At 63.9% G+C, this 57,448-nt stretch carries 53 protein-coding genes and 1 tRNA gene (1 of these 54 cut by a window edge); 26 read left to right on the plus strand and 28 right to left on the minus strand.

Annotated features, from left to right (window positions below; all coding sequences use genetic code 11):
- The coding region (locus FJ988_RS20955) for a hypothetical protein (protein ID WP_140820257.1) at nt 1-275 on the minus strand (275 nt) is incomplete at its 3' end.
- Between the two features lie 487 nt (nt 276-762).
- On the opposite strand from FJ988_RS20955, the gene FJ988_RS20960 reads away from it, so the two are divergent.
- Nucleotides 763-1,812, plus strand: coding sequence for a low specificity L-threonine aldolase (locus tag FJ988_RS20960; RefSeq protein WP_140820258.1), 1,050 nt, complete (start codon nt 763-765; stop codon nt 1,810-1,812).
- A 6-nt stretch (nt 1,813-1,818) separates the two neighbouring features.
- A complete protein-coding gene (locus FJ988_RS20965; protein ID WP_140820259.1) occupies nt 1,819-2,712 on the plus strand; it encodes an MBL fold metallo-hydrolase in 894 nt (297 codons plus the stop codon).
- 150 nt (nt 2,713-2,862) lie between these two features.
- On the opposite strand, the gene FJ988_RS20970 is transcribed toward FJ988_RS20965, so the two are convergent.
- On the minus strand, nt 2,863-3,330 hold the full coding sequence (locus tag FJ988_RS20970) for an Hsp20 family protein (protein WP_040997220.1): 468 nt from the start codon (nt 3,328-3,330) through the stop codon (nt 2,863-2,865).
- A 105-nt stretch (nt 3,331-3,435) separates the two neighbouring features.
- The gene (locus FJ988_RS20975; RefSeq protein ID WP_140820260.1) at nt 3,436-3,858 is read right to left on the minus strand and encodes a hypothetical protein; all 423 of its coding nucleotides are present in this window, start codon (nt 3,856-3,858) and stop codon (nt 3,436-3,438) included.
- Between FJ988_RS20975 and FJ988_RS20980 the strand changes: the two genes are divergently transcribed.
- Entirely contained in the window at nt 3,841-4,797 is a 957-nt protein-coding gene (locus tag FJ988_RS20980) for an alpha/beta fold hydrolase (RefSeq protein ID WP_140820261.1), read from the plus strand. The genes FJ988_RS20975 and FJ988_RS20980 overlap by 18 nt on opposite strands.
- Nucleotides 4,798-4,806: 9 nt before the next feature.
- On the opposite strand, the gene hisN is transcribed toward FJ988_RS20980, so the two are convergent.
- Together hisN and FJ988_RS20990 are read right to left on the minus strand one after the other, a co-directional pair.
- Nucleotides 4,807-5,580: a histidinol-phosphatase gene (hisN, locus tag FJ988_RS20985; protein ID WP_140820262.1), complete on the minus strand. Its 774-nt coding sequence runs from the start codon at nt 5,578-5,580 to the stop codon at nt 4,807-4,809.
- Between the two features lie 322 nt (nt 5,581-5,902).
- Nucleotides 5,903-6,835 carry an N-formylglutamate amidohydrolase gene (locus tag FJ988_RS20990; protein ID WP_407067694.1) on the minus strand — a complete coding sequence of 311 codons (933 nt, stop codon included), beginning with the start codon at nt 6,833-6,835 and terminating at the stop codon, nt 5,903-5,905.
- Between the two features lie 172 nt (nt 6,836-7,007).
- Here FJ988_RS20990 and cpdR point away from each other — a divergent pair, with 172 nt between their 5' ends.
- The gene (gene cpdR / locus FJ988_RS20995) at nt 7,008-7,370 is read left to right on the plus strand and encodes a cell cycle two-component system response regulator CpdR (protein ID WP_006199474.1); all 363 of its coding nucleotides are present in this window, start codon (nt 7,008-7,010) and stop codon (nt 7,368-7,370) included.
- Nucleotides 7,371-7,497: 127 nt separating this feature from the next.
- Nucleotides 7,498-7,572, plus strand: a tRNA-Val gene (locus FJ988_RS21000).
- A gap of 394 nt (nt 7,573-7,966) precedes the next feature.
- Here FJ988_RS21000 and FJ988_RS21005 read toward each other — a convergent pair.
- From FJ988_RS21005 to FJ988_RS21025, 5 genes are all read right to left on the minus strand, one after another.
- On the minus strand, nt 7,967-8,260 hold the full coding sequence (locus FJ988_RS21005; protein WP_140820264.1) for a DUF1330 domain-containing protein: 294 nt from the start codon (nt 8,258-8,260) through the stop codon (nt 7,967-7,969).
- Between the two features lie 118 nt (nt 8,261-8,378).
- Nucleotides 8,379-9,743, minus strand: coding sequence for a hypothetical protein (locus FJ988_RS21010; protein WP_140820265.1), 1,365 nt, complete (start codon nt 9,741-9,743; stop codon nt 8,379-8,381).
- Nucleotides 9,744-9,860: 117 nt separating this feature from the next.
- Nucleotides 9,861-10,832, minus strand: coding sequence for a GDP-L-fucose synthase (locus tag FJ988_RS21015; protein WP_140820266.1), 972 nt, complete (start codon nt 10,830-10,832; stop codon nt 9,861-9,863).
- An 8-nt stretch (nt 10,833-10,840) separates the two neighbouring features.
- Nucleotides 10,841-11,905, minus strand: a complete 1,065-nt coding sequence (gene gmd, locus FJ988_RS21020) for a GDP-mannose 4,6-dehydratase (RefSeq protein ID WP_140820267.1) — start codon at nt 11,903-11,905, stop codon at nt 10,841-10,843.
- Between the two features lie 88 nt (nt 11,906-11,993).
- Nucleotides 11,994-13,148 (minus strand): dihydrodipicolinate synthase family protein, encoded by a 1,155-nt coding sequence (locus FJ988_RS21025; RefSeq protein WP_140820268.1) that lies wholly within the window; start codon nt 13,146-13,148, stop codon nt 11,994-11,996.
- A 241-nt stretch (nt 13,149-13,389) separates the two neighbouring features.
- Here FJ988_RS21025 and FJ988_RS21030 point away from each other — a divergent pair, with 241 nt between their 5' ends.
- The 14 genes from FJ988_RS21030 to FJ988_RS21100 all read left to right on the plus strand — a co-directional run bounded on the left by FJ988_RS21030 (nt 13,390) and on the right by FJ988_RS21100 (nt 29,593).
- Nucleotides 13,390-14,433 (plus strand): LacI family DNA-binding transcriptional regulator, encoded by a 1,044-nt coding sequence (locus FJ988_RS21030; RefSeq protein WP_140820269.1) that lies wholly within the window; start codon nt 13,390-13,392, stop codon nt 14,431-14,433.
- Nucleotides 14,430-15,446: a Gfo/Idh/MocA family protein gene (locus FJ988_RS21035; RefSeq protein ID WP_140820270.1), complete on the plus strand. Its 1,017-nt coding sequence runs from the start codon at nt 14,430-14,432 to the stop codon at nt 15,444-15,446. Before FJ988_RS21030 ends, FJ988_RS21035 begins: the two co-directional genes overlap by 4 nt.
- Nucleotides 15,443-17,044 (plus strand): acyl CoA:acetate/3-ketoacid CoA transferase, encoded by a 1,602-nt coding sequence (locus FJ988_RS21040; protein WP_140820271.1) that lies wholly within the window; start codon nt 15,443-15,445, stop codon nt 17,042-17,044. The genes FJ988_RS21035 and FJ988_RS21040 overlap by 4 nt, the downstream gene beginning before the upstream one ends.
- Nucleotides 17,037-17,810, plus strand: coding sequence for an enoyl-CoA hydratase/isomerase family protein (locus FJ988_RS21045; protein WP_140820272.1), 774 nt, complete (start codon nt 17,037-17,039; stop codon nt 17,808-17,810). Before FJ988_RS21040 ends, FJ988_RS21045 begins: the two co-directional genes overlap by 8 nt.
- 10 nt (nt 17,811-17,820) lie before the next feature.
- A complete protein-coding gene (locus FJ988_RS21050) occupies nt 17,821-19,332 on the plus strand; it encodes an aldehyde dehydrogenase family protein (protein WP_140820273.1) in 1,512 nt (503 codons plus the stop codon).
- Between the two features lie 58 nt (nt 19,333-19,390).
- Nucleotides 19,391-20,644 (plus strand): ABC transporter substrate-binding protein, encoded by a 1,254-nt coding sequence (locus FJ988_RS21055; protein ID WP_140820274.1) that lies wholly within the window; start codon nt 19,391-19,393, stop codon nt 20,642-20,644.
- Between the two features lie 118 nt (nt 20,645-20,762).
- The gene (locus FJ988_RS21060) at nt 20,763-21,722 is read left to right on the plus strand and encodes a carbohydrate ABC transporter permease (RefSeq protein WP_140820275.1); all 960 of its coding nucleotides are present in this window, start codon (nt 20,763-20,765) and stop codon (nt 21,720-21,722) included.
- Nucleotides 21,719-22,663: a carbohydrate ABC transporter permease gene (locus tag FJ988_RS21065; protein WP_140820276.1), complete on the plus strand. Its 945-nt coding sequence runs from the start codon at nt 21,719-21,721 to the stop codon at nt 22,661-22,663. Before FJ988_RS21060 ends, FJ988_RS21065 begins: the two co-directional genes overlap by 4 nt.
- A 22-nt stretch (nt 22,664-22,685) precedes the next feature.
- A complete protein-coding gene (locus FJ988_RS21070) occupies nt 22,686-23,801 on the plus strand; it encodes an ABC transporter ATP-binding protein (RefSeq protein WP_140820277.1) in 1,116 nt (371 codons plus the stop codon).
- Nucleotides 23,802-23,869: 68 nt separating this feature from the next.
- A complete protein-coding gene (locus FJ988_RS21080) occupies nt 23,870-25,372 on the plus strand; it encodes a GMC oxidoreductase (RefSeq protein ID WP_140820278.1) in 1,503 nt (500 codons plus the stop codon).
- A 169-nt stretch (nt 25,373-25,541) separates the two neighbouring features.
- Nucleotides 25,542-26,303, plus strand: coding sequence for a 3-ketoacyl-ACP reductase (locus FJ988_RS21085; protein WP_140820279.1), 762 nt, complete (start codon nt 25,542-25,544; stop codon nt 26,301-26,303).
- Nucleotides 26,304-26,309: 6 nt separating this feature from the next.
- Nucleotides 26,310-27,938 carry a GMC family oxidoreductase gene (locus tag FJ988_RS21090; protein WP_140820280.1) on the plus strand — a complete coding sequence of 543 codons (1,629 nt, stop codon included), beginning with the start codon at nt 26,310-26,312 and terminating at the stop codon, nt 27,936-27,938.
- Between the two features lie 10 nt (nt 27,939-27,948).
- A complete protein-coding gene (locus FJ988_RS21095) occupies nt 27,949-28,266 on the plus strand; it encodes a Dabb family protein (RefSeq protein WP_140820281.1) in 318 nt (105 codons plus the stop codon).
- A gap of 91 nt (nt 28,267-28,357) precedes the next feature.
- Entirely contained in the window at nt 28,358-29,593 is a 1,236-nt protein-coding gene (locus FJ988_RS21100; RefSeq protein ID WP_140820282.1) for an MFS transporter, read from the plus strand.
- On the opposite strand, the gene FJ988_RS21105 is transcribed toward FJ988_RS21100, so the two are convergent.
- From FJ988_RS21105 to FJ988_RS21115, 3 genes are all read right to left on the minus strand, one after another.
- Complete coding sequence (locus FJ988_RS21105) at nt 29,580-30,425, minus strand: EamA family transporter (protein ID WP_140820283.1); 846 nt, start codon at nt 30,423-30,425, stop codon at nt 29,580-29,582. The genes FJ988_RS21100 and FJ988_RS21105 overlap by 14 nt on opposite strands.
- Nucleotides 30,426-30,432: 7 nt before the next feature.
- Entirely contained in the window at nt 30,433-31,341 is a 909-nt protein-coding gene (locus FJ988_RS21110) for an endonuclease/exonuclease/phosphatase family protein (RefSeq protein WP_140820284.1), read from the minus strand.
- 110 nt (nt 31,342-31,451) lie between these two features.
- A complete protein-coding gene (locus tag FJ988_RS21115) occupies nt 31,452-33,005 on the minus strand; it encodes a sodium:proton antiporter (protein WP_140820285.1) in 1,554 nt (517 codons plus the stop codon).
- 123 nt (nt 33,006-33,128) lie between these two features.
- Here FJ988_RS21115 and FJ988_RS21120 point away from each other — a divergent pair, with 123 nt between their 5' ends.
- Nucleotides 33,129-33,755: a glutathione S-transferase family protein gene (locus FJ988_RS21120; protein ID WP_140820286.1), complete on the plus strand. Its 627-nt coding sequence runs from the start codon at nt 33,129-33,131 to the stop codon at nt 33,753-33,755.
- A 12-nt stretch (nt 33,756-33,767) separates the two neighbouring features.
- On the opposite strand, the gene FJ988_RS21125 is transcribed toward FJ988_RS21120, so the two are convergent.
- The 9 genes from FJ988_RS21125 to FJ988_RS21165 form a co-directional block, all read right to left on the minus strand.
- Nucleotides 33,768-34,832: an ABC transporter ATP-binding protein gene (locus FJ988_RS21125; protein ID WP_140820287.1), complete on the minus strand. Its 1,065-nt coding sequence runs from the start codon at nt 34,830-34,832 to the stop codon at nt 33,768-33,770.
- Between the two features lie 11 nt (nt 34,833-34,843).
- Nucleotides 34,844-35,635 (minus strand): ABC transporter permease, encoded by a 792-nt coding sequence (locus FJ988_RS21130; protein ID WP_140820288.1) that lies wholly within the window; start codon nt 35,633-35,635, stop codon nt 34,844-34,846.
- Nucleotides 35,632-36,546: an ABC transporter permease subunit gene (locus FJ988_RS21135; protein WP_140820289.1), complete on the minus strand. Its 915-nt coding sequence runs from the start codon at nt 36,544-36,546 to the stop codon at nt 35,632-35,634. The genes FJ988_RS21130 and FJ988_RS21135 overlap by 4 nt, the downstream gene beginning before the upstream one ends.
- Before the next feature lie 62 nt (nt 36,547-36,608).
- Nucleotides 36,609-37,715 (minus strand): ABC transporter substrate-binding protein, encoded by a 1,107-nt coding sequence (locus FJ988_RS21140; RefSeq protein ID WP_140820290.1) that lies wholly within the window; start codon nt 37,713-37,715, stop codon nt 36,609-36,611.
- A gap of 246 nt (nt 37,716-37,961) precedes the next feature.
- A complete protein-coding gene (locus FJ988_RS21145; RefSeq protein ID WP_140820291.1) occupies nt 37,962-39,134 on the minus strand; it encodes an iron-containing alcohol dehydrogenase in 1,173 nt (390 codons plus the stop codon).
- A gap of 18 nt (nt 39,135-39,152) precedes the next feature.
- Entirely contained in the window at nt 39,153-40,541 is a 1,389-nt protein-coding gene (locus tag FJ988_RS21150; RefSeq protein ID WP_140820292.1) for an aldehyde dehydrogenase family protein, read from the minus strand.
- Between the two features lie 138 nt (nt 40,542-40,679).
- The gene (locus tag FJ988_RS21155; RefSeq protein ID WP_140820293.1) at nt 40,680-42,050 is read right to left on the minus strand and encodes a glutamine synthetase family protein; all 1,371 of its coding nucleotides are present in this window, start codon (nt 42,048-42,050) and stop codon (nt 40,680-40,682) included.
- 85 nt (nt 42,051-42,135) lie between these two features.
- Entirely contained in the window at nt 42,136-43,692 is a 1,557-nt protein-coding gene (locus FJ988_RS21160) for an amino acid permease (RefSeq protein ID WP_140820294.1), read from the minus strand.
- A gap of 19 nt (nt 43,693-43,711) precedes the next feature.
- Nucleotides 43,712-44,530 (minus strand): N-formylglutamate amidohydrolase, encoded by an 819-nt coding sequence (locus tag FJ988_RS21165; protein WP_140820295.1) that lies wholly within the window; start codon nt 44,528-44,530, stop codon nt 43,712-43,714.
- Nucleotides 44,531-44,674: 144 nt separating this feature from the next.
- Here FJ988_RS21165 and FJ988_RS21170 point away from each other — a divergent pair, with 144 nt between their 5' ends.
- The 3 genes from FJ988_RS21170 to FJ988_RS21180 all read left to right on the plus strand — a co-directional run bounded on the left by FJ988_RS21170 (nt 44,675) and on the right by FJ988_RS21180 (nt 49,998).
- On the plus strand, nt 44,675-45,499 hold the full coding sequence (locus tag FJ988_RS21170; RefSeq protein WP_140820296.1) for a MurR/RpiR family transcriptional regulator: 825 nt from the start codon (nt 44,675-44,677) through the stop codon (nt 45,497-45,499).
- Between the two features lie 213 nt (nt 45,500-45,712).
- Nucleotides 45,713-46,870: an efflux RND transporter periplasmic adaptor subunit gene (locus FJ988_RS21175; protein WP_140820297.1), complete on the plus strand. Its 1,158-nt coding sequence runs from the start codon at nt 45,713-45,715 to the stop codon at nt 46,868-46,870.
- Nucleotides 46,867-49,998 (plus strand): efflux RND transporter permease subunit, encoded by a 3,132-nt coding sequence (locus tag FJ988_RS21180; RefSeq protein WP_140820298.1) that lies wholly within the window; start codon nt 46,867-46,869, stop codon nt 49,996-49,998. Before FJ988_RS21175 ends, FJ988_RS21180 begins: the two co-directional genes overlap by 4 nt.
- Here the strand turns inward: FJ988_RS21180 and FJ988_RS21185 are convergent, their stop codons facing one another.
- The 6 genes from FJ988_RS21185 to FJ988_RS21210 form a co-directional block, all read right to left on the minus strand.
- Entirely contained in the window at nt 49,999-50,409 is a 411-nt protein-coding gene (locus FJ988_RS21185; protein WP_140820299.1) for a GtrA family protein, read from the minus strand.
- On the minus strand, nt 50,406-51,227 hold the full coding sequence (locus FJ988_RS21190; protein ID WP_140820300.1) for a ChbG/HpnK family deacetylase: 822 nt from the start codon (nt 51,225-51,227) through the stop codon (nt 50,406-50,408). The genes FJ988_RS21185 and FJ988_RS21190 overlap by 4 nt, the downstream gene beginning before the upstream one ends.
- Nucleotides 51,224-52,186, minus strand: coding sequence for a glycosyltransferase family 2 protein (locus tag FJ988_RS21195; protein ID WP_140820301.1), 963 nt, complete (start codon nt 52,184-52,186; stop codon nt 51,224-51,226). The genes FJ988_RS21190 and FJ988_RS21195 overlap by 4 nt, the downstream gene beginning before the upstream one ends.
- Nucleotides 52,179-53,348, minus strand: coding sequence for a glycosyltransferase 87 family protein (locus FJ988_RS21200; protein ID WP_140820302.1), 1,170 nt, complete (start codon nt 53,346-53,348; stop codon nt 52,179-52,181). Before FJ988_RS21200 ends, FJ988_RS21195 begins: the two co-directional genes overlap by 8 nt.
- A gap of 214 nt (nt 53,349-53,562) precedes the next feature.
- Complete coding sequence (locus tag FJ988_RS21205; RefSeq protein ID WP_140820303.1) at nt 53,563-54,600, minus strand: zinc-binding dehydrogenase; 1,038 nt, start codon at nt 54,598-54,600, stop codon at nt 53,563-53,565.
- Nucleotides 54,601-54,604: 4 nt separating this feature from the next.
- The gene (locus tag FJ988_RS21210; protein WP_140820304.1) at nt 54,605-55,843 is read right to left on the minus strand and encodes an acyl-CoA dehydrogenase family protein; all 1,239 of its coding nucleotides are present in this window, start codon (nt 55,841-55,843) and stop codon (nt 54,605-54,607) included.
- Between the two features lie 113 nt (nt 55,844-55,956).
- Between FJ988_RS21210 and FJ988_RS21215 the strand changes: the two genes are divergently transcribed.
- The 3 genes from FJ988_RS21215 to FJ988_RS21225 form a co-directional block, all read left to right on the plus strand.
- Complete coding sequence (locus tag FJ988_RS21215) at nt 55,957-56,772, plus strand: SDR family oxidoreductase (protein ID WP_140820305.1); 816 nt, start codon at nt 55,957-55,959, stop codon at nt 56,770-56,772.
- 81 nt (nt 56,773-56,853) lie between these two features.
- Nucleotides 56,854-57,339, plus strand: coding sequence for a MaoC family dehydratase (locus FJ988_RS21220; protein ID WP_281407754.1), 486 nt, complete (start codon nt 56,854-56,856; stop codon nt 57,337-57,339).
- Nucleotides 57,336-57,448 carry the beginning of a phosphotransferase gene (locus FJ988_RS21225; protein WP_140820307.1) on the plus strand. 925 nt of this gene lie beyond the right edge of the window, so 113 of the gene's 1,038 nt are visible here — the first part of the coding sequence; its start codon is at nt 57,336-57,338; the stop codon falls past the right edge of the window. The genes FJ988_RS21220 and FJ988_RS21225 overlap by 4 nt, the downstream gene beginning before the upstream one ends.

The following is a 57,448-nucleotide window of genomic DNA, read 5'->3' on the forward strand; positions in this document are numbered from 1 at the left end:
TCGCCGACCAGCGGGTCGGCCCCGACCGCACCGCGATGGGTGAGGTTTTCCAGCATCGCCAGGCCGTCCTCGACGATCCCGTGCGACTTCGCGCCCTTCATATTGGCGATGAAGCCGACGCCGCAGGCGTCATGCTCGTTGCGCGGATCGTAGAGGCCCTGCGCGGCCATGCCGTTGGCGGTTCGGAGCGCTTTGGCCGGGACGGTGGTTTTAACGGCTGCCGCTTTCGTCTGCGCGGCCTGGCCGTTGATCGCAGATGGCGTCAGTTCCGTCATCGTCCTATCCTCCGTTCTTCACCTTGACCTGAATGTCTCAGGGCGCTGGTTTGCCTTGGGAAGCACTGCGCTTCCCCTTCATCCTTGCTGCACGTCTCGCGAAATCCAACCGAACCATACGGCCATACGCCCGGTTCGCATCCGGTATCGTACAGGCCAGGGCCGGGCCGTCTACCCGCCGCTCGCGACAATGGCCGGAATGGCAGTGATGATACGCCAGTCCAGCCTGTTTTGTGCGGCAAAATAAGACAGCACTGCTGTCCTAAATTTTTTATGACAGAAATCGGGCAGCCGCACAAGACCGATTCACAAAAATCTTGGCCGCGCCGCGACACAAAATTTCGTGACGGCTGCGACAAACGTAAGCTTTGGTCTCCGCGAATTTGCCGGACTGGCTCCACCGCTTTGCCAATGATTGGCCCTTGCGCTCTGGATGCCGAAGCGGTCAAGTCGCGCCGCTTTTGCCAATCATGACACGGACCTCTCGATGTTCTTTGCTTCCGACAACTGGGCGGGCGTCCACCCCAAAATCGCGGCTGGGCTGTCAGCCAATGCCGGGGGCTTCTCGGCCGCCTATGGCGATGGTGAGCTCGACCGTGCCGTCTATCGGCATTTCAGCGAGATTTTCGAGCGCGAGGTCGCGGTGTTCTTCGTGGCCACCGGCACCGCTGCCAACTCGCTCTCGCTGACGGCTTACGGCAAACCCGGCGGCATTTCCTTCGCCCATCGTGAATCGCATGTCATCGAGGACGAATGCGGCGCGCCGGAATATTTCAGCGGCGGCTCGCGTCTGCACGCGGTCGACGGGCCGCTGGGCAAAATCGACCCGCACAACCTTGAACGGGCGATCGCCCGCTTCGCGCCCGAGATCGTCCACTGGGGTCGGCCGACGGCGGTTTCGATCACCCAGTCGACCGAAGTCGGCACGGTCTACGGGCTCGACGACATTGCCGCGATCTCGCAGATCGCGAAGCGGCATTCCCTGCCGCTGCACATGGATGGCGCGCGTTTTGCCAATGCGCTGGTCGCGCTCGATACGACCCCGGCCGAAATGACCTGGAAGCGCGGCGTCGATATCGTCTCCTTCGGCGGCACGAAGAATGGCTGCTGGTGCGCCGAGGCCGTAGTCCTGTTCGATCTCGACCGCGCCAAGGAACTGGCCTTCCTGCGCAAGCGGGCCGCGCAGCTCTTCTCTAAGTCGCGCTTTATCGCCGCGCAGTTTGACGCCTATTTCAAGGATGGGTTGTGGCTCGAGACGGCACGTCATGCCAATGCCATGGCAGCGCGTCTTGCAGCCGCCCTCGAGGACTCGGCAACGGCCAAGCTTGCCTGGTTGCCGCAGGCGAACGAGGTGTTCGCGGTGATGAAGAAGACCGAGGCCGAAAATCTGCAAGCAGCCGGCGCCGCTTTTTACGATTGGCACAAGCCGCACAGCTTCGACGGCCATATCGGCGAGGACGAATTGCTCTACCGCTTCGTCACCAGCTTCGCCACGACGGCCGATGAAGTCGATCGGTTCAGTCAGTTGATCGCCTGATTTCGGATGACCAGGCCACCTCTCGGCTCGACCATGCGGCTCATTCGTCCGGCGCCGAACGTGCTCGGCTTCTATGATGGCCGCGTCGACGGCACCCGCATCTGGTCGGACGGCCCGAATTGGCTGGACGACGGCGCCTATACGCTGGGGATCTGCACCTATGCGATCGTCGATGGATCGAAGGCGCTGGTCTATGACACGCACATATCCCTGCCCCATGCCCGCTTCATCAGGAAGACGCTTCAAGACATGGGCGTGACCTCGATCCGCGTTGTCCTCAGCCACTGGCATGACGACCATATCGCCGGCAACGAAGTGTTCCAGGATTGCGAGATCATCGCCAACAGCCTCACCGCCGCAGCCCTCGAACGCGGCCGCGCCGACATCGAAGGCGGCAATCCGCCGATCAAGCCGCTGGTGCTGCCTAACAGGACATTCGAGGACAGCCTGCGCCTCTTGGTTGGATCGATCCCCGTTGAACTGCGCCAGGTGGAAATCCACAGCCATGACGGCACGGTGCTGCTGATGCCCGATGCCGGCCTGCTTTTCGCCGGCGACACGCTGGAAGACTCGGTCACCTATGTCTCAGAACCTGAGCGTCTGGCGGAACACTTGATCGACCTCGAGCGCATGTCCAGTTGGCGGTTCGATCGCATCCTGCCCAATCACGGTTCTTTGGAAGCAATTGAAGCGGGTGGCTACGACAGAAGCTTCATCGCGGCGACCGAGGCTTATGTCCGAAAGCTGCTCGCCTGCCGGCAGGACCCGGACCTGGCGAAGCAGGATTTGAAGACTTTCGGCGCCGAGATGTTTGCGACAACGGCGGTTGAGTACTTCGCGCGCTATGAGGCCGTGCACAGGCAAAACGTCGAGGCCGTTCTCGCGGCAGACGGGAAATAGCGGGCGCAAGGCCAAGCGGAGCCGCAGCCGGCACCCGCTTCAAAGGCCCCCGACCCCCGGGTGGCCCGGGGCACCCCGAAAACGGGGCGCCGCGCGGCGCCGCTTCCGTCTCGGGAGGGAGACGTTGTTGTCTATGATGCAGTCCGCAGATTACGCGGCGGCCTTGGCTTCGATCTGCTTGGCCTTGTCCGAGGACGAGGTGATCGCGATCTTGCGCGGCTTCAGCTCCTCGGGAATGTTGCGCTTGAGGTCGACGAAGAGCAGGCCGTTCTTCAGCGTGGCGCCTTCGACTTCGACGTGGTCGGCAAGCTGGAAGCGGCGTTCGAAGGAGCGCGAGGCAATGCCGCGGTAGAGCAGCTCGGAACCCTCGCTGTTGTTCTCTTCCTTACGCTCGCCCTTGACGGTCAGCACGTTGCGGTGCGCCTCGATCGAGATCTCGTCTTCCGAGAAGCCGGCAACGGCCATCGAGATGCGATAGGCGTTCTCGCCGGTGCGCTCGATATTATAGGGCGGGTAGGTCTGCGCGGTCTCGGGCTGGCCGAGCGAGTCGAGCATGGTGAACAGCCGGTCGAAGCCGACGGTCGAACGATAGAGCGGGGAAAAATCAACGTGACGCATAAGGTGTTCTCCTGTTGAGCAACATGGTTTGCGTGTGACCGGTGCGAAACCCTCGCAAGGCGTTCCGGATAGGTCAGCGGCCCCGACAATCGGCGGCCGCAACCCTCATTTGGGAAGCTCAAAAACCCATTTCAAGGCTTTTTCGGCGGCCGCAATGCCGCCACGTTGATGAACCGCGGATGAACTCGGGCTTCGGCATCCGTTCAGCCAGGCGCCGCTATCCTTCAGCCAAGTTCGAGCAATTCGAGGAAAAGTGCGAAGCGGTTTTCCGTCCGGAATTGCGTCAAGACAGAGAGTCAAGCGGCGCTTCTCTTCCCGCGCCGCGACGAGGCCGAACCGGGTGCAACGTCCCTTCCTCCCGGATCGACAGAGGCCGGAAGTGCGCCGCAGGCACTTCCGGCCTTCCCATTTGTGACGCCGCGTAAATCCCAGCAACGCCTTTGCTTTTCCCACATGGCCGTCTATCACCATGCCGAAGCCTGCGTGCCGAAACAGCAACGACAACGCCGAATGACGGATCTTTTCCACCAGACCGAGGGCAATCCCGAGCCGCAAAACGCGGCGGGCGGCTTTTTCACCACGCGCGACGGCAAGAAGATCCGCTACGCGGTTTTTGGCGCCGTTGCCCGTCCGCTGCAGGGCACGGTGGTGTTGCTCACAGGCCGCAACGAGTGCATCGAGAAATACTTCGAGACCATCCGCAACCTCGCCGATCGCGGCTTCGGCGTCGCCATCCTCGACTGGCGCGGCCAGGGGGATTCCAGCCGGCTGCTGCGCAATCGTCAGCGCGGTTATGTCCGCAGCTTCCGCGACTACACGCGCGACCTCGAGCAATTCTTCGAGGAGATCGTGCTGCCGGACTGCCGCGGCCCGTACTACATCCTCGCCCACTCGACCGGTGCGGTGATCGCGCTACTGGCCTCGCCGTCGATGGTCAACCGCGTGCGCCGCATGGTGCTGCTCACGCCTTTCCTGGAAGTGCCCGACCTTCCGGTCTCGACCGCCACCGTGCGGCGAGTCTGCGCGGTCCTTTGCGCGTTGGGCCTCGGCCGGCTCTATGCCGCGCTCGGTCCGCGGCCGAAAACGCCGCCATCCTTCGAAGAGAACAAGGTCACGTCGGACCCCGAACGCTACCGGCGCAATGTCGCGATCTACGAGGCGTGGCCGCAGCTCGCGTTAGGCGGCCCGACCATCCGCTGGCTGAAGGCTGCCGCCGCTGCCGCGGAAGCGGTCAGCGATCCCGATTTCATGAGACGCATCCAAGTGCCGATGCTGATCGTCGCCGCCGGCGCCGACCGGGTGGTTTCGACCAAGGCGGTGGAAGCCTATGCGCGCAAACTGCGCGTCGGCTCGCTCTTGATGATCGACGGCGCGGAGCATGAAATCCTGCAGGAGAGGGATCTCTACCGCGAGCAGCTTCTGGCGGCTTTCGACGCCTTCATCCCCGGCACCGGCGACGCCGCCTAACCCTACTCCTCAGCCGCGCAACGCAGCCATCGCCGCGGCGTGCAGCTCGGGCGTTGCCGCCGCCAACACGTCGCCGCCCTTCTCCGCCGGTCCGCCCTCGAAAGTCGTGATGACGCCGCCGGCCTTCTCGATGATCGGGATCAGCGCGACGATGTCGTAGGGCTTCAGGCCGGGATCGGCGACGATATCGACGCTGCCGGCCGCCAGCATGGCGAAGGCGTAGCAATCGGTGCCGTAGCGGGCGAGTTGCACCTTGGTCTCGAACTGGTCATAGCGCTTGCGCGCCTCGCCCTTGAACAGCGCAGGCGTCGTGGTGAACAGCGTTGCCCTGGCAAGCTCGGTCGTCTTGCGGGTCGCGAGCTTGCGCGGGCCGCCCGGGCCCTCGTAGTGCGCGCCGGAAGCGTTGGCGTAGAACAGCTCGCCGGTGAAGGGTTGCGACATCAACCCGGCCACCGCGTCGCCGTCGACCGTCAGACCGACCAGCGTTCCCCAGACCGGGATGCCGGAAATGAAGGCTCGTGTGCCGTCGATCGGATCGATCACCCAGACATGCCGGCTCGACAGGTTCTCGCTGCCGTGCTCCTCGCCGAGGATGCCGTGCTCCGGATATTCCGACGATATCAGCGCCCGGATCACCCGCTCGGCCTCGCGATCCGCTTCGGTCACAGGGTCGAAACTCTCAGCGAGCTTGTTGGCCACCGCCCCTTGGCTACGGAAGCGCGGCAAGGTCTCTGCGGCGGCGGCGCCGGCGATGCGCCGCATGAAATCGATGCTGATATCCAACCCAGTCTCCCCATTGCGGTTGCAGATCGCCAACGCAGTTCTGCCGCTTTTATAGGCACACAACGGTTTGTGCCCATTTTCTGTTGCCCGAATATCACAGTTCGGCCGTCGATGCGGAATTTCCACATCATATTGAATTAAAAAAGCCCAAAGTCGATTGACATTTGTGCGGCGCACAATGATTTTGTTATCGGACAGGTTTTCCTGTCCATGCCCTCCTTGGGCGTTTCCTCCCTAGACTTCGACCGTGTCGTGAAAACGATGCGGTCTTTTTTTGGTCCTACGCATGGGTCGCTTTCAAGGCTGAGCGCGGACCGCGCCGTTATTCGGCCGCAAGCGGCAGATCGACGAAATGATGGTCGGGCATCGACATCAGATCGGCTGAAAAGCGCGTCAGGTCGCCGACCAGGGCGTCGAAGCCGGCCGACTTCTGGAACGTCCGTTCATCCATGTAGAGCCCGCGATTGACCTCGACCTGCAGCGCATGCAGATGCCGCGCCGGCCGCCCGTAATGCTCGGTGATGAAGCCGCCGGCATAGGGCTTGTTGTGCGCCACCGTATAGCCCATGCCGGTCAGCAGGCTGATCGCCATTTCGGTCAGCGCCGGCGTCGCCGAAATGCCGAAGCGGTCGCCGATGATGAAATCGGGCCGCGCGCCGCTGTCGCCCACCCGGATGCTCGCCGGCATCGAATGGCAGTCGATCAGCACGGCATAGCCGAACCTGGCATGGGTCCTGGTCAACAGGCGTTTGAGCGTCTCGTGATAGGGCTTGTAGACCGCCTCGATGCGGCTCACCGCCTCGGCGAGCGGCAGGCGGCCCGGATAGATGTCGAGCCCCTCGCCGACCAGCTTCGGCACGGTGCCGAGCCCGCCCGCGACGCGGGCCGAGCGGATGTTGCAGAAGGACGGCACCGGCTCGGCGAACATGCGCGGGTCGAGTTCCCAAGGCTCGCGATTGACGTCGAGATAAGCGCGCGGAAAGTTGGCTGCCAGCATCGGCGCGCCGAGCCCCACGCAGCCGCCGAACAGTTCCTCGACGTAACAATCCTCGGACCGGCGGATGGCGTTGCGGTCGAGCCGCGCCATGGCCAGGAAGCGCTCGGGATAGTAGCGGCCGCTATGCGGCGAGTTGAACAGGAAAGGGACGCGCTGCTCGGCGCCCGATCGGATTGCGAAGGGTGGAACGACCGAAAAATCCTCGGCTGCCGTCTTCAATTTGCACGAACCAGGAAACAGCACTGCGTCATAACGCAAAAGTGCCACTGTGCGGGCGGCATGTCCAGCATTTCGAGAGGCAAAACCAAAGCGCGGAGCCGATGTGGAACGCCTTCATTCACTTGATGTTTACCCGCACCACCTCATATACAGGATGGTTAACGGCCTTGCCCGGCGGCAGGCTTGGGGCGGGTGATTCGGACGGGACATGATGGCACGCATTCTGCTGGCGGAAGACGATGACGATATGCGCCGCTTCCTCGTCAAGGCGCTGGAACGCGCCGGTTACCAGGTCAGCGATTTCGACAATGGCGCCAGCGCCTATGAGCGGCTGCGCGAGGAACCTTTCTCGCTGCTTTTGACCGACATCGTGATGCCGGAGATGGACGGCATCGAGTTGGCGCGCCGCGCCACCGAGATCGATCCGGACCTGAAGGTGATGTTCATCACCGGCTTCGCCGCCGTGGCGCTCAACCCGGATTCCAAGGCGCCCAAGGACGCCAAGGTGCTGTCGAAACCCTTCCACCTGCGCGATCTCGTCAACGAGGTCGAGAAGATGCTGCAGGCGGCCTGAGCCGCCTTTGACTTGCATCGGGGCCGCCATCGGCGAGCACTTTTCCGATGCGGCAAAGAGAAGCCGTCTTTCCACATTCCCGCTATTGACGCGCCGGATCAAAAGTGGTGTATGCGCGGCTTCGGATGGGCGTGTAGCTCAGCGGGAGAGCACTGCATTGACATTGCAGGGGTCACAAGTTCAATCCTTGTCACGCCCACCATCCTTTCAATAATTTGGCTAGTCATCCCCGTCGCTTGGTGCAGAAATGCTGCGACGATTGATACTCATCAGACGGCACCTCGAAGTCTTTGAACCTCGCCCGGCGCAGGTTGCGGGCCAGCCCCAGGCACGATTCCACCTTCCACGACTTCCATGCGTTCGCCGTTTTTTGGTCGAACACGTCTCACCGCTGCTTCAGCTTCGGCGGGCGTCGGATATCCTGCTATATAGAGGGCTGTTTCGTAGGCGGGATCGTCTGATTCTTCCTCACCAACCCAAACCCGAACATACCATCCGACCGGTCTGGTCATTGACTACCTCGCTTCTCTGGGCTGGATGTGACGATGGCCGTTCCAAACCTGTGCTGAATTCAACGGCTCTCCGCCCGCGCACCGCTACCTGAGCTCCCCCTCGAACATCACCAGCGTGCGATTCGACGCCTTAAGCGCAAACCGCATCGCTTCCTCGTAGTCCGGGTCGGCATAGCAGGCCTTGGCGACCTCCAACGACGGAAACTCCACAAGAACCATGCGCTTGGCGTCACGCGCCTCTACGAGCACAGGCGGCTGTTTGGTCGTGTTGGTCCTTGCCTGGTATTTTTCGCCGATCGGCCTCCAGAGCCGGCCGTATTCGGCCTGCGCTTCCGGGTCCGAAATCTCGGTTCCGACGATGAGCCAATAACCCTTCACGCTGAAGCGCTCCTTGATGATTGCAGTCCTACACCATGAACGCGCCGCCGTTGATGCGCAACAAACGGCCGGTGACGAACTTGCCCATATCGGACGCGAGACTGAGGCTCACCTCTAGTCACGATCGTGTTGATGGATCGGTAGCTTGCGCATCATCGGACTTTGCACCCGATCGGATCGCCAACGCGTTCTCCTGGAAGAGCTTGTTGCCGGGGTCCGCCCTCAGGGACAAGGCCGCCATCGCCAGCGCGGCTTCCTTTCTGCCCAAGGCCGCTTGGATCTGGGCCGCGCACGCCGCGGCATAGACATAACCGGCCTTGCCGGCGGCCAGATAGAGGTCGAAGTCGTCCGCCATGACCAGGCCCCGCCAAGACCGGCTGGTGAGAAGCCGCATGATCTCGGTCGGCACTTTGCCGGCAGCCTCGAATTCCCTGCTGATCAACGCCTTCAGCATCGCATCGCCGACCGCGTAGTCCCTCTCGCGAAAATGGCTCGCCACGATCTTCAGCGCATAGGCCCGGTTTTCCGGGTCGAGCGCCAGCGCCCTTTCGAGGATTTCCCTGGCGCGGGCGGGGCTGATCCGGCCTTCCAGCATGCAGAAGGCGCGCTGATAGCCGAACGCCGCCTCCAGCGGGTGGTAGTCGGTTTCCCTGCTCCGCAATTCCTCCAGGATGATGTTCGCTGTCCGCCTCTGGCTGAACAGGGCCTTGGGCCTGAAGACGGGCACATTGCCCATGACCGAGGCGATCGTCGCGAAGATGCTGCTCCCGGCGTAGATCTGGCGGCATCGCGCCATCAGCGTCATCTCGAAGAATGCCTTATGCGTCTCGTCGGGAAATTCGTTCGATCCGAAACCCTCGGTCAGCAGGGCGCCGGTCTCCGACTTCAGATAGTCGAGCATCGCCCGGTCCTGCCCGATCAGCAGGGTCGCCAGACCCTTGGACGCAAGTTTCGCCACGATCTGCCTGGCCAGCGGCGCCGGTATGACCTTGTCGCCGAACTCCAGCCGCCAGCGATAGGTGCCGTAGACGATGTCGCCGCTGCGCAGATGCAGCGCCGCCGTTGGCTGCGAGAACCGGCGCTCACTGGCGGCTGCGATGGCTGCCTTCACAGCCGGAGAAAAACCGAAGCCGCCGAATGCCTGATGCCGCAAGGCAGCTGGCCGGTTGGCCGGCAGCCGCGCCTTCAACCAGCCCTGTCGCCACGATTTCAGGATGTTGAAGTCGTTGCAGATCCAGCCCCGCAGCCCGGTCCGCCGTGCATCGGCCTCGAGGCTGCCTCGGGAGAAGCTTCCGTTGAGAGCACCGAACCCGGCGCTGCTGTCGATTGCCTCGCCCAGCCAGTGCTTTTCCACGAAATCGCCGGAAAACACCGTGTCGACGCGTTCGACTTTGTGGAACTCCATCTGCTCGATCGACTGGCCGTTCCAGGTGAATCCGAAACGGCACCCCATCCTGTCGGCGAGAGCCTTTGCATTGACCATCGCCAGCAATCGTCCACCCAAGCCGTCGGCCCGGGTCGCCGCAATTGTCTTCGTCGAGAAATCGCTCAAGCGCTGCCGGCCTCGTCCGCCCGGCTTCGATACGGAAAGGTCATGCCGCTACCCGGATGGCCCAAGCCGGATCTGGTCCGTTTCGACATGATCGAGAAACCACGCATAGGTCTGTTCCAGTCCGCTGCGAAGCGAATAGCGCGGACGCCAGCCCGTGGCAAACAGCCGTGACACATCGAGCAGCTTCCGCGCCATGCCGTCCGGCTTGCTTGCGTCGAAGGTGATCTCGGCATCGGCGCCGACCACCGACACGACGGTGCAGGCAAGCTCGGCGATGGTGACGTCCTCTCCGCATCCGATGTTGATGTGGCTGTCGCCCGTATAGGTCTTCAACAGCCAGACAAAAGCGTCGGCGGCATCGTCGACATGCAGGAACTCGCGCATCGGCCTGCCCGACCCCCACACAGGCAATGTCTTTTGGCCGGCGCGCCTCGCCTCGTGCGCCTTGCGCATCAGCGCCGGCACGACATGGCTGCTGCCGAGGTCGAAATTGTCGCCTGGACCATAAAGATTGGTCGGCATCGCCGAGATGTAGTCGACACCATATTGCCTGCGATACGCCTGGCAGAGTTTCAACCCGGCGATCTTGGCGACCGCATACCATTCGTTGGTGGGTTCGAGCGGGCCTGTCAGCAGCGCGTCTTCCGGGATCGGTTGCGGCGCGAGCTTCGGATAGATGCAGGACGAGCCCAAAAACAAAAGCTTCCGCACCTCGTTGCGGAAGGCCGCTTCGATCAAATTGTTCTGCACGGCGAGGTTCTCGTAGAGGAAATCCACCGGCAGGCTGTCATTGGCAAGGATGCCGCCGACCTTGGCGGCGGCCATGATCACCGCGTCCGGCCGCCGCTCCGCCATCCAGCGCCGCACGCCGGCCTGGTCGAGAAGGTCGAGCTCGCTGCGCGCAACGGTCAGAATCTCGCAATCCTCGCCGGCGAGACGGCGCACCAACGCCGAGCCGACCATGCCGCGATGCCCCGCGACGAAGATGCGTTTGCCCTTGAGGTCGAAGGTCTGGTTCATCGGCACCCCTAGGAATGAACGCGCCGCGCGCCGCCGGCGGCGCGCGCCAGATCGGCCTGAACCATTTCGGCCACCAGCGCCTTGAAGCCGATCGTGTGGGACCAGCCCAGCCTGGTTCTCGCCTTGGAAGCATCGCCGATCAGCACGTCCACTTCCGTCGGCCTGAAATAGCGCGGGTCGATGCGCACCAGCACCGCGCCAGAGCCCGCGTCCAGGCCAAGCTCTTCGACGCCATCGCCCTGCCAACGCACAGTCCGCCCGACCTCGGCAAAGGCGAGTTCCACGAATTCGCGCACCGAATGCGCCTCGCCCGTCGCCAGCACGAAATCGTCCGCTTCGTCATGCTGCAATATGCGCCACATGCCCTCGACATAATCGCGCGCATGGCCCCAGTCGCGTCGCGCATCGAGATTGCCGAGATAGAGCGTGTCCTGCAGCCCGTGATGGATCGCCGCGACGGCCCGCGTGATCTTGCGCGTGACGAAGGTTTCGCCGCGTGTCGGCCCTTCGTGATTGAACAGGATGCCGTTCGAGGCGAACAGGCCGTAGGCCTGGCGATAATTGACCGCGATCCAGTAGGCATAGAGCTTGGCCGCCGCATAGGGCGAGCACGGCCGGAACGGCGTCGCCTCGCTCTGCGGGATTTCCGCCGCCTGGCCGTAAAGCTCCGAGGTCGAGGCCTGGTAGAAGCGCACCGATTTCTCGAGGCCGAGGATGCGGATCGCCTCGAGCAGCCGCAGCGTTCCCAGCGCATCGGCATTGGCCGTGTATTCCGGCGTCTCGAAACTCACCTGGACATGGCTTTGGGCGCCGAGATTGTAGATCTCTGTCGGCTTGGTCTCCTGCACGAGCCGGATCAGATTGCTCGCGTCGGTCAGATCGCCATAATGCAGGAAGAAGCGCGCGCCGCGCTCATGCGGATCGACATAAATGTCGTCGACGCGTTCGGTGTTGAAGGAAGACGAGCGGCGCTTGACGCCATGGACGACATAGCCCTTGCCAAGCAGAAGCTCGGCAAGATAGGCCCCGTCCTGCCCGGTCACGCCGGTAATAAGGGCGACTTTGTCTGCCATCGCCAGGTACATCCCCTCCCCCGCGCAAGCGAATACAGATTTGCGGGCAGAACGCAAATCCCGTGCGGGAAACGGTTTCGTGTACGGCTCAGACGCCCGCGACGGCGAGAAGGCTCTTCATCCGGGCCACGCCAAGCTCCGGGTCGGCCAGCAGACCCGCCTGGTCGGCGAGGCGGAAGATTTCCGCATAGTGGCAAATGCCGCGCGCCGACTGCATGCCGCCGACCATGGCGAAATGGTCCTGGTGCCCGTTCAGCCAGGCCATGAAGACGATGCCGGCCTTGTAATAGGCCGTCGGCGCCTCGAAGATTTTCCGCGACAACGGCACGGTCGGCGCCATCAGCGCGTCATAGCCCGCCCGGTCGCCCGACGCGAGCCTGGCCAGCGCCGCGTTGGCCACCGGCGCGATGGCGTCGAAGATGCCGAGCAGCGCGTGCGAATGTCCCCTGACGTCGCCGGCTATCAGCTCCGGATAGTTGAAATCGTCGCCGGTGAACATCACCACGCCCTCGGGCAGGCGATCGCGCAGCAACACTTCCTTGTCGGCGTCGAGCAGCGATATCTTGATGCCTTCGACCTTGCCGGCATGCCTCTCGATGATGGCGACGACGGTGTCGAGCGCGGATCCGAAATCGGCGGTGCCCCAATATCCCCGCAGCGCCGGATCGAACATGTCGCCCAGCCAATGCAGGATCACCTTGCCGGAAGCCTGGCCGAGAATGCGGTCATAAACCCTGGCGTAGTCGTCCGGCCCCTTGGCGACCGCGGCAAGCGCGCGGCTCGCCATCATGATCGCCTTGCCGCCCTCGCCTTCGATAAACGCGAACTGCTCCTCATAGGCGCGGATGACGTCGTCCAGCGTGCTTGCCGCCTCCGGAGCGAGATGATCTGTCCCCGCCCCCGAAGCGAGATCGGCGCCGGGCACGCTGCGCGCCTCGGCGGTCGAGCGGCGGATCAGTTCCTTGGCGCTTTCCCAGTCGAAGCCCATGCCACGCTGCGAGGTGTCCATGGCCTCGGCGATGCGGAAGCCCAGCCGCCACAAATGGTGGCGAAACGCCATCGTCCTGTCCCAGTCGATCGCCGGCCGCGACCAGGGATCGGTCAGGGCGATGGGATCGGCGACGACATGCGCCGCCGCGTAGGCGATGCGCGAAAATTGCGCGCCGATGACCGGCGCAACCGGTTTGCCGACAAGCCGGTAGCTGACCCGGTCGCCGTTTTCCGCAGGCAAGATGATGTCCATCGAACTCTCCCGTTACGGCCCCTATAAATGGAACGTTCCAATAAATCAAGAACCTTTATGATTCAAGGGACTCGAGCCAGTCGGTTGTCGTGCCGCGATACGGAAAGCATTGCATTGTCGACAATTTTAAACCGCTTCAATCAATTTCTCGATTCTCGCAAGAATCACGATTGACTCTGATTTCGGACAATGATTAGAACGTTCCAATAAATTCGTACAAACCGTGGAGGACGGGACGAGGATGGCCAGCCGGGCCAAGGCGACGATCCTGGACATCGCCCGCGAGGCCGGCGTGTCCAAATCGACGGTGTCGCTCGTGCTGCAAGGCAGCGGGCTGATCCGGCCTGAAACCGCGGTCAAGGTGCGCAAGGCGATCGAGGATGTCGGCTATGTCTACAACCGCGGCGCCGCCAATCTACGCAAGGCCCATTCCAACGTCATCGGCATGGTGATCAACGATCTTACCAACCCTTTCTTCGCCGAGCTTGCCGTCGGCATGGAGCGAGTCTTCCAGGCGGCCGGCATCGTCCCTTTCATCGCCAACACGGCGGAGAACCCGGTGCGCCAGGAAGAAGTGCTGAAGTCGATGATGGAGCAGGGTGTCGCCGGCCTGATCGTCTCGCCGGCGCGTGGCACCACGCCCGGCGCTTTCCGGCGCATCGAAGCGGCGGGCGTGCCCGTGGTCTTCGCCATGCGCAGGCTGCCCGAGAGCCGCATCCCGGCGATCGCGCCGGACAATCATCGCGGCGCCTATCTCGCCACCGAGCATCTGATCGCCAAGGGCCATCGCCGCCTTGCCTTCTTCGGCGGCTCGTCCGACCTCGTCGTATACCAGGAGCGGCTGGGCGGCTTCCTCGAAGCCTGCGAGGCGCTGGGCATCCCGGTTGCCGACCGTACGATCGTCGAGGGCGAGACCAGCCGCAAGGGCGGCATGGCCTGCCTGGAGACCGCGCTGGCCACCTCTGAACCGCCGACGGCGGCCCTTTGCTTCAACGACGCGGTCGCTTTCGGCGTGATGCTCGCGCTGCGTCGGCGCAATCTGGAAGCGGGCTCGGACTTCGCCGTCGTCGGCTTCGACGATGTCGCCGAGGCCGAGCACTACAGTCCGGCGCTTACCAGCGTCGCCGTCGACACCGCCGGCCTCGGCGAGCGCGCCGCCCATGTCATGCTGAAGATGATCCAGTCGCGCACCACGCGCGCCGAGGACCATATCGGCGCCGTCAGCCTCGTCGTACGGGAAAGCTGCGGCCAAAACCGCAGCAGCCAACTGGGAGACGCGGCATGAGTGTGCGATGGGGATTGGTCGGCGCCAGCACGATCGCAAAACAGTTCATGATCAACGCCATCCGCGCTGAGGCCGATGGCGAGGTCGCGGTGGTGATGAGTTCCAGCCCGGAACGGGCCGAGGCATATGCCAAGGAAAACGGCATTCCCACCGCCGTTTCGAGCCTCGACGCGCTGCTCGGCGCCGATATCGACGCCGTCTACATCTCGACCACCAACGAACTGCATCTCGAGCAAGGGCTTGCGGCGGTCAAAGCCGGCAAGCATGTGCTGTGCGAGAAGCCGCTGGCGCTGACCAGCGCAGATGCCCGCCAGCTGGTCGCGGCCGCCAAGGCTGCCGGCGTCGTTTTCGGCACCAACCATCATCTGCGCAATGCCGGCGCCCATCGCGCCATGCGCGAGGCGATCGCCGCCGGCCGCATCGGCAAGCCGATCGCCGCGCGCGTCTTCCACTCCGTCTTCCTGCCGGAGAACCTGCAGGGCTGGCGCATCACCAAGCCGGAAGCCGGCGGTGGCGTCGTCCTCGACATCACCGTGCACGACGCCGATACGCTGCGCTTCGTGCTTGGCGACGATCCGGTCGAGGTTTCGGCGTTCACGCAAGCTGCCGGCATGGCAGGCAGCGGACTGGAAGACGGCGCCATGTGCATCTGGCGCTTCAAGTCCGGCCTCATCGCCCAGTCGCATGAGGGCTTCACGACGAAGTTCGCCGGCACCGGCTTCGAGGTGCACGGCTCGGAAGGCTCGCTGGTCGCCAGCAATGTGATGACGCAGAAGCCGGTCGGTTCGGTGCTGCTGCGCACCGCAAGCGGCGAGGAAGAGCTGACCTTCGATCGCGAGGACCTCTACATCCGCTCGGTGCGCCAGTTCCATGCCGCGATCCGCGGCGAAGGCCAGCCCGCCGCCACCGGCGAGGATGGCATCTGGTCGCTGGCCTCGGCTGAAGCCGCACTGCAATCGTCGAAGACCGGCAAGGCCGTCATGATCGACCCGCAACTTGGGAGCCTCGCGTGAGCAAGCTCGTCTCGGCGGCTCATGCCGCCAGCCTGATCAAGGACGGCATGACCGTCTCGGTGTCGTCGTCGAGCGGCCTCGGCTGCCCCGACGCCGTGCTGGCCGCGATCGGCGAACGCTTCGATGCCGAAGGTCATCCGAAGGCGATCACCACGCTGCACCCGATCGCCGCCGGCGACATGTACGGCATCAAGGGCATCGACCATCTCGCCAAGCCGGGCCTGCTCAAGCGCACGCTGTGCGGCTCCTATCCGTCCGGCCCCTCCTCGGCCGAACCACCGCAAATCTGGAAGATGATCGGCGACAATTCGGTCGCCGCCTACAACGTCCCGTCGGGCATCCTGTTCGATATGCATCGCGAAGCGGCCGCCAAGCGCCCCGGCGTGCTGACCAAGGTCGGTCTCGACACCTTCGCCGATCCGCGCCACCAGGGCTGCGCCATGAACGCGGCGGCCAGCGAGCCGATCGTTTCGGTGCAGCAGTTCGACGGCGAGGAATGGCTCTATTTCCGCTCTATCGTGCCCAACGTCTCGATCATCCGCGCCACCACCGCCGACGAACGCGGCAATCTCACCTATGAGCACGAAGGCGCATATCTCGGCGGCTTGGAACAGGCGCTCGCCGCGCGCAACAATGGCGGCATCGTCATTGCCCAGGTCAAGCGCGTCGTCGAGAACGGTACGCTGAAGCCGCATGACGTGCGGGTGCCGGGCGTGCTGGTCGACCATATCGTAGTCGCTCCAGACCAGTTGCAGACGACGCAGACGCCTTACGATCCGGCGATCTCGGGCGAAATCTTCCGGCCGCTGTCGACCTTCCGCACGCCCGAGATGAACATCCAGAAGGTGATCGCGCGGCGCGTCGCCATGGAATTGCGCGACGGCATGGCCGTCAACATCGGCTTCGGCATCTCGGCCAACGTGCCGCGCATCCTCCTGGAGGAAGGCCAGCACGGCAAGGTCACCTGGGTGATCGAGCAGGGCGCGGTCGGCGGCGTGCCGCTGCTCGACTTCAAGTTCGGCTGCGCCTCCAACGCCGAGGCGATCATGCCATCGCCGCACCAGTTCATCTATTTCCAGGCCGGCGGCTTCGACGCCTCGCTGCTCTCCTTCCTGCAGATCGACCGCCACGGCTCGGTCAATGTGTCGAAACTGTCGGCAAGGCCGCATGTGACGGCCGGCGCCGGCGGCTTCGTCGACATCACGTCCAGGGCGAAGAAGATCGTCTTCTCCGGCTTCTTCAACGCTGGGGCAAAACTGTCGCTCGCCGACGGCGCCATCCGCATCGACCAGGAAGGCAAGGTCAAGAAGGTGGTCGCAGAGGTCGAGCACATCTCCTTCTCTGGCAAGCGCGCCGTCGCGCAGGGGCAGGACATCACCTATGTCACCGAGCGCTGCGTGATGAAGCTGACGCCGGACGGCCTGATGGTGACGGAGCTGGCGCCCGGCATCGATCTCGAACGCGATGTGCTGGCGCAGGCCGAGATTCCGCTGGCCATTGCCAACGACCTAAAGGTGACGCCTGCCGCGCTCTACCAGGACCGGCCGATCGGCCTGTCGCTCAATGGCGGCGCTTCGCTTGGAGGCGCGCATGGCTGAGCTTGTCACCTTCGAGCAGGACGGTGCCGTCGGCATCGTCACGCTGCGCCGGCCGGAGAAATTCAACGCGCTCGACATCCCGATGCTGCACGCGCTGGAGGTAGCGCTCGACCAAGCGGAACTGGCCGAAGGCGTGCGCGTGGTGCTCATCCGCGGCGAAGGCAAGGGCTTTTGCGCCGGCGGCGATGTCGAAGCCTGGGGGGCCATGACTGCCGCCGATTTCCAGGTGCAATGGGTGCGCTACGGCCATCGTGTCTTCGACCGGCTGGCGCGGCTCAGGCAGCCGACCATCGCGGTGCTGTCCGGTCATGCGCTGGGCGGCGGGCTGGAACTGGCGGCGGCTTGCGATTTCCGTGTCGCCGAAACGCAGATCAAACTCGGGTTCCCGGAAACCTCGATCGGCGTCGTTCCCGGCTGGTCGGGCACGCAACGCGCCGTGCGCCGCTTCGGCGCACAGATCGTGCGCCGTATGGCGATTGGCGGCGAGATATTCCTGGCAACCGACGCGCTTGCGCACGGTATCGTCGACTGTCTGGTCGAAACAGGCAAGGCTTTTGACGAAGCGAAGGCATGGGCCGAAAAGATCGCCGAGCGCGGTCCGCTCGCGACCGAGGCCGCCAAGCTGATGATCGCGATTGCCGAAGGCGAGGAGAGTGCCGCCGCCGTCGAAGCGCTGGCCAGCGGTTTCATTGCGCTGACGGCCGACCTGAAAACCGGCGTCGGCGCCTTCAAGGCCAAGCAGAAGCCGGCCTTTTCGAGAGCCTAGAGAAGAGACGATGAACGCACCGCTCAACATTTCCATGCCCGCCGAAGCGTCCAACGCGCCGAAGGCCTACAAGCTCTTGATCGACGGCAAGCATGTCGACGCCCGCGACGGCCGCAGCATCGAACGGGCCAGCCCCGGCCACGGTTTCGTCGTCTCGCGCTACGCGCAGGCCGGTGCCGCGGAAGTCGAGGCCGCGGTAAAGGCCGCGCACAAAGCCTTCGAGACCGGCCCGTGGCCGCGCATGAAGGCGTCCGAACGCGCCGCGGTGCTGCTCAAGGCCGCCGACCTGATCGAGAGCCGCCTGGAACAAATCGCCCGGCTCGACGCGCTGGAATCCGGCAAGCCGATCGCCCAGGCGCGCGGCGAGATCGGCGGCGCCGTCGATATCTGGCGCTATGCCGCTTCGCTCGCCCGCACGCTGCACGGCGAGAGCTATGCCAATCTTGGCGATGCCATGTTGGGCGTCGTGCTGCGCGAGCCGGTCGGCGTCGTCTCGATTATCACGCCGTGGAATTTCCCCTTCCTGATCGTCAGCCAGAAATTGCCCTTCGCGCTCGCCGCCGGCTGCGCGGCGGTGGTGAAGCCCAGCGAGATGACCTCGGCCTCGACCTTCGTGCTCGGCGACATCCTGCTCGAAGCCGGCCTTCCCGCCGGCGTCGTCAACATCCTTGCCGGTTACGGCGCCGATGTCGGCGCGCCGATGGTCGGCCATCCGCTGGTCGAGATGGTTTCCTTCACCGGTTCGACCCGCGTCGGCAAGATGACCATGGCGGCCGCATCGGATTCCCTGAAAAAGGTCTCGATGGAGCTCGGCGGCAAGAACGGCCAGATCGTCTTCCCCGATGCTGATCTCGAGGCCGCGGCCGATGCTGCCGTGTTCGGCGGCTTCTTCAATGCCGGCGAGTGCTGCAATGCCGGCAGCCGGCTGATCGTGCATGAGGCGATCGCCGACGATTTTCTTGGCGCGGTGAAGGCGCTGACCGAAAAAGTCCGTGTCGGCGATCCGCTCGACGACCGCACCAAGGTCGGCGCGATGATCTCGTCCGACCATCTGGCCAAGGTAACCGGTTACGTCGCGGCCGCGGCAGGGGAAGGCAGCAATATCTTCAGCGGCGGCAAACAATTGACCTCGAGTGCCGGTCAATATCTCGACCCGACCATCTTACGCGACGTCACCGAAGACATGGCGATTGCGCGCGAGGAAGTGTTCGGGCCGGTGCTGTCCGTGCTCACTTTTGAAACGATTGAAAAGGCATTGCACATTGCCAACAACACGCCCTATGGTCTTTCCGCGGGAGTGTGGAGCGCCAATATCGACACCTGCATGTCGGTGGCGCGGGGTGTGCGTTCGGGGACCGTCTGGGTGAACACGTTCATGGAAGGTTATCCCGAGCTGCCTTTCGGCGGCTACAAGCAGTCCGGTATCGGACGCGAACTCGGCAAACGCGCCGTCGAGGATTATACCGAAGAAAAGACTATTCAGTTTCATCGCGGCCAGCGCACCGGATGGTGGGTCGGCTGAGTTGGGAGACCCCGGCGGACGCCCGCCGGTGATGTGCATGCAACAAGGGAGGTACTACATGTTGCGCAAACTGCTTATCGGAACGGCTCTTGCGACGAGCTTTGCGTTCTCGGCGCATGCCGCGGACGTCAAGGAAGTGCAGATGCTGCATTGGTGGACGTCGGGTGGCGAAGCGGCTGCTCTGAACGTGCTCAAGCAGGATCTGTCCAAGGAAGGTTATGCATGGAAGGACGTGCCGGTGGCCGGCGGCGGCGGCGACGCCGCCATGACCGCGCTGAAGGCCATGGTCGCGGCCGGCAACTATCCGACGGCATCGCAGATGCTTGGCTACACCGTGCTCGACTATGCCGCCGCCGGCGTCATGGGCGACCTGACCGAAACGGCGAAGAAGGAAGGCTGGGACAAGTCGGTTCCCGCCGCCCTGCAGAAGTTCTCGGTCTATGACGGCAAGTGGGTTGCCGCCCCGGTCAACGTCCACTCCGTCAACTGGCTGTGGATCAACAAGGCGGTGATGGACAAGATCGGCGGCACCGAGCCGAAGACCTTCGACGACTTCGTCGCATTGCTCGACAAGGCCAAGGCCGCGGGCGTCATTCCCCTCGCTCTCGGCGGCCAGAACTGGCAGGAAGCCACGATGTTCGACTCCGTCGTCCTGTCGACCGGCGGTCCGGAGTTCTACAAGAAGGCCTTCAACGACCTCGACGAAGAGTCGCTCAAGTCCGACACGATGAAGAAGTCGTTCGACAACCTTGCCAAGCTGGTCACCTATGTCGACCCGAATTTCTCGGGCCGTGACTGGAACCTCGCCACCGCCATGGTCATCAAGGGCGACGCGCTGGTTCAGGTCATGGGCGACTGGGCCAAGGGCGAGTTCCACGCCGCCAACAAGACCCCGGGCACCGACTTCCTGTGCTACCGCTTCCCGGGCACCGACGGTTCGGTGATCTACAACTCCGACATGTTCGGCATGTTCAACGTTCCGGACGACCGCAAGGCCGCCCAGGTAGCGCTTGCCACCGCCACCCTGTCGAAGAGCTTCCAGTCGGCCTTCAACGTGGTAAAGGGTTCGGTCCCGGCCCGTACCGACGTTCCGGACACCGACTTCGACGCTTGCGGCAAGAAGGGCATCGCCGACCTGAAGAAGGCCAATGAAGGCGGCACGCTGTTCGGCTCGCTGGCCCAGGGCTATGGCGCACCGCCGGCCGTCGCCAATGCGTACAAGGACGTCGTGTCGAAATTCGTCCACGGTCAGATCAAGACCTCCGACGAAGCCGTGACCGAACTGGTCAAGGCGATCGACGACGCCAAGTAAGCGTAAACTGACCTCCCCCGCTTCGGCGGGGGAGGTCTCCTGTCGACAAAAGGTGTGGGACAACTCTGGTGCGTTTTCGCGCCGGGCGGTTTCCGACCAACCGGAACTGGATGAGCCGATGAGCACAGTTGCCGAAACCCGGATCAAGTTGACACCGGAGCACGACGCCCGTCCCGGCGCGTCTGTCCGCTCGCGGCTGCAGGATTTGCTGCCGAAGATCGTTCTGGCGCCGAGCTTCGCGGCGACGATCGTCTTCGTCTACGGCTTCATCCTGTGGACGATCTATCTGTCCTTCACCAATTCCAAGACCTTCCCGTCCTACGACATCACCGGCGCGCGCGCCTATCAGCGGCTGTGGCGCTGGACCTTCGAGAGCGACCCGCCGTCGAGCTGGTACACCTCGATCACCAATATGGGCATTTTCGGCTTCCTCTATATCGGTATCTGCCTGGCGCTCGGCCTGTTCCTGGCCATCCTGCTCGACCAGAAGATCCGCGGCGAAGGCGTGCTGCGGCCGATTTATCTCTACCCGATGGCGCTCTCCTTCATCGTCACCGGCGTCGCCTGGAAATGGTTCCTTGATCCCGGCCTCGGCCTCGAGCAGACGCTGCATCAATGGGGCTGGACGAGCTTCCATTTCGACTGGATCAAGAACAAGGATTTCGTCATCTACACTGTGGTGATCGCCGGCGTGTGGCAGGCCTCCGGCTTCATCATGGCGATGTTCCTGGCAGGACTGCGCGGCATCGACGGCGAGATCATGAAGGCGGCGCAGATCGACGGCGCTTCCACCTTCCAGCTCTACCGCCGCATCGTCATCCCGCTGCTCAGACCTGTCTTCCTGTCGGCCTTCATCGTGCTCGCGCACCTCGCCATCAAGTCCTATGACCTTGTCGTGGCGCTGACCAGCGGCGGCCCCGGCGGCTCGGCCTGGCTGCCGTCGAACTTCATGTATGAGTTCACCTTCAAGCGCAATGAGATGGCTGTCGGCTCGGCCAGCGCCGTGATCATGCTGATGACGTTGACCGCGATCATCGTGCCTTACCTCTATTCCGAGCTCAGGGAGAAGCCGCGATGAGCACTGTTGCCTCGCCTGCCCGTCCGGCTTCGAGCGGAATGAGCGCCCGAACGCTCAACCGCATCGTCATCTACGGCCTGCTCGCGCTGTTTGCGATCTTCTATCTGATGCCGCTCTTCGTCATGCTGGTCACCTCGTTCAAGACCATGGACGAGATCCAGAACGGCAACATGCTGGCGCTGCCGCAGTCGCCGACCATCGAACCCTGGTTCAAGGCCTGGGGCGAGACCTGCGTCGGCCTGACCTGCGCCGGCATCAAGGGCTATTTCTGGAACTCCATCAAGATGGTGGTGCCGGCGGTGCTGATCTCGACATTGCTCGGCGCGCTGAACGGCTATGTGCTGACCAAGTGGCGCTTCCGCGGCCACACGCTGGTCTTCGCCATGATGCTGTTCGCCTGCTTCATCCCGTTCCAGTCGGTGCTCCTGCCGATGGCGACGATCCTCGGCAGCATCGGCCGCTTCGGCGTCACGCTGCAGAACGCGACCGGCTTCAACTTCGGCCTCGGCAATTCGACGGTGAACCTGGTCTTCGTCCACGTGGTCTACGGCCTCGGCTTCACCACGCTGTTCTTCCGCAATTATTACGAGGCCTTCCCGACCGAGCTGATCAAGGCGGCGCAAGTCGACGGCGCCTCCTTCTTCCAGATCTTCCGGCGCATCATGCTGCCGAACTCGATGCCGATCTTCGTCGTCACCGTCATCTACCAGTTCACCAACATCTGGAACGACTTCCTGTTCGCCTCCGCTTACGCCGGCACCGGCGATGTGATGCCGATGACAGTGGCTCTGAACAATGTCGTCAACACCTCGACCGGCGTCGTGGAGTACAACGTCAACATGGCGGCGGCGATGATCGCCGCCCTCCCCACCCTGATCGTCTATGTCGTCGCCGGCCGCTATTTCGTGCGCGGGCTGATGGCTGGCGCGGTCAAGGGCTGATCTCTTTCTTAAAGGAACGACCATGGCTTTTCTGGAAATTGATGGACTGAAGAAGCGCTTCGGGAATGTCGAGATCCTGAAGGGCATCAATGTCGAGCTCGAAAAGGGCGGCTTCCTGGTGCTGGTCGGTCCGTCCGGCTGCGGCAAGTCCACCTTGCTCAACACCATCGCCGGGCTGGAGAACATCACCGAAGGCGAGATCCGCGTCGAGGGCCGGGCGATCAACGACCTGCATCCTTCGAAGCGCGACATCGCCATGGTGTTCCAGAGCTACGCGCTCTATCCGAACATGACGGTGGCCGGCAACATCGCCTTCGGCATGGAGATGCGCGGCGTGCCCGCCGCCGAGCGTCAGGCGGCGATCGACAAGGTGGCGAAGATCCTGCAGATCGGCCACCTGCTCAACCGCAAGCCGAGCCAGCTTTCCGGCGGCCAGCGCCAGCGCGTCGCCATGGGCCGGGCGCTGGTGCGCGACCCGAAGCTCTTCCTGTTCGACGAGCCGCTCTCCAACCTCGACGCCAAGCTGCGCGTCGACATGCGCATCGAGATAAAGCGCCTGCACGCCACTACAGGCACGACGATCGTCTATGTCACGCACGACCAGATCGAGGCGATGACGCTAGCCACCAAGATCGCCGTGATGCGCGACGGCGAGGTGCAGCAGTTCGGCACGCCGGCCGAGATCTATAACAACCCGACCAACATCTTCGTCGCCGACTTCATGGGTTCGCCGGCGATGAACCTGATCCCGGCCAAGATCGACGGCAACAGCGGCGCGCTCTCCGTGGTGCTCGACCGCGAGGCCCGTCAGCCGATCGTGCTGCCTATGCCCGGAGCGCCCGCGGGTCTTGCAGCCTTCAAGGACAAGCCGGTGATCTTCGGCGTGCGTCCCGAAGCCCTAACCGATCCGGAAGGTGCGGAACGCAACGGCTCCAGCATCGCCACCGCAGACTGCCACATCGAGGTCGTCGAGCCGGCCGGCTCCGACACCTTCGCGGTCACCAATCTCGGCGGCAAGGGCGTGGTGGCGCGGCTGCGCGCCGATGCCAAGATCCAGCCCGGCACCAGCACGCCCCTGGCTTTCAACCTGAGCAAGGCAGTGTTTTTCGACCCCGCGACCGAAAAGCGCATTCTCTGATGCATGTCGCCCAAAAGTGGCTCCGGTTTTGGGGCAACGACATGCATCAAAACAAAGATCTTTAGTCTATGACAAATCCGGATATCGTCATCATCGGCTCCGGCATCGGCGGCGCCACGATCGCCTCCGGCTTGGCCGGCAGCGGCGCCTCGATCCTGATCCTGGAGCGCGGCGAGCCCTTGCCCGCGACGCCGCATGCGCGCTCGACGCGGTCTATTTTCCTCGACGAGCACTACCGCCCGAAGGAGATGTGGCGCGAGGCCGGCGGCGCCGCCTTCAACCCCGGCAACTACTACTATGTCGGCGGCAATTCGAAGTTCTTCGGCGCGGTCCTGATCCGTTACCGCAAGGAGGACTTTTCCGAGCTCGAGCATTTCGGCGGCGTCTCGCCGGCCTGGCCGTTTTCCTATGACGAGTTTGAGCCGTGGTACTCGAAGGCCGAGCAGTTGTTTCGCGTGCGCGGCACGCTCGGCGAAGACCCGACCGAGCCGTTCCATTCGATCCCCTACGCCTTTAGGCCGGTGCCGGACGAGCCGCCGATCGCGCGCGCCCGCGCCGAATTGAAATCGCTCGGCCTGCATCCGGCTTCGCTGCCCCTCGGTGTCGACATCGACACCTGGCTGAAGGAGGGCAGGACCGGTTGGGACGCGTTCCCCAACACCGGCCAGGGCAAGATCGACGCGCAGACCGGCCCGCTGGCCGAAGCGTTGAAGGACCCTAATATCCGACTCGAAACCGGCGCCTTTGTCGACTGGCTCGAAACCGCGCCCGACGGCAAGTCGATCGCGGCAATCCACTACACCCAGAACGGCGCGCAAAAGACGCTGTCGCCGAAGCTGGTGATCCTGTCGGCCGGCGCCATCAACTCGGCCGCCATCCTGCTGCGCTCGCCTTCCGCGACAGGCAAGGGTCTCGCCAACAGCTCCGACCAGGTCGGGCGCAATTTCATGAACCACAATTCGGCCGCCATGCTGGCGATCGACCCGCGCCGTCGCAACGACAGCGTCTACCAGAAGACGCTGATGCTCAACGACTACTATCTGTCGGACGGCAAGGGCGGCAAGCCGTTCGGCAATGTGCAACTGCTCGGCAAGATCGACGGCAACATGCTGAAGGCCAATGTCAAGACGATGCCGAAATTCGCGCTCGACTACATGGCCGGCCATGCCGTCGACTGGTACCTGATGTGCGAGGACCTGCCCGATCCCGAAAGCCGCATCATGGTCGACGGCAAGGAGATCGTCATGCAGTGGCGGCGCTCCAACATGCAGTCGCTCGAAGGCCTGACCAAGGTCATGCGCGAGAACCTGCGCGCCTGCGGCTATCCGATCGTGCTGTCGCGCCCCTTCGACAAGCGCACGCCCTCGCATCAGTGCGGAACAGTGAAGATGGGCAACGACCCGGCGACGTCGCCGCTCGACCCATTCTGCCGCGCTTATGACCACCGCAACCTGTTCGTCGTCGACGGCGGCTTCCTGCCGACCTCGGCCGCGGTCAACCCGGCGCTGTCGATCGCCGCCCAGGCGCTGCGCGTTGCCGACTATCTCCGCAAGACGGAGCTTTCCTCATGATAGGCCGGCGCCGCCCCTCATCCGCCTGCCGGCACCTTCTCCCCGTATAGGGGGAGAAGAAGGCTAGCGAAAGCGGCCGCGACAGCCTCCTTCTCCCCGTCACTATACGGGGAGAAGTGCCCGGCAGGGCGATGAGGGGCAGCGCCGACCTTCGCAGGATCAGTCTCCAATGACCCGCCCGGCGGCCATTATCACCGGTGGCGCGCGCGGCATTGGCCTTGCCTGCGCGGAGGCATTGGCCGATGCAGGATTCGACATCCTTATCGCCGATCTCGCTGACATGCCCGCCGAGGAGCTTGCCGCGAACATCACCGCGCGTGGCGCGAAATTCGCCTACGTCCAATGCGACATCGCCAATCTCGCAGACCACACCACGCTTGTCGACGCCGCCATGCGCGCCTTCGGCCGCATCGATTGCCTGGTCAACAATGCCGGCGTCGGCGCCGTGGTGCGCGGCGACTTGCTGGAGCTGAAGCCGGAGAATTTCGACCGCGCGCTGAACATCAATCTGCGCGGCACGGTGTTCCTCAGCCAGGCCGTCGCCAAGGCGATGCTCGCGGCACCCGCGAGCGCCGCGAGGTCGATCATCACCATCACCTCGGTCAGCGCGACGATGGCTTCGCCCGAGCGTGCCGACTACTGCATCTCCAAGGCCGGACTTTCGATGTGGCTGAAGAACCTGGCGCTGCGGCTGGCGCCCGAAAACATCGGCGTGTTCGAGGTGCGGCCCGGCATCATCCGCACCGACATGACATCCGGCGTTTCCGCCAAATATGATGCGCTGATCGAGGGCGGCCTGGTGCCGGCCAAACGCTGGGGGGAAGCCGCCGACATCGGCGCGGCGGTGGCAGCGCTCGCTTCCGGAAAATTTGGCTTTTCGACCGGCTCGGTCATCGACGTCGACGGCGCGCTGTCCGTGCCGCGCTTGTGAGGAACCATGGCTGACTACATCATCGTTGGCGCCGGTCCGGCCGGCTGCGTTCTCGCCAACCGGCTGAGCGAGGATCCGGGCAATTCCGTGCTGCTGCTGGAAGCCGGCGGCAAGGACTGGCATCCGTTGATCCACATGCCGGCGGGCTTCGCCAAGATGACCAAGGGCATCGCCTCCTGGGGTTGGTCGACCGTGCCGCAGAGGAACATGAAGGACCGCGTCTTCTGGTACACGCAGGCCAAGGTGGTCGGCGGCGGTTCATCGATCAACGCGCAGATCTACACGCGCGGCAATGCCCGCGACTACGACGCCTGGGAGAAGGAAGAGGGGCTCGCCGGCTGGGGCTATCGCGACGTGCTGCCCTATTTCAAGCGCGCCGAAAACAACCAGCGCTTCGCCAACGACTTCCATGGCGACCAAGGCCCGCTCGGCGTCTCCAACCCGATCTCGCCGCTGCCGATCTGCGAGGCCTATTTCCGCGCCGGCCAGGAGATGGGCATTCCCTTCAATCCCGACTTCAACGGCGCTTCCCAGGAAGGCGTCGGCTATTACCAACTCACCCAGAAGAACGCGCGGCGCTCGTCCGCCTCGGTTGCGTATCTGAAGCCGATCGGCGACCGCAAGAATTTGACGGTCAGGACCGAAGTTCTGGTCACCCGCATCGTCGTCGAAAAAGGCCGCGCCATCGGCGTGGAGATCGTCGACAGGCCGGGCGGCGAGAAGACGATCCTGCGCGCCGAGCGCGAGGTGATCGTCTCCTCCGGCGCCATCGGCTCGCCGAAGCTTTTGATGCAGTCCGGCATCGGCCCCGCTGACCATCTGAAGTCGGTCGGCGTCACGCCGGTGCACGACCTGCCCGGCGTCGGCTCCAACATGCAGGACCATCTCGACCTGTTCGTCATTGCCGAATGCACCGGCGACCACACCTATGACAATTACGCCAAGCTGCACCGCACGATGTGGGCCGGCCTGCAGTATCTGCTGCTGAAGAAAGGGCCCGTCGCCTCCAGCCTGTTCGAGACCGGCGGCTTCTGGTACGCCGACCCGACCGCCGCCTCGCCTGACATCCAGTTCCATCTCGGTCTCGGTTCAGGCATCGAGGCCGGCGTCGAGAAGCTGAAGAACCCCGGCGTGACGCTAAACTCCGCCTTCCTGCGCCCGCGCTCGCGCGGCACCGTGCGGCTGAAGAGCGCCGACCCGGTCGACCATCCGCTGATCGACCCGAATTACTGGTCGGACCCGTATGATCGCGACATGTCGATCAAGGGTCTCAGCCTGGCGCGCGAGATCATGCGCCAGAAGGCCCTGCAGCCCTACGTGTTGCGCGAGGTACTGCCCGGCCCTGCCCTGCAAAGCGACGACGACCTGTTCGACTATGCCTGCCGCACCTCGAAGACCGACCATCACCCGGTGGGCACCTGCCGCATGGGCCATGACGCCATGGCCGTGGTGACGCCGGATCTGAGGCTGCGCGGTATCGAAGGCTTGCGCGTCTGCGACGCCTCCGTGATGCCGCGCGTGCCTTCTTCCAACACCAATGCGCCGACCATCATGGTCGGCGAAAAGGGCGCCGACCTGATCCTCGGCCGCGAGCCGCTGCCGCCGGCCGTGTTCAAGGGCAACCAGGCGGCGTGAGGAAAGATCTATGATCCGGCACTGCGTCTTTGTCCGTTTTCGCGACGATGTTCCCGCAACCGAGCGCGCGGCGATCCATGCCGATCTTGAAGCGCTGCGCTCCGTCATCGACGGCATGGGCAAGGTGCATTTCAGCTCGAATGTCAGCCCCGAACCGTTCGCGCGCGGTTTTGGCGACGGCTTCACCATCGACTTCCGCGACGCCGCCGCCCGCGACGCCTATCTCGTGCACGAGGCGCATCAGCGCGCCGGCGCGCGCCTGGTCGCCGCGCTCAAGGGCGGGACGGAAGGCCTGATGGTCTTCGACCTCGAGTTTACGGAAATGTGACCGCCAGTTCTCGAAAACCGGCAAATCTACGGTTCTCTTTTGCCCGCCAAGGAACATATCGTTCCTTTGACGGCGACAAAGGAGGAATGTCTTGGATCTCAATTCACAACAGAAGAAGACCGTTATTGCGTCATTTCTGGGCTGGACACTCGACGCGTTTGATTTCTTCCTTCTGACTTTCCTGCTCACCGACATTGCCGCTGAATTTCACACCGAGGTGCCCGCCGTCACCAAGGCGATATTCCTGACGCTGGCGACGCGTTTCATCGGCGCGTTCTTCTTCGGCATGCTTGCCGACAGATATGGCCGCAAGCCGATCCTGATGCTCAACATCGTCAGCTATTCGGTGATCGGCGCCCTGGCCGCCTTCTCCCCCAATCTCGGCATCTTCCTGGCGCTGCGCGCGCTGTTCGGCATCGCCATGGGCGGCGAATGGGGCCTCGGCTCCTCGCTCGCTATGGAATCCATCCCGCCCAGCGCCCGCGGCATGGTCTCGGGCATCCTGCAATGCGGCTATCCGGCCGGCTATCTGTTGGCCGCGGTGGTCTACGGCCTGCTCTACGGCCAGAAGATCGGCGACTTCACCTTCGGCTGGCGCGCCATGTTCCTGCTCTCCTTCATCCCGGCGCTGATTGTGCTCTTCATCCGTTCGCACGTGCCGGAATCGCCGGCCTTCGTCGAGGCGCAGAAATCGGTCAAACCGGGCCTTGTCGAAACCCTGCAGAAACACTGGGGCATCGCGCTCTATGCGGTGGTGCTGATGATGTTCTTCAACTTCTTCAGCCATGGCACCCAGGACCTCTACCCGACCTTCCTGAAGAAGCAGCATGGCTTCGACGCGCACACTGTGAGCTGGATCACCATCGTCGCCAATATCGGCGCCATCGTCGGCGGCCTCGCCTTCGGCGCGCTGTCGGAAAAGATCGGCCGCGTCAATGCGATTACGCTGGCCTGCCTGATCGCCTTCCCGGCGCTTCCGCTGTGGGCCTATTCGACGACCCCCTTCATGCTGGCGGTGGGCGCCTTCGTCATGCAGGTGGCAGTGCAAGGCGCATGGGGCGTCATCCCCGTGCATCTCAACGAGCTCTCACCCGGCGCCGTGCGCGCGACCTTGCCCGGCTTCATCTACCAGGCCGGCAATCTCGCGGCGTCCTATGGCGGTCCCTACCAGGCCGGCATCGCCGAAGCGCCCGGCAGCAGCTACGGCTACGCGCTGGCGCTGTTTGCCGGCGTGGTCGCCGTCTGCATCATCGTCGTCATCCGCTTCAGCCCGGAGAAGCGCGGTCAGGTGATGACCGTGGTGGATGGAGAAATCAGCCGAGCCTGAGGGCGACGACGCCGGCGACGATGCTGAGCGCGGCGGCGCCGCGCCAGCCCGTCATCTTCTCGCCCAGCGCGAAGACCGAGATCATCATGGCGAAAAGGATCGAGGTCTCGCGCAGCGACGCGACCGAGGCGATCGGCGCCTTGGTCATCGCCCACATGACGATCCAATAGGCGGCGCCGCTGAGCACGCCGGTGAACAGCCCCGCCTTCCAGTCGCGCGCTAGCACAGGCAGCGACCGCGGCCCGCGAAACACCACGCACAGCACCAGCGCCCAGGCCGCATCGCAGACGAACAGCCAGGCCGCGTAGCTTTGCGCGGTTGCCGCCAGCCTGGCGCCGCTGCCGTCGGAGAGCGTGTAGCTGGCGATGAAGATCGAGGTTCCCAGCGCAAAGCCGACGGCGCGCAGATTGAAGCGTTCTAAATGGACGCCGCCGCGGAACGACATCACCAGCGTGCCCGCGGACAACAGCAGGATGCCGAGGATAGCGAACGGCGCCGGCACCTCGCCGACCACGACAATGCCGCCGAGTGCCGACAGCAGCGGCGCCGTGCCCCGCGCCAGCGGATAGGTCTGCGCGAAATCGCCGGCCTTGTAGGCGCCGATCAGGAATGTCCGGTAGCCCATGTGGAAGACCACCGAAGCAAGGATGAATGGCCACACCTCGGCCTTCGGCACCTCGACGAAAGGCAGCGCGAACAGGGCGGCGAACCCCATGCCGAGCGTCATCAGCGTGATCGACAGGAAGCGGTCGAGATGCACCTTGACCAGCGCGTTCCAGATCGCGTGCATGGCCGCCGCAGAAAGCACGGCGAGGAAAACGAACAGCGTCATATCAGGTTCATCGAGCTCCCGCGCCGAAAGGGCTTTCGAGATCGATTTCGACCCTGAGCGGAAAATGATCCGAGGCGACCTCGCCGATATCGGCGCCTACCGAGCGGACGCGATCGGCCAGCATCCCGCCGACGAAGCAATGGTCGAGCCGGCGCTTGGCCAATTTGCCGTCGATGATCTTTTCATGCGTGTGGAAGTCGGCCGCCGGTTCGATCGCCACGGCGGCGGCATCGACAAAGCCGTCGATATAGGCAGCGCCGCGGTGATAGGGCGCCGAGCCGACGATGCGCCGGTATTCGGCGCTGCCCGGCTCCAAGTTGAAATCGCCCAGCCAGACCGCCGCCAGCGGGTTTTCCGGTTCCGGCTGGCCATTCGTCCAGTTGCGTTGCGGCTCGTCGTCGGCGCCGCTCCAAGGTCCGCCGTCGGCCGGAGCGCGGCGATGCTCGGCAAGCAGATAGTCGATCTGCTCCAGCCGCTCCTCGGCCGCGATATGGGCGAGATGCAGCGACAGAACCCGTAGAGGCCCGGCCGGCGTGCGGATCATGCATTCGAGCGCGGCGTTGCGCGTGTTGAGCGGCCTCAGCGTGCGCCTGAGCGGCAGCGTGTGCAGGCGCGACCAGATGATCGGCAGCCTCGACAGCACCATGGTGCCGAACTGCCGCCGACGATTGACGACGCGGCCATCGTGGATCTGGCTTGCATCCATGTCGAAGGCTGGACCGTAGACCCAGTGGTAGCCGGGCAGCAGGCTGGAAAGGATCTCCGGCTGGTCGTCCTCATGGGAGCGTTGCCAGTGACGCTCGACTTCCTGCAACGCAATGATGTCGGCGCCGTCGACCAGGCGCGCGGCACGGGCGAGATCGTAACGCCCGTCGCTGCCATAGCCATACTGGATGTTATAGCTGATTAGCTTCATTGTTTAACCGGCTCACTTCTGAGATCGCAGTAGCGCCCCGGCTCCGGCGTTGCAATGTGCCGCGCCGGCAGGCGGAATAGTCCAGTCGAAGGCGGGCGTATCGACACTCGCTAATAGGTCGTCAGCGGCTGATAGCTTCCGGCTGGCGACGCGGCCAGTTCGGCCCAGTCGATCTCCTCTTCCAGCCGGTGGTAGGCCTCGTCGCCGATCGTGCCGTTGCGGCGCAATTCCTCCAGCGTGTCGCGCTGGCGGTTGATGGCGTAGAGCCGCAGCCGGTCATACTCGGTCGCCGCTTGCGCATCCTCGGGGTTCTCCGCGACCTTGCGCTGCGCCTCATATTGCTCGCGCACCACCGCAGCGGCGGCCGATGTCTTGCGGCTGAGCACATCGAGCGCGGCCTGCATGATGGCGACGCGCGCCTGCGCCACTTCGCCGTCGATCGTCGTATCGCGCGGGAAATCGAGCCGGCGCAGCAGCGGCTTCAGGCTCATTCCTTGCAGCACCAGCGTGCCCAGCACCACGGCGAAGGCGGCAAGCACGATCGGGTCGCGCCCAGGGAAGCCGGCGGGCAAGGCGATCGCCGCGACCAGCGTCACCAGCCCGCGCATGCCGCACCAGCCGACGAGCACGGCGCCCGGAAATGTCGGGCCATCGCGCCGTTCTTCCTCGCTGGCGTAGCGGCCGAACCAGCGTATCACCGCGACGTAGCCGGCCACCCAGACGATGCGCGCCACGATGACGACGGCAAGCACCGTCGCGGCGAACAGAAAGGCTTCGCCCTGCCCGTCGCCCGACAGGCGGCCGACGATCGACCGCGCCTGCAGCCCCATCAGCACGAAGGCCAGCACGTTGAGCACGAACACCGCCGATTCCCAGACCGAATACGTGCTGACGCGGCGTCTGGCAGACATGCGGCGGGGCGCCCGGCGCGCGATGGTGATGGCATAAACGACGATGGTGATGATGGCGGAGAGGCCGAGCTTGTCGGCGATGATCCAGACCGCGAAGGTCCCGGCGAACTGCACCACGGTACTGCTTGCCGCATCCTCGATACGCTGGAGCGCGATCAGCGAGAGGCGACCGAAAACGTAGCCGGCGACGACACTGCCTATGGTCGCCAGCAGGATAACCGGCACGGCATCCCTCCACACCAGCGAGCCGATGGCGGCGGCAACCGATATGCGGTAGATCAGCAGCGCCGTGGCGTCGTTGAGCAGGCTCTCGCCCTGCAGGATGGCGGTGAGCCGATGCGGCACCTTGAACTGGTTGAGCACAGCGCTTGCCGCCACCGCGTCCGGTGGCGCGACGATGGCGCCGAGCGCGATCGCCGCCGCGATCGGCAAGCCGGCCATCTTCCAGCCGACATAGGCGACGACCGCAGCGGTGAAGACGACGGCGCCGAGCGCCAAAAACGCCAGCGATAGCCGATAGCGCTTCAGATCCCGCAGCGATGTGTCGTAGGCCGAATCCAGAAGCACCGGCGCGATGAACAGCGCCAGCGCCAGTTCCGGATCGATCTCGATCATCGGCGCGCCGGGCACGAAGGCCAGCCCCACCCCGGCAAGCGCCAGCAGCGACGGGTAGGGTATCTCCAATCGCCGCGACAACGCCGTCAGCGCCACCGCAATCAGAAGCAGGACTAGGGTGAGTTCGAAAAGGGCCATGGGATTATCGCAGCGGCTGAAAAGTCAGTTGCAGGGACAAGGTGACAGGATACCGTCGATTGTCCAGCGGGTCTTGCTTGCCTGGCTGTATGCGGCCCACTGGTCGCCTTGTAAGCGTTCGTCATGATCCTCATCGGCCAGTACGATTCGCCCTTCGTCCGCCGCGTCGGCATCGCGCTCATGCTCTACGGCCTGCCTTTCGAGCACCGGCCATGGTCTGCCTTCGGCGACGCCGACAAGATCAGGCCCTACAACCCGCTGACGCGGGTGCCGACACTGGTGCTCGACAATGGCGAGGTGCTGATCGAAAGCCACATGATGCTCGACTATCTCGACAGTCAGGTGGCGACCGACAAGAAGCTGTTTCCGGCAAGCGAGCCGGCGCGCCGCCAGGCGCTCAAGGTCGCGGCTTTAGCCATCGGGTTGGGCGACAAGATCGTCAGCCTGTTCTACGAAAAACGAATGCACGACAAGGTCTCGGACCTGTGGGTCGGACGCTGTCGCACGCAGATCGAGACGGTACTTGCCGTTCTGGAAGCCGACCGCGCTTTACGCCCCGGCCCCTGGTGGTTCGGCGACCGTTTCGGCCACGCCGACATAGCGGTCGCCGTGATGCTGCGCTTTCTCGCCGATGCGCATCCCCGGCTGGTGGCGATGGCCGGCTTTCCGGCGCTCGCCGCCCATGCGGCAAGCATGGAAGCCATGCCGGTTTTTCAAGAGATATCGCAGCCGTTTATCGCGCCGGCTTGAGCCCAGCACAGCCTAATGCAGCACCAGCATGTCGCCCGACGAGAACGAGATATCCGCCTTGTCGCCGACGGCAGGCGGCGGCGTCGTCGAATTGTTGAACGTGTCGAGCGACACCGTGTTGCCGCCGATGCCGACGCGCACGCGGATGACGGAACCCAGGAAATGCACCTCGGCGATCTCCCCCGACAGGCTGGTGTCATGGCCGGGCTGGCGCGCCAGCGAGATGGCTTCCGGCCGCAGCGCCAGCGAAAGCGTATCGCCGGACTTCGAACCGTTGAGCTTGCCCTTGAGCGAGACCTCCTGGGCGTTGACCTGCACCTTGCCGGCCGAGGCGTCCGTGACCTTGCCTTCCAGCACATTGAGCGTGCCGACGAAATTGGCGACGAATTTGGTCGCCGGCCGGTTGTAGATCTCGAACGGCGTGCCGACCTGCTCGGCTTTGCCGCCATACATCACCGCGATGCGGTCGGAGATCGACAGCGCTTCTTCCTGGTCATGCGTGACGAAGATGGTGGTGATGCCGAGCTTCTTCTGGATCGAGCGGATTTCCTCGCGCAGCGACACGCGCACCTTGGCGTCGAGCGCCGACAGCGGCTCGTCGAGCAGAAGCAGTTTGGGTTTTGGAGCAATGGCCCGCGCCAGCGCAATGCGCTGCTGCTGGCCGCCGGAGAGCTGGTAGGGATAGCGGTCGGCCATCTGCGGCAGCTTGATGATGTCGAGCATCTCGGCGACGCGGGAATCGATAGCGGCCTTGGCCATGCCCGCCACCTTCAGCCCGAAGCCAATGTTCTGCGCCACCGTCAGGTTGGGGAACAGCGCATAGGCCTGGAACACCATGCCGACATTGCGCTGGTTGGGCTTCAGCCTGGTGATGTCCTTGCCGGCGACGACAATCTTGCCGGCAGAAGGCTCCTCAAAGCCGGCCACCATGCGCAGCACCGTCGTCTTGCCGCAGCCCGACGGGCCGAGGAAGGAGACAAACTCGCCGGGCGCGACATCAAGATTGAAATCCTCCACCACCGTTGTGGCGCCGAAGGACTTTCGCACATGCTGGATGGAGAGGAACGGCTCGGCCATGGTTTTGACTTTCAGTTCGGGCGGTTCGCCGATTTCGGCGCGAAGCGGGACAGGATCTGGATCAGCGACATGCAGCCCCAGGTTATCACAAAAGCGATGATGGACAGCGCCGCGGGTTCATAGGCACGGTTGGCCACCAGGTTCTGCAGATACGGACCGAAGGCTGGCCGGTTGAGCAGGCTTGCCATGGTGAATTCGCCGATGACGATAGCGAAGGTGAGGAACGCGCCCGACAGCACCGCGATCAGCACATTGGGCAGAATGACCCGGGCAACGATCGTACCCCAGCCAGCACCCAGGATCTGCGCGGCTTCCGTCAGCGTGCGCACGTCAATGGTGCGAAGACCGGTGTCTACGGCCCGGTACATATAAGGCAGCGCCAGTGCCGCATAGCCGATGACCAGCAATGCGTTCGCTCCCAAATTCGACCCCAGGAACGGCAACGGTGAATTCGAACCGTACATGCGGATGTAGCCGAAGACGATGACGATGGCCGGAATGACCAGCGGCAGCAGCGTGATGAATTCCACGATCGGCCTGAGCTGCGGCAAGCGCAGGCGGATCCAATATGCCGTAGGCACGACGATCAGCACGCCGAGAAGGATGGTGAAGATGGCGACGACAACGGAGAACAGGAACGTCGCCTGGAACTGGCTATCGCCGAGCACGACCTTGTAGGCGTCGAACGAATAGACGCCACGCCGCATGCGTAGCGAGAACTCGATTGTCGCGATCAGCGGAATGAAGAAATAAGCCGCGCCGAGAAGGAAGACGACCCAGGCCCAGAACTTGCCCGATTTCATTTCAGCCACCTCTCCGAGCGCGTCCGGAACCAGATGTAGAAGATGTTGGCAAGCCCGGTGATGAAGATCATGCCGAAGGCGATCGCATAGCCGAGATGGGCATTGTGCAGGACGTCGCCACGGATCTGGGCATAGAGCAGGATCGGCACGATGTTGAGCGACGAGCCCGTCAACGCGTAGGCGGTGGCGATGGCTCCGAAGGCGTTGGCGAACAGCAGGATTACGGTGCCGAGGAAGCTCGGCCACAGCACCGGTATCACGACGATGCGCCAGTACTGCGCCTGCGTCGCGCCAAGCGTCGCGGCGGCCTCGCCCCATTCTTTCTTCAGCCCATCGATCGCCGGTACGATGATGACCACCATCAACGGGATCTGGAAATAGACATAGGTGATCGTCAGTCCCCAGAACGACAGCAGGTTGAAGCCGTGCGCATATATGTTGAGCCCCACCAGCGTGTTGAGCAGGACGGTGACGAGACCAAGCCGGCCGAGCGTAGCGATGAAGGCGAACGCCAGCGGCACGCCGGCGAAATTAGAGGCCACGCCGGAAAAGGTCAGTGTCGCCGAACGTATCCAATTGGGTAGCCCGCCGCGAACGATCGCGATGGCGATGGCGAGACCTGCGAAAGCGCCGATCAGCGATGACGCCAGGCTGACCTTTATGGATATCCAGTAGGCGGCAACGATATTGGCCGAGAACAGCGCGACGATATTCGCGAATGTGAACTCGCCCGCGTCGTTCTGGAATGCGCCCAGCATCAGATAGAGCGTGGGCAGGATCAGGAACATCAGAGCGAAGATGAAGAACGGCGTTACGCCAAGCCATTGCGTCGGCAATCGCATGGCGCGCGCTTCCTCTGGGGGCGCGGTCTTTCCCGCAACGGCCTGGTTGGAAAGCGTAAGATCGGTCATGCGCCGGCTACCGTCTTGGAGGAAAGTCCGGGCGGCCTGGCGGCCGCCCGGGGATTGCAGTCTTACTTGACGTTGGCGCCGACGACGGCGTCCCAGTTCTTGGTGATGGCTTCCTTGGCCTTGCCCTGCTCGTCGAGCGACGGGAACACGGCCGAGGCATAGGACTCGGCCGGCGGCAACTTGGCCAGCACGTCTGCCGGGATCTTGCCGTTCTTGGCGAGATCGTTGAAGCGGATCGGGTGGCAATAGCCCTTCAGCCAGCCGATCTGGCCCTCGTCGGAATAGAGGTATTCCATCCACAGCTTGGCGGCGTTCGGATGCGGCGCGTAGGCGCTGATCGCCTGCACATAGACACCGGCGACGACGCCGGTCTTCGGCACGATGACGTCGACGGGCGGGTTGCCCTTCAGCGTGTCGCGGCCGGCAAGCGCGTTGTAGTCCCAGGTGACGAGGATCGGCGTCTGACCCTGGGCGAGCGTCGCCGTCTTGCCGATGACCGGCACGAAATTGCCGGCTGCGTTGAGCTTCTTGAAGTAGTCAAGACCGGCGGTGCCTGCGGCTTCACCTGCGGCGGCGCCACCGGAAAGGCCGGCAGCATAGACCGCCTGGATGGCCTGGTTCGAAGCACGCGGATCACCGGCCAACGCGACCGAGTTGGCGAATTCCGGCTTCAGCAGATCGGCCCAGTCGGTCGGCGATTCCTTAACCAGATCCTTGTTCACCTGGAAGGCGAGCACACCGTAGTAGTCGCCGTACCAGGCGCCATCGGCGTCCTTGGCGCTGTCAGGAATCGAGTCCCAGGTCGACACCTTATAGGGCATCAGCAAACCGTCGGCCTTGGCCGTCGGACCGAAGGACAGACCGACGTCGATCACGTCGGGAGCCTGCGGGCCCTTATTGTCCTTGTTTGCCTTGATCGCCTCGACCTCGTCACCCGAACCGGCGTCGGGATTGAGCTCGTTGATGGTGATTTCCGGATACTTAGCCTTGAAACCGTCGATCACTGCCCCGTAGCCGCACCAGTCATGCGGAAGCGCGATGGTGGTGAGCTGGCCTTCAGCCTTCGCGGCCTTGACGAGATCGTCCATCGAATCCGCGGACGAAATCACCGTCGACGCAAAGAGCGCCGCGGCCGAAAGGGAAAGCACTTTCCCCGTGAACTTGAACATTTGTTCTCTCCGTTGAACTGGCGCGCTTAAGCGCCTGCGATGCGGGTATCGTTTTCGTGTGACAGCCAGATGAAGGCTTTTTGAAACCGGAGCCCCGCGGCACAAAAAGTTAACTCTTTTTAACGGGCTGTAGCAATTAGCCCGCACTTAATTTTCCGGCTAATGGTTATCTCCCTTGATTTTTGCCCCTTCTCCCTTTTCTCGAGTGTTCCCTTATTCAACTTTATAGGCATGGGAAGCCGGCTTTCATACCTCGCCGGCGATCGCATTTTCGAGCAGCGTCAGCGCCGCCTTCTTGGTGAGCTTGACAGGATTGCCGCCCGCCGTCGGGTCGACCACCGCCATGTCGGCGATCAGGCCCTTGCGCTTCTTGTCCATGTCGAGGCCTTTGATCAGGCCGGGCAGCGCATGCGGCACCTTGAGCTCCTTGCGCATCTTGATGATCGCCTTAGCGAAGCCGTCGAAGCCGCCCTTGATGCCGCAATAGGCGGCAAGCCGGGCGATGCGGTCCTCGATCGCCTCGCGATTGAAGGCGAGCACATAGGGCATGAATACCGCATTGGTCATGCCGTGATGGGTGTCGTAAAGCGCGCCGATCGGATGCGACAGCGAGTGGATGGCGCCGAGCCCCTTCTGGAACGCGGTGGCGCCCATGGCGGCGGCACTCATCATATGGGCGCGTGCGACCAGATCCTTGCCGTTGGCGAAGGCCTTGGGCAGGTTCTCGAAAACCAGCCTGATGCCCTCGACAGCAATGCCGTCGGCCATCGGATGATAGCCGGGGGCGCAATAGGCCTCCAGGCAGTGGGCGAGCGCGTCCATGCCGGTGCCGGCGGTGATGAAGCCCGGCATGCCGACCGACAGTTCCGGATCGGCAATCACGATGGCCGGCAACAGCTTGGGATGGAAGATGACCTTCTTGGTGTGGGTCTCCTCATTGGTGATGACGCCGGCGCGGCCGACTTCCGATCCGGTGCCGGCCGTGGTCGGCACCGCGATGATCGGCGCGATGGCGTCGGAATTGGCGCGCGTCCACCAGTCTCCGACATCCTCGAAATCCCACACCGGCCGCGTCTGCCCCGCCTGGAAGGCGATCAACTTGCCGAGGTCGAGCGCCGAGCCGCCGCCGAAGGCGATGACGCCGTCATGCTTGCCCTTCTTGAACACGGCGATGCCGACGGTGAGGTTGGACTCGACCGGGTTCGGCCTCACCTCGGAGAAGACGCCGTAAGGAATCTTGGCGTCGTCGAGTATCTTCAGCGTCGAAGCGACGACCGGCAGCTTGGCCAGGCCGGGATCGGTGACGAACAGCGGCCGCTTGATGCCGGTGGCCGCCAGCACGTCGGGCAGTTCCTTGATGCGGCCGGCGCCGAAGCGGACGGTGGTCGGGTAGTTCCATTTGGAAATCAGCTTGGACATTGTTCGTCTTTCGAAAGGTCAGATTGCTTCGCGCAAGTGGTAGGATTTCGGCCGGGTCAGATTGTCGTAGCCGATGGCCGAGAGTGCGGCGCCCTTGCCGGTGTCCTTGACGCCGGTCCAGACCAGCGCCGGATCGAGATAGTCGCAGCGGTTCATGAACACCGTCCCGGTCTCGACCCGGTCGCCGATAGCCATGGCGCGATCGGTATCGCGGGTCCAGATCGAGGCCGTCAGGCCGTAGGGACTGTCGTTCATCAGTGCTATGGCTTCCTCGTCGTTACGCACCTTCATGATGCCGACGATCGGCCCGAAACTTTCCTCGCGCATGACGCTCATCTGGTGGTCGACCTCGGTCAGCACTTCGGGCGCCAGATAGGGCGAGCCTTCGCGGTCGTTCTCGACCTTCATGTTGATATGCGCCTTGGCACCCTTGCGCAGCGCCTCGGCTTTCTGCTCGCGGATCAGGTCGGCAAAGCGCGCCTGCGCCATCGGCCCCATCGTCGTCGCCTGCTCCAGCGGATTGCCGACGACATAATTTTTGGTCTCGGCGATGAAGCCTTCGACGAATTCGTCATAGACCTTCTCATGCACATAGACGCGCTCGATGCCGCAGCAGCACTGTCCCGAATTGAAGAAGGCGCCGTCGACCAGGTTGGCGACCGCGTGGTCCATCTTGGCGTCGGGCAGCACATAGGCCGGGTCCTTACCGCCAAGCTCGAGCCCGAGGCTCATGAAGGTGCCGGCCGCTGCTTTTTCGATGGCGCGGCCGCCGCCGACCGAACCGGTGAAGTTGACATGGTCGATCTTGCCGGAACCGAGCAGCTTTTCGGTCTGGGCGTGGTTCATGACCAGGTTCTGGAACAGGCCCTTGGGCAGGCCGGCCTTGTCGAAAGCCTGCTGGAAACGCTCGCCGACCAGCAGCGTCTGCGCGGCGTGCTTCAGGATGACGGCGCTGCCCGACATCAGCGCCGGCACGATGGTGTTGACCGCGGTGAGATAGGGATAGTTCCACGGCGCGATGACCATGACGACGCCGAGCGGCACCTTCTTCACGTAGCGGCGGAATCCGTCCTTCGGGTTGGAAGCCAGCACCGGCTTGAGCGCCTGTTCGGCGATCTCCACCATATAGTTGGTGCGTTCCTTGACGCCGCCGAACTCGCCGCCATAGCGCACCGGCCGTCCCATCTGCCAGGCGATTTCCGGCACGATCTCGTCGGTCATCGCGACCAGCGCTTCGAGCATCGCCAGCATGTACTTGCCGCGCTCGACGACAGGCGTCTCAGCCCATTTCTCCTGCGCCGCCCTGGCGCGCTCGACAGCGGCGTTGATCGCCTGGTCGCTCGCAACGGGACGCTCGGCATAGATCGAGCCGTCGATGGGGGATTTCAGTTTGACCGTTTCGGTCATGTCTTCCTCGCAGTTTACAATAAACTTGAATCACGTGGCTGGCGCTGCCTTTCGCACCAGCCGGCACCATCTGCCCGAATGCCAAGGCCCTCTCTTCCGTCAATGCGAAAGCAGGGGCAGTGCCGATCTCAAGGCACTTTAGTACCGTTCGAAGCCTCGATGCAGTTCCCAATCCGTAATGCGGCGGTCGTATTCGAACTGCTCCCAGCGGGCGGTGTGCACATAGTGCTCGATCACCGCCTCGCCGAAGGCCTGTTTCAGCATCTTCGACTTGGCCAGCGTCTCGGTGGCGTCGCGCAGCGTCTTCGGGATCTCCGGCAGCCGCGAAGCCTGGTAGGCATCGCCGACGAAAGGCTTCTGCAACTCCAGCTTCTCGTCGATGCCGGCCAGCCCCGACGCGATCAGCGCCGCGAAGGCGAGGTAGGGGTTGAGGTCGGCGCCGCCGATGCGGCACTCCATGCGGATGCCCTTGGTGCCCTCGCCGCAAAGGCGGAAGCCGGCGGTACGGTTGTCCTCGCTCCACATGATCTTGGTCGGCGCGAAGGTGCCGGCCTGGAAGCGTTTGTAGGAGTTGATGTAGGGCGCCAGGAACCAAGTGAACTCCTTGGCATACTTCAACTGCCCGGCCGCCCATTGCTGGCCGAGGGTGGACAGCGTCCAATCAGCCTTCTTGTCGAAGAACAGCGGCGTCTTGCCGTCGGCGCTCCACAGCGAATTGTGGATGTGGCTGGAATTGCCGGCCAGGCCATAATTGTACTTGGCCATGAACGAGATGGCCTTGCCTTCGGAATCGGCGATCTCCTTGGCGCCGTTCTTCAGGATGACGTGGCGGTCGGCCATGTCGAGCGCTTCGGCATAGCGCACATTGATCTCTTCCTGTCCGGGACCCCACTCGCCCTTCGAGTTCTCGATCGGAATTCCGGCCGCCTCCATCTCGTTGCGCAGCCGGCGCATGACGCCTTCTTCCTTGGAAGTGATGCCGATCTGGTAGTCGCCGATATAGGGCGAGGCCGAGTCCAGCCCCTGCCAGTGTTTCTTGCGGGCCGAATCGTAGGTTTCGCTGAACAGGTAGAATTCGAGCTCGGAAGCGAAATAGCCGATATAGCCGCGTTCCTTCAGCCGATTGACCTGCTTCTTCAAGATGGCGCGCGGCGAGTGGCCAAGATCCTCATGCGTGTGATGGTCGAGCACGTCGCAGATGACCAGCGCCGTCTTTTCCAGCCATGGAATGCGCCGCAGCGTCGACAGATCCGGCTTCATGACGAAGTCGCCATAGCCCTTCGACCAGCTCGCCGCCTTGTAGCCCGGCACCGGCTCCATATCGATATCGCAGGCCAAGAGATAGTTGCAGCCATGCGTCTCGCCATGCGCGGAATCGACGAAATACTGGGCCAGGAAGCGTTTTCCCGAGAGGCGGCCCTGCATGTCGACGATGCAGGCCAGCACCGTGTCGATCTCGCCGTTCGAGACCGCTTTCTTCAATTGATCGAACGAGAAATTCCCGGCCATACCTTTGGCGCTCCAGTGCTTGGTCGTTGAGAGGGAAAACGAGCCATGGCCGGCGGGATGCCGGCCATGGCCATGGTGGTGGGTATCAGTGGCCGGTCTCGCCGACCGCCTGTTCCGCTGCCTTGATCGCCGCCTGACGCGCCGCGATGATGTCGCCGAGCGGCGGACCCTGGAAGCGGTTGCGTTCGAAGGCGAACCAGACGATCGCCGTCAGGATGAAGAAGCCGACGGTGATGTAGAGCGCCCAGTCGTTCGGCGGCTGGATGCCGATGATGAAGATCAGGATCATCGACACGATCGACAGGAAGGCGAACAGCATGAATATGCCGCGGCCCATGTTCCATGGCCCCATCTTGTCCCACTTCGGTGTGCCCCAGGCCAGCATGCCTAGCACGATCGGCACGGTGAAGGAGAGGAACAGGAAGATGACCGTGCAGGACACCACGATGGTGTAGGCCGAGGTGCCGGCGACCGAAACCAGCGTCGAACCCCAGACGAACAGCACCGACAGGATCGACGCCGTCCAGATCGCCGCCACCGGCGTGCGATAGGTCGGGCTGACCTTGGCGAGTGCCGAGGAGCCCGGCAAGCCGCCGTCGCGCGAGAAGGCAAAGATCATGCGCGAAGCCGACGTCACCGTGGCGAGGCCGCACAGCAGCTGCGCGATGAACACCACGAGATAGACGAACTCCTTGATGCCCGAGGGAACGCGCTGGTCGAAGGCCCAGAAGAACACGTTCCAGCCCTGCTTGGCGGCATCGTCCATGTTCGGGATCATCAGGATGAAAGCGGCTAGGAACAAGTAGCCGAAGACAGCCGACCAGATCACGGACATCACCATCGCGCGCGGCACGGAAGAGGCCGCCTTGATGGTTTCTTCCGACGTGTGCGCGGAAGCGTCATAGCCGGTGATCGTATAGATCGGCAGCAGGAGGCCGAGCGCGAACACCCAGGCATTCGACACCTGCGGCCAGACGCCGCCGCCGGCATCGCCCGAGTAGTTATGGAAAGTGAACAGACGGCTGAAATCCCAGGTCTCGGCGCAGAACAGGCAGACCACTGCGATCAGGATCGAGCCGAAGAAGATCAGATAGCCCGAGAAGTCGGTCAATTTCGCCGTCAGCTTGATACCGAGATGGTTGATCAGCGCCTGGGCGCCGGTGATAACGACCAGGAAGATCATCTGGTTGGTCAGCGAACCCTCAATTCCCAGCGCCGGGCCGAAGGCGCCGACAAAGAAGGTCCAGGTGCCGACATTGATGGCGCCGAGCACGGTGATAAGGCCGAGCAGGTTGAGCCAGGCCGTCACCCAGCCGGTGCCGCGATTGCCGAGGATCGAGCCCCAGTGATAAAGGCCGCCGGCCGTCGGATAGGCCGAGCTGATCTGCGACATGGCCACCGCGAAGGTGAGCGACACGAAGCAGCCGACGAGCCAGCCAATGCCGATGCCGATACCGCCGGCACCGGAGGTTGCCTGGGCCAGCGAATTGATGCCGCCCGAAAGGATGCAGATGATGGAGAAGGAAACCGCGAAGTTCGAGAAGCGGCTGAGCCGCCGCTCCAGTTCCTGGGCGTAGCCCATGCTGTGGAGGTGTTTTACGTCCTCCGCCTTATCTGATTCAGTATAACCAGGTGCTGCCATTGAAAGTCCCCTTTAAGTCTTAGCTGGCCGATTGAACTGACTTTCCCACTGCGCTTTGACTGGAGCCCCTGGCCTCCTCGGGCTCCAGATTAGAAAAGATGCCGGTGAGCAGATCCGCCCATTTCCGCTGCCCGGCTTCGCCGGAGATTTCGTCGTTGCGGATTTCGATCATCGCGCAGGGCAGCCCGCGCGAACGCGCATGCCGTTCCAGCGTGAAATAAACGCGGTCGGCCGGCGAATAGGGCTCGTTGACGCCGACGGTGACGCCGGACAACCGCCGCAGCGCGCCGATCAGAGGTGCTGCCAGCCGGCGGTCCTCATCGTGGATGATGCCGATATGCCAGGGCCGGCTCTTGCCTTTGTAGACCGGCGTGAAGGAGTGGACCGAGACCAGCCTGGTCTCCTGGCCGCGCGCCAGACGCTTTTCGATGATGTCGGCGATCGCGCCGTGGAACGGACGCCATGCGAGATCGACGCGGGCGGCGCGCTGCTTGTCCGACAGGCCGGCATTGCCGGGAATGACTGTCGTCTCGCTGACTGGCGGCACGAGATCCGGCGCATCGAGCGGCCGGTTGCAGTCGATGACGAGGCGCGACACACGCGTCTCGATCAGCGTGGCGTCGAGCGCCTCGGACATGCGGCTGGCGACGGGCAGCGCGCCGGGGTCCCAGGCGATGTGGCGGGTAAGATCTTCCGCGGCGAGACCGAGCGTGCCGAATTCAGCGGGCAGGACGTTGGAGGCGTGGTCACAGGTGAAGACAAACGGGCTTGATCCGCCGGGGTTAGTCACCCTTACGGTCTCAGACGGTGCAGGGCTAGCGGGCCGAGCTTTCTCCATTATCGTCCCCTGGGGAACGCTGTACCGTATGTTACGTATTTTGTATCATTGCGTCCCTGTGGATTATTTCATACACATTGTCGGACTTTGTCAAACGCGAATTCGCAAAACAGCGGCGACGGGTCAAACGGGCGGGGGAAAACGATGATTTCCAGCATTGCCGAACTGATCTCGGACCGCATCGGCACGATGCCAGCCGGCGAGCGCCGCGCCGCGCAGACGCTGATCGCCAACTATCCGCTGACCGGGCTGAAGACGGTCGCCGAGTTCTCGAGCGCCGCCGGCGTCTCCTCGCCGACGATCCTGCGCTTCGTCGCCAGGCTTGGCTTCCAGAATTATCCGGAGTTCCAGGCGGCGCTACAGGATGAGCTGGCGGCGCAGCTGCAATCGCCGGCTTCGCGCACGCTCAATCCGTCGTCCGCCGCCGGTGCCGCTTCGCCGATGCTGGAAGCGACGCTCGACAACATGCGCGAAACCTTCCGGCATCTGTCAGAAAAGCAGATCGACGACATCGCCGCCACGCTTGCGGGACGGCGCGGCAAGACCTTCCTGATCGGTGGCCGCTTCACCGACCCGCTGGCACGCTACATGGCGGCGCACCTCGCGATCATCCAGCCGGACGTCCACCACCTCGCCGGCCAGGAAAGCATCTGGCGCGACCGGCTGATCGACATGGGCAAGCGCGACGTCCTCGTGACCTTCGACATCAGGCGCTACCAGGAAAGCCTGATCCGCTTCGCCGAAAAGGCGCATGAGCGCGGCGTGCAGATCGTGCTCTTCACCGACCAGTGGCTGTCGCCGATCGCCCGTTTCGCCCGCCACGTCATCGCCGGGCGCACCGCGGTTCCCTCGGCCTGGGATTCGTCGGCCGCGCTTTTCGTCGTCGCCGAAACGCTGATCGGCGCCGTCACCAGGCGGCTCGAGGCGGAAGGCGCCAGGCGCATCCGCGATTTGGAGAGTTTGCGCTAGCCTAGCAACGCGCCTCAGACCGAAAAACTGGCGAAATGCAAGGCTCGGACGGCGCGCAACGCTTCACGTTACCGAGATTTAATGTGCACGATTGCGTGATAATTGCCATAAACCGGTGATATCGCGATGTCGCGCGGCCGGTCTTTGCCCCGCCGCGCCGTCGCTTGAGCCTGCTTCCATCGGAGCGGCGGACGCGTTGCCACCGGAGTTTCGATGCGGACCTGGAAACAGATTGTCGTAGCGCTCGTGATCGTTGTAGCGGCGGTCGCCGCGTGGGCGCGGTTCTATCCCGGCGCCCCCGATATCCTGGCGCGCTGGGGCATGGACTGGGCGAGCGCCGCGACCCCGCCCGAGCCGAAAAACACCGCCGCCGGCTCCATGCAGGGCGGGCGCAGCCGCGCCGGCCAGATCGTGACCATCGTCGCCACGCCGGCCGGCACCGCCACCATCAACGACCGGCTGCAGGCGATCGGCACCGGTCGCGCCAGTGCCACCGTCACCGTCAATCCCTACTCTTCCGGCCGCCTCACCGAATTGCTTGTGAAGTCCGGCACGCATGTCGAGAAGGGCGACGTCATCGCAAAACTCGATTCCGAGACCGAGGTGATCGCGCGCGACCGCGCCCAGGTGGCGATCGGGGATGCGCAGTCCAAGCTCGACCGGGTGAAGTCGCTGCGCGCCTCGAATGCCGCGACGCCGGTGGCGGTCGCCGATGCCGAGGTGACGCTGGCCAACGCCAGGCTTGCGCTGCGCGATGCCGAGCTTGCGCTCGAGCGCCGCTCGATCGTGGCGCCGATCGAAGGCACGGTCGGCATCCTGCCGATCGCCGCCGGCAACTACGTGACCAGCCAGTCGGCCATCGCCACGCTTGACGACCGCTCCGACATCCTGGTCGATTTCTGGGTGCCGGAGCGCTTCGCCGCCGCCGTCAAGGTCGGCCAGCAATTGTCGGCCACGCCGCTCGCCAACCCCAACCAGGTCTATACCGGCACGGTTTCGGCCATCGACAACCACATCGACGAGAACAGCCGCACGCTGCTCGTCAAGGCGACCATCGCCAACCCGGCGGATTCGCTGCGCGCCGGCATGTCCTTCCAGATCGGCATGCGCTTCCCCGGCGACACCTATCCGGCCGTCAGCCCACTGGCGATCCAGTGGGGCAGCGACGGCGCCTATGTCTGGGCGGTCGACAACGGCAAGGCCAAGCGCGTGCCGGTGCGCATCATCCAGCGCAACACCGAGACCGTCTTGATCGACGCCGACATCGAAAGCGGCGACATGGTGGTCACCGAAGGCACGCAGAGCGTCAGCGAAGGCGGCGACGTCCGCATTGCCGGCCAGGACCGCGCCACCGAGGCCGAAGGCTCATGAGTGCCGCCGGCGATCCGGCCGCGGGCTCGGGCTTCACCGCGCTGTTCATCCGCAGGCCGGTGATGGCCTTCGTGCTCAACACGCTGATCGCGGTCGCCGGCCTTGCCGCCTTCTGGGGCGTCGAGATCCGCGAGTTGCCGGATGTCGACCGCCCCGTCATCACCGTCAACACCACCTTCGAAGGCGCCGCCGCCGAGACCGTCGACCGCGAGCTCACCGATGCCATCGAAGGCGCGGTGGCGCGCGTCTCGGGCGTCAAATCGATCTCGTCCACCTCCTCCTTCGGCCAGAGCCGCGTCACCATCGAGTTCAACGACGGCGTCGACCTCAACGTCGCCGCCTCGGACGTGCGCGATACCGTCAGCCGCATCGCCAACCAGTTGCCCGAGACCGCCGACGCGCCGCGCATCGTCAAGGCCGACGCCAATTCCGATCCGGTGATGCGGCTGGCGGTCACCTCCGACACCATGTCGGTGCAGGACATGACGGTGCTCGTCCAGGACCGCATAGAGGATGAGCTTGCCGCCGTTCCAGGCGTCGCCGACGTCCAGGTCTCCGGCGATCGCGACAAGATCTTCCGCATCGATGTCGACCAGAACAAGCTGGCGAGCCACGGCTTCACCGTGGCGGATGTCAGGACCGCGCTCGCCTCGGTCGCCTTCGATTCGCCGGCAGGCTCGATCACCACGACCAACCAGGACCTGATCGTGCGCACAACGGCCGACGTCACCACGCCGGAGGAGTTCGAGGCGATCGTGATCGGCGGCGCGACGCGCATCCGCGACGTCGCCACCGTGACGCTCGGTCCCGATATCGGCCAGACCTCGCTGCGCTCCGACGGCAAGACCGGCATCGGGCTGGGCATCATCCGCCAGGCGGAATCGAACACGCTCGACATCTCGACCGGCGTCAGGGCCGCCGTCCAAAAGCTGCAGGCGAACCTGCCGCAAGGCATGTCGATCAAAGTCACCAGCGACGACGCCGCCTTCGTCAACGGCGCCGTGCACGAGGTCGAGATCGCGCTGGCGCTCTCGGTCTCGATCGTGCTGATCGTTATCTACGCCTTCCTGCTCGACTGGCGCGCGACGCTGATCCCCGGCCTGTCTATGCCCGTCGCCATGATCGGCACCATCGCCGCGATCTATCTCGCCGGCTTTTCCGTCAACATCCTGACCCTTCTGGCACTGGTGCTGGCGACCGGCCTCGTCGTCGACGACGCCATCGTCGTGCTGGAAAACATCGTGCGCCGCCGCAACGAAGGCATGGGGCCCCGCGCCGCCGCCGTGCTCGGCGCGCAGGAAGTGTTCTTCGCCGTCATCGCCACCACGCTGACGCTGGTCGCCGTCTTCGTGCCGATCTCCTTCCTGCCGGGGCAGACCGGCGGCCTGTTCCGCGAGTTCGGCTTCGTGCTGGCGATATCGGTGCTGCTCTCTTGCGTCGTGGCGCTGACGCTTTGCCCGATGCTTGCCTCGCGCATGCTGACCAGCGCCTCGCTTCACCAAGGGGGTGGCACAGGCATCGGCGCCCGCATCGGCGGCACACTCAATGCGCTCTACAAGCGCTGCCTGCGCATTTGCCTGGACGCGCCCTGGATCGTTGTTCTGGTCGCCCTCCTCTTCGCCGGCACCGCATTCGCGCTGTTCGGCACCATCCGCCAAGAGCTGACGCCGACCGAGGACCGCGCCGTCGTGCTGTTGCGCATCAGCGCGCCGCAAGGCGTCAGCCTCGACTACACGAGCGAGCAGATGCGCAAGATCGAGAAGCTGATCCAGCCGCTGCGCGATTCCGGCGAAATCCGCTCGACCTTCGAGAATGCCGGCAACAACGGCTCCTACAATTCTGGCTTCATGGTGATGACGCTGGCGCCGTGGGCCGAGCGCTCGCGCAGCCAGCAGGACATCATGGCCGAGATCAGCCGTCTGACCAGGCAGGTGCCGAGCGTCCGCGTCTTCCCTGTGCAGCCCAACAGCCTCGGCATACGCGGCGCCGGCAACGGCCTGCAATTCGCGCTGGTCGGCAACGACCGCAAGGCGCTCAGCGAAGCAGCGGTGAAAATCGTCGATGAGATGCGCAAGGATCAGCGCTTCCAGACGCCGCGCCTTTCCGTCGACCAGACGCAGCCGCAGCTGGCGGTGGCCATCGACCGCGAGCGCGCCTCCGATCTCGGCATCGACATCACCGGGCTCGCCAACACGCTGCAGGCCATGCTCGACGGCAACGACGTCGTCGACGTCTACATCGCCGACCGCAGCTACGGCGTGAAGCTGGTCTCGACCACCAACCCGATCAACGATCCGACCGACCTCGAAAACATCTTCCTGAAGACCGGCGACGGCCGCTTCGTGCCGATGTCGACCATTGCCACGCTGACCGAACGCGCCGTGCCGCCGTCGCTCACGCGCGAGCAACAGCAGCCCTCGGTGGCGATCACCGCCAATCTCGGCGGCGGCTTGGCGCTCGGCGATGCACTGACCCGGGCGGAGGAAATCGCGACGCCGCTTCTGCCGCCGGGCGCGCGCATCCTGCCCCTTGCCGAGGCGGCGACGCTCGGCGAGAGTAACAACGCCATGGCGACCATCTTCGGCTTCGCGCTGGTCATCATCCTTCTGGTGCTGGCGGCGCAATTCGAAAGCTTTGTCAGCGCCGTCATCATCATGGCAACGGTGCCGCTGGGGCTGGCCTGCGCCATCTTCGCGCTGCTGCTCTCGGGCACCAGCCTCAACGCCTACAGCCAGATCGGCCTGGTGCTGCTGGTCGGCGTCATGGCCAAGAACGGCATCCTGATCGTCGAATTCGCCAACCAGCTCCGCGACCGCGGGCTCGGCGTACGCGAAGCGATCGAGGAGGCCTCGACCATCCGGCTGCGTCCGGTGATGATGACCATGATCTGCACCGTGCTCGGCGGCGTGCCGCTGGTGCTGGCCGCCGGCGCCGGCGCCGAAGCCCGGATCGCGCTGGGCTGGGTGATCGTCGGCGGTCTCGGGCTCGCCACTGTCTCGACGCTGTTCCTCACCCCGGTCGCCTATCTCTTGCTCGGCCGCTTCGTCACGCCCAAGGCACATGAGGAAGCCCGCTTGAAGCGCGAGCTCGAGGAAGCGGCTTATGTGGACGCGGAGCCGGCTGAGTAGCTACTTCACCAGCCGGCCCTCGATCGACCAGCGCGCCGCCAAAAAATTCAGCATCGCCGCCACGACGACGCCGATGATCTTGGCTGGCCATACGCCAATGGTTCCTGCCAGCGCAGCGATCGATAGGCTGGAAACGCCGAGCGAAATCAGTGCGCCCAGCGAGACGAAGCGAAGGAAAGAGTGGTGCAGCCGTATCTCCGGATCCCGCTCGAACGACCAGAAGCGGTTCGCCACGAACGAAAACAGCACGGCGACGAACCAGGCCGCGACATTGGCGGCCAGGGGCCAAATGCCAAGCTTGAGCAACAGGAAGAACACGGCAAGGTCGATACAGGTGTTGACCAGCCCCACCAAGGCGAAACGGACGATCTTGTTGCCGGTCGAGCGCTGGGACTGGCCTGCACCGTTCATGCGCTGCCATCCATGACGCGGGCTCCGGCCTTGTCGAGGCGAGCACCAAACTCCTCCGAGCGGAGGAAAGCAAACTCGACCTCGCGCGCGCCTTGCATGACGTCACGCGCGCGCAGCGTGTCGTCGACACGGCCCGGATGGCACATGAACACGCCCTGTTCCGGCAAGCTGTCGATCGCGGCCTGCAGCGTCGGCGCGAATTTTTCCGGCCGCCGCCAGTCATAGATGCCGGAAAGCGGCGTCATGACGGTGAAGCCGGCGCGACGCATCGCCTTGTTGAAGCCCGCTGCCAAAGCCGCGACCGCAGCGATCTTGGTGGTCGCGGAGTCAAGGCCGCCAAACGCCGGCGCCCCCCTGAGCGCAGGCTTGTTCGCGCCTGCCGAAAAGCGCGTAAGCAGCCACTTCCGTACTACCGGCAGGAAATGCACATGCTGGTGCCCATCGATGAAAGCCGGAGGGCCGCCGAGTGCTGCGACGAAACGATCACACTGCGCGTCGAGCTCGGCATGGATGTCAGCTGCATTGATGCGGCCGCGCTTGATGGGCAGCGCCAGCGATGCAAGCGGCGGCAACCTGCCCTCCGGCGCCAGGCTCGACGGTCCGGTGACGGCAATCTGGTCGGTGAGCGTCAGATGCAGGCCGACGGTAGTCCTCGTGCGGAACGGTCTTATCCGCCCGGCCTCTTGCTCCCAATCGGGAAAACCGGTCATGCAGCCGGTGCCGGTCAGGCGGCCACGGTCGATCAGGTCGAGAATTGCGCCCGATATGCCGGGCGCCAGGCCGTAATCGTCGGCGATCAAGCGGATCGATCTGGTCATTTTCCGGTTGAGGCCTGCTCGGCGCCGCTAAGGACATCGCGCACTATATAGACCGGCCGATCCTTGCTTTCGCTCAGCGTCACCCAGACATATTCGCCGATCAGCCCGAGCAGGGTCAGGTTGAGGCCGCCCAGCAAAACGACGGCGACCATTAGGCTGGGATAGCCGGGCACGCGGATGCCGTAGAACAGCACCTCGAACAGCACCTTCACGCCGTAGGCCACACCGGTAAATGCCGCCAGCAAGCCGATGAGGCTGATGATGCGCAGCGGGATCACCGAAAAGGACGTGAACCCCTCCAGCGAAAACGCGATCAGGTTGAATCGGCTCCATTTCGACGTGCCGTTGGCGCGATGCTCCGGCGAATAAAGCACGGCTTTTTGACGAAAGCCGGTCCAGGCGAACAGGCCTTTGTTGAAGCGCCGCTTGTCGCGCACACTGGTGAGAGCCTGCACCACGGCGGCGCGCATGACGCGGAAATCGCCGGCATTCTCCGGAATGTCGAAACGCTGGCTGCTGTTGATCGCCTTGTAGAAAATCCGCGCCAGCTGGCTGCGCCGCCAACTCGCCTCGCGCCGGTCGTTCTGCGCGTAGACAACATCGATCTCCGGATCCGCGATCAGCTCGCCGATCATCTTCAGGCTGATCTCCATCGAATGCTGGAGGTCGGAATCCATGATCAGCACCAGATCGCCGCGCGAATGGTCGAGGCCGGCGAGCACCGCTGCCTCCTTGCCGAAATTGCGACTGAGCCGCACGATCTGCCAGGAACCGGACAAAGCCGCGGCGAATTTTCCGGCGCTGCCGTCGCGGCTCCCGTCGTCGACGAGTATCTTGCGCACGGCCAGTCCGAAGCGCGCGCCGACCGCTGCCTCGAGCTTGTCGAGCAATCCGGCGAAGGCGGTCGCGGATTCAGCTTCGTTGAGGAACGGCGCGATAATGTCGAGCGTCTCAGCCATGCGCGACCGACCCGGCGTCGGCCGCCGCCTTTTCGCGACCCCGTGCCCAGAACCAGCCGATGAGCAGGCTGGCGACGATGCTGATGCTGACCGGCCTGAACCAGGGATAGAAGAAATTGTGCATCTGGCGGTCGAGGCTGGTCAGGCCGGTTACGAAAAGCAGGGCGGCCAGAAACCAGCGTATTGCGGCGGCTTTTTCATCCCGCCACAACAGAGCGATCGCGATCCCGGAAGGAACCGCCACCATAGCATAGGTGTTCTGCTCGACACGCGGGTTGAAGACGCACATGTAGAACGTCGCCACCAGGAAAATCGCGAGCCCGCGCGTGGTGTCGTCCAGCCTGCGGTCGAACTGAAGCACCACCCAAAGGGTCAGCAATGCCGCGACGACGCGCACGACCGTCGCGTCGAATTCGGGCAATGGCAGTCGAAGGCTGGCGAAAGGCGCCGTGAAATCGGTTGGGACGAATGAGCCGGTCGGGTCGACCGCCATCGAAGTCAGCATGCGGAAGAAATCATGGTACTGGGCGGTGACGTAGTCCGCAGACGCAAAACCATAGGGGATAGCGAGAACGGCCAGCACCGATAGCACCAGCACCGGTATAAGCCTGGGACGCAGCGCTCCGGCCAGAAGCAGCATGATGATCGCGGTTGGCTTGGCGACGATCGCAAGCGTGGCCCACAAGAAGCTTTCAGCCCGGCGCCCCTCGAGCGCCGAGAGCGTGAGAAACCAGCATGCCCCGGTGAGCAGGATCGTCGCCTGACCGTTGCGAAGCGCCGCCAGCGCCACCGGCAAGGCAAGGAAGAGGCCGAAGGACAGCAGCCATGTTTGTTCCTGGCCACCAAGCTTGCGCACCTGGCGCATCGCGGCAAGGGTCAGCAACCCGAAGCCCAGCATGTACCACAAAATATTGCCCAGATACGGCCCGAGCTTCAGCAGGGGAATATAGAGGACCGCGAAGGCGGGAGCGTATAGATACCCCATGGCGACTACGACGTGATACAGCGGTTCTCCGGCGAGAAAAGCTTCGCTGCCATGTCTGTAGATATGGACCACCGAACGCGTACCGGGCGACCATAGCGTCAGGCCGAGCACAATCAGGAACGACCCGACCCATAGCCAAAACCCCAAACGGTCGAAAACCGGCTTGGTTACCGTCATAGCGCACCCCGCGTTCCGACCAGGATGGCTTTCCCATCGCCACCCGGCCTCCAGCGCCGGCGAGATATCACATCAAAATGAAATAAAACATACGAGCGTGACTGTTACCGGCGCAGGGCAAGGAACGGCGCAACAGCGGCATTTTTCCGCCTCCGCCTTGCCGATCACGGCATTGTGTTCAAGGCGTTGGCCGTGGTCTGAACGGATGGGGTGCCTACGGTTTGATGAACACCTTGCCGTTCGGCTTGGCGAGTTCGGCCGGCAGCCGCGCCATCGCCTCGTCGAACGGCACCACCGCGGTCACGTCGGTCGACCAGCGTCCGTCGGAAAAGCGCTTTTGCGCTTCGAGCACCGCCGGACCCAGCCGGTCGCGGAACTGCCGCATCCACTCGGCCAGCCAGAAACCTTCGACGCGCTTGTGCTGGAAGATCAACTGGCCGGGTTCTCGGATCACCGTCGGCTCGCCATCGAGCCGGCCATAGACGATCCAGCGCGAGCGTTTGGGCATGGCGTTAAAGATGGCGGAGGCCAGCGGCCCGGTGACCGCATCGAGGAAGATGCGCGGCTGCTCAGCCTTCATCACCTCGCGCAGCCTGGTCTCGAAATCCGGCGCCTTCTCATTGAGGACATGAGTGGCGCCGAGTTCCTGCAAAAGCGGGATCTGCTCGTCGCGGCGCACGGTGACGACCGGCCGGAAACCCTCATCCTTCGCCAGGCCGATGATCAGCTTGCAGAGCTGGCTGGCGCCGGCGGTCATGATGAAGGCCTTCTCGCCCTCCTGCTTGACGATGTCGAACATGGCCAGCGCGGTCAGCGGATTGACGATCATCGCCGCGCCATCCTCGTCGCGCACCGTGTCAATGAGCGGAATGCAAGACGCTGCCTCGGCCACCGCATAGTCGGCCCAGGCGCCCCAATTCGTCACGCCGGTGGCGAAGGCGACGCGCTTTCCTTCAAGGCTCCTGGCATAGGCATCGTCGCCGGTGGCGACGACCGTGCCGACGCCTTCGAAGCCGGCCGGCCGGCCCTTGACGCGCGGCTGGCCGTACTGGCCCTTGATGAAGGCGATGTCGGACGGATTGATCGAGGCGAGGCTGACCTTGATCAGCGCCTGCATCGGCCCCGGCGCCGGCACGGCGATCCGGCCCGGCTGGAGATAAGGCTCCATCGCCTCAAGTGCTGCGGCCGATGGCGTCCTGGTGTAGCCGTCGCCGACAAGCAGCAAGCCCTTCATTTCGGATGGAAGTGCCATGGGATCAGACCTTTTCCTGCGTGTATTTCCTGAGTTCCGTGCGCGCCACCTGACGCCGGTGCACCGCGTCCGGCCCGTCGGCAAGCCGCAGGGTCCTCAAATGCGTCCAAGAGCGCGCCAGCGGCGTGTCCTGGCTGATGCCTTGCGCGCCGAACATCTGCACCGCCTCGTCTGTCACCTTCAGCGCCACGCGGGGCGCCACGACCTTGATCTGGCTAATCCAGGGCGCGGCGGCGCGCGCATCGCCCTGGTCGATCATCCACGCCGCCTTGAGGCAGAGCAGCCTGGCCATCTCGATCTCCATGCGGCATTCGGCAACAATGTCGAAATTAGCGCCGAGCCTGGCCAGCGGCTGGCCGAAGGCCTCGCGCCGCACCGAGCGCTGGCACAGCATCTCCAGCGCCATCTCGGCCTGGCCGATGGCGCGCATGCAATGATGGATCCTGCCCGGTCCGAGCCGCCCCTGCGCGATCTCGAAGCCCCTGCCCTCGCCCAGGATCAGGTTCGCCGCCGGCACCCGCACATTCTCGAATCTGAGATGCATATGGCCATGCGGCGCGTCGTCATCGCCATAGACCTGCATGGCGCGCAGCTTGGTGATGCCCGGGCTGTCGGCCGGCACCAGGATCATCGAATGGCGGCGATGCTGCGGCTCCTCGTTAGATCCCGTTCTGACCATGACGATGTAGATGGCGCAGCGCGGGTCGCCGGCGCCGGATGCCCACCATTTCTCGCCGTTAAGCACATAATCGCCGCCCTGGCGCTCGCAGCGCATCGCAATGTTGGTGGCGTCGGAGGAGGCCACGTCCGGCTCGGTCATCAGATAGGCCGAGCGGATTTTTCCGTCGAGCAGCGGCTCGAGCCACTGTTTCTTGTGCTCCTCGGAACCGTAGCGCTCCAGCACCTCCATATTGCCGGTGTCGGGCGCCGAGCAGTTAAAGGTCTCGGCGCCGAGATACGCCTTGCCCATCTCTTCCGCAAGGTAAGCATATTCGACGGTGGAAAGGCCGTAGCCGCGCGTCGAATCGGTCAGCCAGAAATTCCACAATCCGCGCTCCCGCGCCGTCTTCTTCAGGCCTTCCAGAATCTCGCTCTGCCTGGCCGTGTAGGCCCAGCGATCGCCTTTGCCGACCTCGGCCAGAAATTCCTCGCCGAGCGGCGCGATCTCGTCGCGGACCATCGCCGCAACGCGCTGGTGGATCGGCTTCAGCCGCTCGGTGATACCGAGATTCATGTCCGCCATCGGTTCGGCCCTTTCGCAGATGCATCTTTACCCGTGGCAAGGATGACCGTACTTCGGCTAGCCTTGTCAACGCGAGTCTCCCGGCGTTCGGCCGAGACATGCGGAGGAGTGCAATGAGTTATCTGGACAAGCTGTTCTCGGTCGCCGGCAAGACGGCGCTGGTGACCGGCGCCGCGACCGGTATCGGCCGCATGGTGGCGACCGGGCTGGTGCGCGCCGGGGCGCATGTCATGATCGCCTCGCGCAAGGGCGAGGACTGCGCCAAGGTCGCCAACGAGCTGAACGCGCTCGGCGGCTCCGGCCATGCCGAAGGCTTCGCCGGCGACGTATCCAGCGAAGCTGGCATCGCGGCACTTGTCGCCGAGGTCAAGGCGCGCACCGAACGCCTGCACATCCTGGTCAACAATGCCGGCATCTCCTGGGGCGCGCCGCTGGAGGAGTTCCCATACCACGCCTGGGCCAAGGTGTTCGGCGTCAACGTTACAGCCGTTTTCCACCTGACCCGGGAGCTACTGCCGCTGCTCGATGCCGCCGCCAGCGACGAGGACCCGGCCCGCGTTATCAATCTGGGCTCGGTGATGGGCACCCAGCCGCTTGCCGACGACGCCTATTCCTACACCGCCTCAAAGGCCGCGGTGCATCATCTGACGCGCACGCTCGCGATCGAATTCGCCGGCCGCCGCATCACCGTCAACGCTTTTGCCCCCGGCCCTTTCCAGAGCCGGATGACGGCCTTTGCGACCGCGACCGAAGAGCAGGCGAAACACATCGGTAACCATGTTCCGCTCGGCCGCATCGGCGTAGCGGATGACATTGCCGGCGCAACGCTTTATTTGTGCAGCCGTGCCGGCAGCTATGTCACCGGCGCCATCCTGCCCATCGACGGCGGCCAGTCGGTGCAGCATGGGATGACGTTGTTCAAAGAGTGAGACGCCCGGGTCAAAGACCCCCGGCGGGGTTCAAGGAATAAGACGCCCGGTTCAAGCAATCCGGGCGGGGGTGCGGAGGACATCAGCGTGGAACCGATCAGTCTCGATACGCTTCTGGCAAGCGTCGGCAAGGAAGTCGGCGTCTCGCCCTGGCGGACGGTGACGCAGCGCATGATCGACCAGTTCGCCGATGCCACCGACGATCACCAGTTCATTCATTGCGATCCCGAGCGCGCCGCGCGCGAGACGCCGTTCGGCGGCACCATCGCGCATGGTTTTTTGTCGCTGTCGCTTTTGTCGGCGATGACCTTCGAGACCATGCCGCCGCTCGAAAACAGCAAGATGGGCGTCAATCACGGCTTCGACACGCTGCGCTTCCTGGCGCCGGTCAAGACCGGCGCGCGCATCCGCACCCATTTCGTGCTGGCCGACGTCAAGGTGCGGCCCTCCGGCTGGGTGCAGACGGCGCATGACGTGACCATCGAGATCGAGGGTTCGAAGAAGCCGGCATTGACCGCACGCTGGCTGACCCTGACGCTGATCGAGCGCCAGCCCGAGACCGCATGAGTGGCGACGCCAACACTTTAGATCAAGCTGCGCTTGCGCCTTATCTCGAGGCGCGTATCCCCGGTTTTGCCGGGCTCTCCACGATCGAGAAATTCAAGTCCGGGCAATC

The sequence above is a fragment of the Mesorhizobium sp. CU3 genome, assembly GCF_006442965.1.
Classification (GTDB): Bacteria; Pseudomonadota; Alphaproteobacteria; order Rhizobiales; family Rhizobiaceae; genus Mesorhizobium.

Coding starts and splice junctions, on each gene's coding strand:
- FJ988_RS21010 (WP_140820265.1), bottom strand. CDS start 9,743: ATGGTCAATGCAAAGGCTCTCGCCGACAGGATGGGGTGCCGTTTCGGA.
- FJ988_RS21035 (WP_140820270.1), top strand. CDS start 14,430: ATGAGTGTGCGATGGGGATTGGTCGGCGCCAGCACGATCGCAAAACAG.
- FJ988_RS20970 (WP_040997220.1), bottom strand. CDS start 3,330: ATGCGTCACGTTGATTTTTCCCCGCTCTATCGTTCGACCGTCGGCTTC.
- FJ988_RS21160 (WP_140820294.1), bottom strand. CDS start 43,692: ATGGCAGCACCTGGTTATACTGAATCAGATAAGGCGGAGGACGTAAAA.
- FJ988_RS21135 (WP_140820289.1), bottom strand. CDS start 36,546: ATGACCGATCTTACGCTTTCCAACCAGGCCGTTGCGGGAAAGACCGCG.
- FJ988_RS21025 (WP_140820268.1), bottom strand. CDS start 13,148: ATGGACATCATCTTGCCTGCGGAAAACGGCGACCGGGTCAGCTACCGG.
- FJ988_RS21165 (WP_140820295.1), bottom strand. CDS start 44,530: ATGGAGAAAGCTCGGCCCGCTAGCCCTGCACCGTCTGAGACCGTAAGG.
- FJ988_RS21170 (WP_140820296.1), top strand. CDS start 44,675: ATGATTTCCAGCATTGCCGAACTGATCTCGGACCGCATCGGCACGATG.
- FJ988_RS21085 (WP_140820279.1), top strand. CDS start 25,542: ATGACCCGCCCGGCGGCCATTATCACCGGTGGCGCGCGCGGCATTGGC.
- FJ988_RS21015 (WP_140820266.1), bottom strand. CDS start 10,832: ATGAACCAGACCTTCGACCTCAAGGGCAAACGCATCTTCGTCGCGGGG.
- FJ988_RS21200 (WP_140820302.1), bottom strand. CDS start 53,348: ATGACGGTAACCAAGCCGGTTTTCGACCGTTTGGGGTTTTGGCTATGG.
- FJ988_RS20980 (WP_140820261.1), top strand. CDS start 3,841: ATGACGGATCTTTTCCACCAGACCGAGGGCAATCCCGAGCCGCAAAAC.
- FJ988_RS21030 (WP_140820269.1), top strand. CDS start 13,390: ATGGCCAGCCGGGCCAAGGCGACGATCCTGGACATCGCCCGCGAGGCC.
- FJ988_RS21120 (WP_140820286.1), top strand. CDS start 33,129: ATGATCCTCATCGGCCAGTACGATTCGCCCTTCGTCCGCCGCGTCGGC.
- FJ988_RS21130 (WP_140820288.1), bottom strand. CDS start 35,635: ATGAAATCGGGCAAGTTCTGGGCCTGGGTCGTCTTCCTTCTCGGCGCG.
- FJ988_RS21185 (WP_140820299.1), bottom strand. CDS start 50,409: ATGAACGGTGCAGGCCAGTCCCAGCGCTCGACCGGCAACAAGATCGTC.
- FJ988_RS21180 (WP_140820298.1), top strand. CDS start 46,867: ATGAGTGCCGCCGGCGATCCGGCCGCGGGCTCGGGCTTCACCGCGCTG.
- FJ988_RS21095 (WP_140820281.1), top strand. CDS start 27,949: ATGATCCGGCACTGCGTCTTTGTCCGTTTTCGCGACGATGTTCCCGCA.
- FJ988_RS21065 (WP_140820276.1), top strand. CDS start 21,719: ATGAGCACTGTTGCCTCGCCTGCCCGTCCGGCTTCGAGCGGAATGAGC.
- FJ988_RS21155 (WP_140820293.1), bottom strand. CDS start 42,050: ATGGCCGGGAATTTCTCGTTCGATCAATTGAAGAAAGCGGTCTCGAAC.
- FJ988_RS21115 (WP_140820285.1), bottom strand. CDS start 33,005: ATGGCCCTTTTCGAACTCACCCTAGTCCTGCTTCTGATTGCGGTGGCG.
- FJ988_RS21190 (WP_140820300.1), bottom strand. CDS start 51,227: ATGACCAGATCGATCCGCTTGATCGCCGACGATTACGGCCTGGCGCCC.
- FJ988_RS21175 (WP_140820297.1), top strand. CDS start 45,713: ATGCGGACCTGGAAACAGATTGTCGTAGCGCTCGTGATCGTTGTAGCG.
- FJ988_RS21060 (WP_140820275.1), top strand. CDS start 20,763: ATGAGCACAGTTGCCGAAACCCGGATCAAGTTGACACCGGAGCACGAC.
- FJ988_RS21070 (WP_140820277.1), top strand. CDS start 22,686: ATGGCTTTTCTGGAAATTGATGGACTGAAGAAGCGCTTCGGGAATGTC.
- FJ988_RS21110 (WP_140820284.1), bottom strand. CDS start 31,341: ATGAAGCTAATCAGCTATAACATCCAGTATGGCTATGGCAGCGACGGG.
- FJ988_RS21150 (WP_140820292.1), bottom strand. CDS start 40,541: ATGACCGAAACGGTCAAACTGAAATCCCCCATCGACGGCTCGATCTAT.
- FJ988_RS21080 (WP_140820278.1), top strand. CDS start 23,870: ATGACAAATCCGGATATCGTCATCATCGGCTCCGGCATCGGCGGCGCC.
- FJ988_RS21090 (WP_140820280.1), top strand. CDS start 26,310: ATGGCTGACTACATCATCGTTGGCGCCGGTCCGGCCGGCTGCGTTCTC.
- FJ988_RS21105 (WP_140820283.1), bottom strand. CDS start 30,425: ATGACGCTGTTCGTTTTCCTCGCCGTGCTTTCTGCGGCGGCCATGCAC.
- FJ988_RS21140 (WP_140820290.1), bottom strand. CDS start 37,715: ATGTTCAAGTTCACGGGGAAAGTGCTTTCCCTTTCGGCCGCGGCGCTC.
- FJ988_RS21195 (WP_140820301.1), bottom strand. CDS start 52,186: ATGGCTGAGACGCTCGACATTATCGCGCCGTTCCTCAACGAAGCTGAA.
- cpdR (WP_006199474.1), top strand. CDS start 7,008: ATGGCACGCATTCTGCTGGCGGAAGACGATGACGATATGCGCCGCTTC.
- FJ988_RS21210 (WP_140820304.1), bottom strand. CDS start 55,843: ATGGCGGACATGAATCTCGGTATCACCGAGCGGCTGAAGCCGATCCAC.
- FJ988_RS21205 (WP_140820303.1), bottom strand. CDS start 54,600: ATGGCACTTCCATCCGAAATGAAGGGCTTGCTGCTTGTCGGCGACGGC.
- FJ988_RS21045 (WP_140820272.1), top strand. CDS start 17,037: ATGGCTGAGCTTGTCACCTTCGAGCAGGACGGTGCCGTCGGCATCGTC.
- FJ988_RS21125 (WP_140820287.1), bottom strand. CDS start 34,832: ATGGCCGAGCCGTTCCTCTCCATCCAGCATGTGCGAAAGTCCTTCGGC.
- FJ988_RS21055 (WP_140820274.1), top strand. CDS start 19,391: ATGTTGCGCAAACTGCTTATCGGAACGGCTCTTGCGACGAGCTTTGCG.
- gmd (WP_140820267.1), bottom strand. CDS start 11,905: ATGGCAGACAAAGTCGCCCTTATTACCGGCGTGACCGGGCAGGACGGG.
- FJ988_RS20960 (WP_140820258.1), top strand. CDS start 763: ATGTTCTTTGCTTCCGACAACTGGGCGGGCGTCCACCCCAAAATCGCG.
- FJ988_RS21145 (WP_140820291.1), bottom strand. CDS start 39,134: ATGTCCAAGCTGATTTCCAAATGGAACTACCCGACCACCGTCCGCTTC.
- FJ988_RS21215 (WP_140820305.1), top strand. CDS start 55,957: ATGAGTTATCTGGACAAGCTGTTCTCGGTCGCCGGCAAGACGGCGCTG.
- FJ988_RS21050 (WP_140820273.1), top strand. CDS start 17,821: ATGAACGCACCGCTCAACATTTCCATGCCCGCCGAAGCGTCCAACGCG.
- FJ988_RS20965 (WP_140820259.1), top strand. CDS start 1,819: ATGACCAGGCCACCTCTCGGCTCGACCATGCGGCTCATTCGTCCGGCG.